The sequence below is a fragment of the Streptomyces sp. NRRL S-37 genome (assembly GCF_000721605.1).
Classification (GTDB): domain Bacteria; phylum Actinomycetota; class Actinomycetes; order Streptomycetales; family Streptomycetaceae; genus Streptomyces.
On sequence record NZ_JOIZ01000031.1, the window covers coordinates 55,770 to 102,820 of the forward strand.

At 71.3% G+C, this 47,051-nt stretch carries 51 protein-coding genes and 6 pseudogenes (1 of these 57 only partly in view); 27 read left to right on the forward strand and 30 right to left on the reverse strand.

Annotated features, from left to right (window positions below; genetic code table 11):
* From IH50_RS0133500 to IH50_RS0133510, 3 genes are all read left to right on the forward strand, one after another.
* On the forward strand, positions 1 to 349 hold the 3' portion of the coding sequence (locus IH50_RS0133500; protein WP_030871075.1) for a hypothetical protein. 773 nt of this gene lie to the left of the window's left edge; 349 of the gene's 1,122 nt are visible here — the last part of the coding sequence; the start codon falls outside the window, past its left edge; the stop codon is at positions 347 to 349.
* Positions 350 to 809: 460 nt separating this feature from the next.
* A complete protein-coding gene (locus IH50_RS0133505) occupies positions 810 to 1,502 on the forward strand; it encodes a response regulator transcription factor (RefSeq protein ID WP_030871077.1) in 693 nt (230 codons plus the stop codon).
* On the forward strand, positions 1,499 to 2,950 hold the full coding sequence (locus IH50_RS0133510; protein WP_030871080.1) for a HAMP domain-containing sensor histidine kinase: 1,452 nt from the start codon (positions 1,499 to 1,501) through the stop codon (positions 2,948 to 2,950). The genes IH50_RS0133505 and IH50_RS0133510 overlap by 4 nt, the downstream gene beginning before the upstream one ends.
* A 189-nt stretch (positions 2,951 to 3,139) precedes the next feature.
* Here IH50_RS0133510 and IH50_RS0133515 read toward each other — a convergent pair whose 3' ends face one another.
* Positions 3,140 to 5,290, reverse strand: a complete 2,151-nt coding sequence (locus IH50_RS0133515; RefSeq protein WP_030871083.1) for an MMPL family transporter — start codon at positions 5,288 to 5,290, stop codon at positions 3,140 to 3,142.
* Between the two features lie 245 nt (positions 5,291 to 5,535).
* Here IH50_RS0133515 and IH50_RS0133520 point away from each other — a divergent pair, with 245 nt between their 5' ends.
* Positions 5,536 to 5,844, forward strand: coding sequence for a hypothetical protein (locus IH50_RS0133520; RefSeq protein ID WP_030871086.1), 309 nt, complete (start codon positions 5,536 to 5,538; stop codon positions 5,842 to 5,844).
* A gap of 244 nt (positions 5,845 to 6,088) precedes the next feature.
* Complete coding sequence (locus IH50_RS0133525; protein WP_051767551.1) at positions 6,089 to 6,979, forward strand: hypothetical protein; 891 nt, start codon at positions 6,089 to 6,091, stop codon at positions 6,977 to 6,979.
* Here IH50_RS0133525 and IH50_RS38180 read toward each other — a convergent pair.
* Both IH50_RS38180 and IH50_RS0133535 read right to left on the reverse strand, forming a co-directional pair.
* Positions 6,948 to 7,859 (reverse strand): annotated as a pseudogene (locus IH50_RS38180) (DUF4185 domain-containing protein). The gene IH50_RS0133525 and the pseudogene IH50_RS38180 overlap by 32 nt on opposite strands.
* 385 nt (positions 7,860 to 8,244) lie before the next feature.
* A complete protein-coding gene (locus IH50_RS0133535; protein WP_051767552.1) occupies positions 8,245 to 8,538 on the reverse strand; it encodes a hypothetical protein in 294 nt (97 codons plus the stop codon).
* Between the two features lie 162 nt (positions 8,539 to 8,700).
* Here IH50_RS0133535 and IH50_RS38185 point away from each other — a divergent pair, with 162 nt between their 5' ends.
* From IH50_RS38185 to IH50_RS0133555, 4 genes and pseudogenes are all read left to right on the forward strand, one after another.
* Complete coding sequence (locus IH50_RS38185) at positions 8,701 to 9,498, forward strand: DUF4158 domain-containing protein (protein ID WP_051767553.1); 798 nt, start codon at positions 8,701 to 8,703, stop codon at positions 9,496 to 9,498.
* Entirely contained in the window at positions 9,426 to 9,848 is a 423-nt protein-coding gene (locus IH50_RS38965; protein ID WP_158801376.1) for a hypothetical protein, read from the forward strand. The genes IH50_RS38185 and IH50_RS38965 overlap by 73 nt, the downstream gene beginning before the upstream one ends.
* Positions 9,849 to 10,017: 169 nt before the next feature.
* Positions 10,018 to 10,698 (forward strand): annotated as a pseudogene (locus IH50_RS0133550) (site-specific integrase); the annotation flags it as partial.
* Positions 10,699 to 10,830: 132 nt separating this feature from the next.
* A complete protein-coding gene (locus IH50_RS0133555) occupies positions 10,831 to 13,965 on the forward strand; it encodes a Tn3 family transposase (protein WP_037873385.1) in 3,135 nt (1,044 codons plus the stop codon).
* A 138-nt stretch (positions 13,966 to 14,103) separates the two neighbouring features.
* Here the strand turns inward: IH50_RS0133555 and IH50_RS0133560 are convergent, their stop codons facing one another.
* The 4 genes from IH50_RS0133560 to IH50_RS0133575 form a co-directional block, all read right to left on the reverse strand.
* A complete protein-coding gene (locus IH50_RS0133560) occupies positions 14,104 to 15,420 on the reverse strand; it encodes a hypothetical protein (RefSeq protein ID WP_063759519.1) in 1,317 nt (438 codons plus the stop codon).
* Positions 15,421 to 15,508: 88 nt separating this feature from the next.
* Positions 15,509 to 16,408 (reverse strand): dihydrodipicolinate synthase family protein, encoded by a 900-nt coding sequence (locus IH50_RS0133565; protein WP_030871108.1) that lies wholly within the window; start codon positions 16,406 to 16,408, stop codon positions 15,509 to 15,511.
* Between the two features lie 46 nt (positions 16,409 to 16,454).
* The gene (locus IH50_RS0133570; RefSeq protein ID WP_030871111.1) at positions 16,455 to 17,162 is read right to left on the reverse strand and encodes a B3/4 domain-containing protein; all 708 of its coding nucleotides are present in this window, start codon (positions 17,160 to 17,162) and stop codon (positions 16,455 to 16,457) included.
* Positions 17,163 to 17,196: 34 nt separating this feature from the next.
* Positions 17,197 to 18,033 (reverse strand): DMT family transporter, encoded by an 837-nt coding sequence (locus tag IH50_RS0133575; RefSeq protein ID WP_030871115.1) that lies wholly within the window; start codon positions 18,031 to 18,033, stop codon positions 17,197 to 17,199.
* A 118-nt stretch (positions 18,034 to 18,151) separates the two neighbouring features.
* On the opposite strand from IH50_RS0133575, the gene IH50_RS0133580 reads away from it, so the two are divergent.
* Entirely contained in the window at positions 18,152 to 18,727 is a 576-nt protein-coding gene (locus tag IH50_RS0133580; protein ID WP_030871117.1) for a helix-turn-helix domain-containing protein, read from the forward strand.
* A gap of 196 nt (positions 18,728 to 18,923) precedes the next feature.
* A complete protein-coding gene (locus tag IH50_RS0133585) occupies positions 18,924 to 19,853 on the forward strand; it encodes a recombinase family protein (RefSeq protein WP_030871119.1) in 930 nt (309 codons plus the stop codon).
* Between the two features lie 292 nt (positions 19,854 to 20,145).
* Here the strand turns inward: IH50_RS0133585 and IH50_RS0133595 are convergent, their stop codons facing one another.
* Positions 20,146 to 20,676 carry a DUF6624 domain-containing protein gene (locus IH50_RS0133595; RefSeq protein WP_420709159.1) on the reverse strand — a complete coding sequence of 177 codons (531 nt, stop codon included), beginning with the start codon at positions 20,674 to 20,676 and terminating at the stop codon, positions 20,146 to 20,148.
* Between the two features lie 96 nt (positions 20,677 to 20,772).
* Positions 20,773 to 21,404, reverse strand: a pseudogene (locus IH50_RS0133600) (IS5 family transposase); the annotation flags it as partial.
* A gap of 227 nt (positions 21,405 to 21,631) precedes the next feature.
* Between IH50_RS0133600 and IH50_RS0133610 the strand changes: the two are divergent.
* Positions 21,632 to 22,210 (forward strand): suppressor of fused domain protein, encoded by a 579-nt coding sequence (locus IH50_RS0133610; protein WP_030871123.1) that lies wholly within the window; start codon positions 21,632 to 21,634, stop codon positions 22,208 to 22,210.
* A gap of 241 nt (positions 22,211 to 22,451) precedes the next feature.
* On the opposite strand, the gene IH50_RS38190 is transcribed toward IH50_RS0133610, so the two are convergent.
* Positions 22,452 to 22,886, reverse strand: coding sequence for a DUF6193 family natural product biosynthesis protein (locus IH50_RS38190; protein ID WP_234328293.1), 435 nt, complete (start codon positions 22,884 to 22,886; stop codon positions 22,452 to 22,454).
* 160 nt (positions 22,887 to 23,046) lie between these two features.
* Entirely contained in the window at positions 23,047 to 23,646 is a 600-nt protein-coding gene (locus IH50_RS0133620) for a recombinase family protein (RefSeq protein WP_234328294.1), read from the reverse strand.
* Between the two features lie 57 nt (positions 23,647 to 23,703).
* On the opposite strand from IH50_RS0133620, the gene IH50_RS0133625 reads away from it, so the two are divergent.
* Genes IH50_RS0133625 through IH50_RS0133635 form a run of 3 tightly spaced genes read left to right on the forward strand, consistent with a single transcriptional unit; the run spans position 23,704 to position 26,008 of the window.
* Positions 23,704 to 24,108, forward strand: a complete 405-nt coding sequence (locus tag IH50_RS0133625; protein WP_030871127.1) for a GntR family transcriptional regulator — start codon at positions 23,704 to 23,706, stop codon at positions 24,106 to 24,108.
* Entirely contained in the window at positions 24,105 to 25,001 is an 897-nt protein-coding gene (locus IH50_RS0133630; protein ID WP_030871131.1) for an ABC transporter ATP-binding protein, read from the forward strand. The genes IH50_RS0133625 and IH50_RS0133630 overlap by 4 nt, the downstream gene beginning before the upstream one ends.
* Complete coding sequence (locus tag IH50_RS0133635; protein WP_030871134.1) at positions 24,998 to 26,008, forward strand: transporter; 1,011 nt, start codon at positions 24,998 to 25,000, stop codon at positions 26,006 to 26,008. The genes IH50_RS0133630 and IH50_RS0133635 overlap by 4 nt, the downstream gene beginning before the upstream one ends.
* Before the next feature lie 164 nt (positions 26,009 to 26,172).
* Here IH50_RS0133635 and IH50_RS0133640 read toward each other — a convergent pair whose 3' ends face one another.
* Positions 26,173 to 26,406 (reverse strand): Tn3 family transposase, encoded by a 234-nt coding sequence (locus tag IH50_RS0133640; protein ID WP_037873359.1) that lies wholly within the window; start codon positions 26,404 to 26,406, stop codon positions 26,173 to 26,175.
* A 104-nt stretch (positions 26,407 to 26,510) separates the two neighbouring features.
* On the opposite strand from IH50_RS0133640, the pseudogene IH50_RS0133645 reads away from it, so the two are divergent.
* Positions 26,511 to 26,840, forward strand: a pseudogene (locus IH50_RS0133645) (MFS transporter); the annotation flags it as partial.
* A gap of 6 nt (positions 26,841 to 26,846) precedes the next feature.
* Positions 26,847 to 26,990, forward strand: coding sequence for a hypothetical protein (locus IH50_RS41820; RefSeq protein WP_158801378.1), 144 nt, complete (start codon positions 26,847 to 26,849; stop codon positions 26,988 to 26,990).
* Positions 26,991 to 27,072: 82 nt separating this feature from the next.
* Here the strand turns inward: IH50_RS41820 and IH50_RS0133655 are convergent, their stop codons facing one another.
* The 5 genes from IH50_RS0133655 to IH50_RS0133670 all read right to left on the reverse strand — a co-directional run bounded on the left by IH50_RS0133655 (position 27,073) and on the right by IH50_RS0133670 (position 29,944).
* Complete coding sequence (locus IH50_RS0133655) at positions 27,073 to 27,570, reverse strand: hypothetical protein (protein WP_030871143.1); 498 nt, start codon at positions 27,568 to 27,570, stop codon at positions 27,073 to 27,075.
* The gene (locus tag IH50_RS43650; RefSeq protein ID WP_420709160.1) at positions 27,567 to 27,701 is read right to left on the reverse strand and encodes a hypothetical protein; all 135 of its coding nucleotides are present in this window, start codon (positions 27,699 to 27,701) and stop codon (positions 27,567 to 27,569) included. The genes IH50_RS0133655 and IH50_RS43650 overlap by 4 nt, the downstream gene beginning before the upstream one ends.
* 177 nt (positions 27,702 to 27,878) lie before the next feature.
* Positions 27,879 to 29,015, reverse strand: coding sequence for a methyltransferase (locus IH50_RS0133660; protein WP_199822180.1), 1,137 nt, complete (start codon positions 29,013 to 29,015; stop codon positions 27,879 to 27,881).
* 274 nt (positions 29,016 to 29,289) lie between these two features.
* Positions 29,290 to 29,424, reverse strand: a complete 135-nt coding sequence (locus IH50_RS43220) for a hypothetical protein (protein ID WP_267883285.1) — start codon at positions 29,422 to 29,424, stop codon at positions 29,290 to 29,292.
* Positions 29,425 to 29,458: 34 nt separating this feature from the next.
* Complete coding sequence (locus tag IH50_RS0133670) at positions 29,459 to 29,944, reverse strand: hypothetical protein (protein WP_030871149.1); 486 nt, start codon at positions 29,942 to 29,944, stop codon at positions 29,459 to 29,461.
* Between the two features lie 525 nt (positions 29,945 to 30,469).
* Between IH50_RS0133670 and IH50_RS0133675 the strand changes: the two genes are divergently transcribed.
* The gene (locus IH50_RS0133675; protein WP_030871151.1) at positions 30,470 to 30,709 is read left to right on the forward strand and encodes a phospholipase D-like domain-containing protein; all 240 of its coding nucleotides are present in this window, start codon (positions 30,470 to 30,472) and stop codon (positions 30,707 to 30,709) included.
* Between the two features lie 203 nt (positions 30,710 to 30,912).
* Here IH50_RS0133675 and IH50_RS0133680 read toward each other — a convergent pair whose 3' ends face one another.
* Positions 30,913 to 31,350 (reverse strand): DUF4259 domain-containing protein, encoded by a 438-nt coding sequence (locus IH50_RS0133680; RefSeq protein WP_037873361.1) that lies wholly within the window; start codon positions 31,348 to 31,350, stop codon positions 30,913 to 30,915.
* Positions 31,351 to 31,404: 54 nt separating this feature from the next.
* A pseudogene (locus IH50_RS42920) lies at positions 31,405 to 31,701 on the reverse strand (transposase); the annotation flags it as partial.
* Between the two features lie 110 nt (positions 31,702 to 31,811).
* Between IH50_RS42920 and IH50_RS0133690 the strand changes: the two are divergent.
* Both IH50_RS0133690 and IH50_RS0133695 read left to right on the forward strand, forming a co-directional pair.
* Complete coding sequence (locus tag IH50_RS0133690) at positions 31,812 to 32,066, forward strand: hypothetical protein (RefSeq protein WP_030871160.1); 255 nt, start codon at positions 31,812 to 31,814, stop codon at positions 32,064 to 32,066.
* Positions 32,063 to 32,437, forward strand: a complete 375-nt coding sequence (locus IH50_RS0133695) for a PIN domain-containing protein (RefSeq protein WP_030871163.1) — start codon at positions 32,063 to 32,065, stop codon at positions 32,435 to 32,437. The genes IH50_RS0133690 and IH50_RS0133695 overlap by 4 nt, the downstream gene beginning before the upstream one ends.
* Before the next feature lie 124 nt (positions 32,438 to 32,561).
* On the opposite strand, the gene IH50_RS0133700 is transcribed toward IH50_RS0133695, so the two are convergent.
* The 4 genes from IH50_RS0133700 to IH50_RS0133715 form a co-directional block, all read right to left on the reverse strand.
* Complete coding sequence (locus tag IH50_RS0133700) at positions 32,562 to 33,428, reverse strand: AraC family transcriptional regulator (RefSeq protein WP_030871165.1); 867 nt, start codon at positions 33,426 to 33,428, stop codon at positions 32,562 to 32,564.
* 63 nt (positions 33,429 to 33,491) lie between these two features.
* Positions 33,492 to 34,304, reverse strand: a complete 813-nt coding sequence (locus IH50_RS0133705) for a phytanoyl-CoA dioxygenase family protein (RefSeq protein ID WP_030871168.1) — start codon at positions 34,302 to 34,304, stop codon at positions 33,492 to 33,494.
* Positions 34,305 to 34,556: 252 nt separating this feature from the next.
* On the reverse strand, positions 34,557 to 35,894 hold the full coding sequence (locus tag IH50_RS0133710; RefSeq protein WP_030871170.1) for an MFS transporter: 1,338 nt from the start codon (positions 35,892 to 35,894) through the stop codon (positions 34,557 to 34,559).
* Positions 35,891 to 36,544: a winged helix-turn-helix domain-containing protein gene (locus IH50_RS0133715; RefSeq protein ID WP_199822183.1), complete on the reverse strand. Its 654-nt coding sequence runs from the start codon at positions 36,542 to 36,544 to the stop codon at positions 35,891 to 35,893. Before IH50_RS0133715 ends, IH50_RS0133710 begins: the two co-directional genes overlap by 4 nt.
* Positions 36,545 to 37,001: 457 nt before the next feature.
* Here IH50_RS0133715 and IH50_RS0133720 point away from each other — a divergent pair, with 457 nt between their 5' ends.
* A complete protein-coding gene (locus IH50_RS0133720) occupies positions 37,002 to 37,646 on the forward strand; it encodes a DNA gyrase (RefSeq protein WP_030871176.1) in 645 nt (214 codons plus the stop codon).
* Between the two features lie 186 nt (positions 37,647 to 37,832).
* Here IH50_RS0133720 and IH50_RS0133725 read toward each other — a convergent pair whose 3' ends face one another.
* Entirely contained in the window at positions 37,833 to 38,306 is a 474-nt protein-coding gene (locus IH50_RS0133725) for an ArsI/CadI family heavy metal resistance metalloenzyme (protein ID WP_030871179.1), read from the reverse strand.
* Positions 38,307 to 38,392: 86 nt separating this feature from the next.
* Here IH50_RS0133725 and IH50_RS0133730 point away from each other — a divergent pair, with 86 nt between their 5' ends.
* Genes IH50_RS0133730 through IH50_RS0133740 form a run of 3 tightly spaced genes read left to right on the forward strand, consistent with a single transcriptional unit; the run spans position 38,393 to position 39,959 of the window.
* Positions 38,393 to 38,773 carry an ArsR/SmtB family transcription factor gene (locus IH50_RS0133730; protein ID WP_051767554.1) on the forward strand — a complete coding sequence of 127 codons (381 nt, stop codon included), beginning with the start codon at positions 38,393 to 38,395 and terminating at the stop codon, positions 38,771 to 38,773.
* A gap of 2 nt (positions 38,774 to 38,775) precedes the next feature.
* The gene (locus IH50_RS0133735; protein ID WP_030871185.1) at positions 38,776 to 39,546 is read left to right on the forward strand and encodes an aquaporin; all 771 of its coding nucleotides are present in this window, start codon (positions 38,776 to 38,778) and stop codon (positions 39,544 to 39,546) included.
* Complete coding sequence (locus IH50_RS0133740; protein WP_030871187.1) at positions 39,543 to 39,959, forward strand: arsenate reductase ArsC; 417 nt, start codon at positions 39,543 to 39,545, stop codon at positions 39,957 to 39,959. Before IH50_RS0133735 ends, IH50_RS0133740 begins: the two co-directional genes overlap by 4 nt.
* An 86-nt stretch (positions 39,960 to 40,045) precedes the next feature.
* Here IH50_RS0133740 and IH50_RS0133745 read toward each other — a convergent pair whose 3' ends face one another.
* Together IH50_RS0133745 and IH50_RS0133750 are read right to left on the reverse strand one after the other, a co-directional pair.
* Positions 40,046 to 41,191, reverse strand: a complete 1,146-nt coding sequence (locus IH50_RS0133745; protein WP_078914187.1) for a sensor histidine kinase — start codon at positions 41,189 to 41,191, stop codon at positions 40,046 to 40,048.
* Complete coding sequence (locus IH50_RS0133750; RefSeq protein WP_030871192.1) at positions 41,184 to 41,879, reverse strand: response regulator transcription factor; 696 nt, start codon at positions 41,877 to 41,879, stop codon at positions 41,184 to 41,186. The genes IH50_RS0133745 and IH50_RS0133750 overlap by 8 nt, the downstream gene beginning before the upstream one ends.
* Before the next feature lie 304 nt (positions 41,880 to 42,183).
* Here IH50_RS0133750 and IH50_RS0133755 point away from each other — a divergent pair, with 304 nt between their 5' ends.
* Positions 42,184 to 43,266: an endonuclease/exonuclease/phosphatase family protein gene (locus tag IH50_RS0133755; protein ID WP_030871195.1), complete on the forward strand. Its 1,083-nt coding sequence runs from the start codon at positions 42,184 to 42,186 to the stop codon at positions 43,264 to 43,266.
* Between the two features lie 264 nt (positions 43,267 to 43,530).
* On the opposite strand, the gene IH50_RS0133760 is transcribed toward IH50_RS0133755, so the two are convergent.
* On the reverse strand, positions 43,531 to 44,178 hold the full coding sequence (locus IH50_RS0133760) for a winged helix-turn-helix transcriptional regulator (protein ID WP_030871198.1): 648 nt from the start codon (positions 44,176 to 44,178) through the stop codon (positions 43,531 to 43,533).
* A 97-nt stretch (positions 44,179 to 44,275) separates the two neighbouring features.
* Between IH50_RS0133760 and IH50_RS0133765 the strand changes: the two genes are divergently transcribed.
* The gene (locus IH50_RS0133765; protein ID WP_030871200.1) at positions 44,276 to 44,563 is read left to right on the forward strand and encodes a DUF4287 domain-containing protein; all 288 of its coding nucleotides are present in this window, start codon (positions 44,276 to 44,278) and stop codon (positions 44,561 to 44,563) included.
* Between the two features lie 135 nt (positions 44,564 to 44,698).
* Here IH50_RS0133765 and IH50_RS0133770 read toward each other — a convergent pair whose 3' ends face one another.
* Both IH50_RS0133770 and IH50_RS0133775 read right to left on the reverse strand, forming a co-directional pair.
* Positions 44,699 to 44,980 (reverse strand): hypothetical protein, encoded by a 282-nt coding sequence (locus IH50_RS0133770; protein ID WP_030871202.1) that lies wholly within the window; start codon positions 44,978 to 44,980, stop codon positions 44,699 to 44,701.
* Between the two features lie 77 nt (positions 44,981 to 45,057).
* Positions 45,058 to 45,456 (reverse strand): annotated as a pseudogene (locus tag IH50_RS0133775) (RidA family protein); the annotation flags it as partial.
* Between the two features lie 101 nt (positions 45,457 to 45,557).
* Here IH50_RS0133775 and IH50_RS0133780 point away from each other — a divergent pair.
* On the forward strand, positions 45,558 to 45,941 hold the full coding sequence (locus IH50_RS0133780) for a winged helix-turn-helix transcriptional regulator (RefSeq protein ID WP_030871204.1): 384 nt from the start codon (positions 45,558 to 45,560) through the stop codon (positions 45,939 to 45,941).
* Positions 45,942 to 46,072: 131 nt separating this feature from the next.
* On the opposite strand, the gene IH50_RS0133785 is transcribed toward IH50_RS0133780, so the two are convergent.
* A complete protein-coding gene (locus tag IH50_RS0133785; protein WP_030871205.1) occupies positions 46,073 to 46,738 on the reverse strand; it encodes an MSMEG_1061 family FMN-dependent PPOX-type flavoprotein in 666 nt (221 codons plus the stop codon).
* Positions 46,739 to 47,051 lie beyond the last annotated feature (313 nt).

Below are 47,051 nucleotides of genomic sequence, written 5' to 3' on the forward strand. Positions count from 1 at the left end.
CCAGCTCAGCAAGGACGGCGACAAGGTCGTCTACCTCTCGGGCTCCGACACCCACGTCCACGACGTGGGCTCGGGCACCGACCAACTGGTGCCGGACGTGCGGGGCGTGGCCATCGATCCCACCGGCCGTTACCTGCTATACGCCCCGCACGACACGGACGGGCCGTCGCTCGTGCTGCGCGACCTGGAGACGGGCACCGACGAGACCGTCTCGGACCGGCCCGCCTCGGCCGGGACCGACGCGGTCAGCGCCGGCGGGCGCGACGTGGTCTTCCAGTCCACGGCCGACGACATCGTGCCCGGTGACACCAACGGCACGTCGGACGTCTTCGTCCGCCGCTTCTACTGACCGCCCCGGCACCCGGACAGCGCGGTGGCCGGCCGAGCGGGCCGGCCCGCCGCACTCCGGCCCTCCCGGAGGAGTGCGGCAGGCCGGGACCGGTCGACCGGCCAGGCGTCGGAAGCGGCATGGGGGCTCCTGCCGGCCCCCTCACCTGACGCCCACCGCCGTTCTCCGCGCCGACGTGAGAAGAGAACACCGCGCGGGACCACACCCGAGGGCGCCGAGCCTCGTACGGTCGTCCTCACCGTGGGCGGGGTGATGTGCACCGTTCCCGCCGTCCACCACCGGGGCGTGCCGGAAGGCCGCCTCCAGATCATCGGCCGTCCGTTCCTGCTCATGGGCCGAGGCAGGTTCCCTTTCTCAGGCATCCGTGAGAGCGCGGTCCCCGGCGACGCTCTAATCCTGGTCTCAGGTCGATCGGGGAAGATGAGCGGAAAAAGCGTCGACTGGAAGGGGACGGGCCGACGTGCGGATCATGATCGCGGATGATGAAGTGGCCATCCGTGAGTCCCTGGAGCGGGTGCTCCAGGTCGAGGGTTACGACACCAGCACCGTCGCCAACGGTCTCGCCGTGCTCGACGGGGTCGGCGGGGTCGGCGGTGACACGCTGGATCTGCTGATCCTCGACGTGATGATGCCCCGCCTCGGCGGGTTGGAGACCTGCCGGCGGTTGCGGGCCGCGGGCCGGGATCTGCCGGTGCTGATGCTGACCGCCCGTGACCAGGTCTCCGACCGGGTCACGGGGCTGGACGCGGGCGCCGACGACTACCTGCCCAAGCCGTTCGCCACCGAGGAGCTGCTGGCCCGGGTGCGGGCCCTGCTGCGCCGGCGCACGCCGGCCGGCGAGGAGTCACAGATCCTGTCGTTCGCCGACGTCCGGCTCGATCCCGACAGGTTCGAGGCGTGGCGGGGCGGACGGCCGCTGCGCCTGACCCGGACCGAGTTCTCCCTCCTGCAGGTCCTCATGCGCAACGCGACCCGGGTCCTGACCCGCGACGCGCTGTTCGAGGCGATCTGGGGCTTCGACATGAGCGCCACCGCCAACAACCTCCAGGTATACGTGAGCTACCTGCGCCGCAAGATGGAGGCCGAGGGCGAGCCGCGATTGATCTACACGCTGCGCGGCCTGGGCTACACGTTGCGGGAGACTCCTCCGTGAGCAGGCCCGCCGGCCGGGAACCGCGCAGGCTGACCCGGTGGTGGCGCCGGCGGTCCCTGCGGACCAGGCTGACGGTGATCGCGGCGACGGCCATCGCGGTCAGCGTGTTCCTGGCCTTCCAGGTGGCCAGCGAACTACTGGGCCGGGAGCTGCGGGACACCGTCGAGGATCAGCTGCGCGCCGACTCCCGCGTCCTGGCGGCGAACGCGGAGCGCGCCGGTCCGGCGCAGGTCCGGCTACCGCCGTATCCCGGATCCGGTCGGCTGGTGCGGGTCATCCTGTCCGACGGCTCGATCCGGACGCCGGCCGGCCAACCCTCACTGCCCCCGGTCAGCGAGCAGGCCGGGCGCGTGGCACAGGGCGTGTCGGCCGACCTGATGGAGTCGAACGACAGCGACGAGGACGGCTACCTCATCCACACGCTGCGGGCGGGCGACGGCGCGGTCCAGGTGGCCCGGGCCGTCGACGACGGCCCGGTCAACCAGTTCGGGTTCGGCATGCTGCTGATCGGGCTGCTCTGCGTGGCCGGCGGCGCCCTTGTCGGGCGGACCGTGGCGCGGACCGGGCTGGCACCGATCGACCGGCTGACCGCCGCCGCGGTACGTGTCGCGCACACCCGGGATCTCGACGCCGGCATCCCGGACGAGGGCGGTGGGGAGATCCGGCGGCTGATCCAGTCGATCAACGACATGCTCGCCGCGCTCCGGGACTCCCGGCGGGCCCAGCGGCTGCTCGCCGAGGACGCCGCCCACGAGCTCAAGACCCCGCTCACCAGCCTGCGCCTCAACGTCGAGCTGTTGATCCGGCTCGATCGGCGCGGCACCCTGGACAGCGCACTGCCGGCGGAGAGCCGGACCCGGCTGCTCAACGATCTCGGCGCCCAGGTGGCCGAGTTGGGCACCCTTGTTGCCGAGCTGACCGACCTGGCGCGCGGTGACGTCAGCGACGAGAGCACCGAGGTGCTCGACCTCGCCGACGTGGTGGTGGCCGCAGTGGCCCGGGCGCGTTCCCGCGTGCCCGACATCGAGGTCGCGCTCGACGTGACCTCCGTGTGGGTGAGCGGGCGCCCCGCTGCGCTCGAGCGGGCGGTGCTCAACCTCATCGACAACGCCGGCAAGTGGTCCCCCGCGGACCAGCCGGTCCAGGTCCGGCTCCGTGCCGAGGGCGCGTCGGCGGTGCTCGAGGTCGACGACGCCGGGCCGGGCATCGACGCCGCCGACGTACCGCGGGTGTTCGACCGGTTCTACCGTGCCGACAGCGCACGGGCGTTGCCGGGATCCGGTCTGGGGTTGTCGATCGTGCAGCGGGTCGTCGACGCCCATGCCGGCCGGGCCGCCGTCGCCCGCTCCGCACGCGGTGGCGCGCTGCTTCGGGTCGGCCTTCCGGCCACGGCCCCGCCCGCCCCGGTCGCGCGGCTCACCGCCGGGGAGGACACCGAGGCGTGCTGACCCGCTCGGCGGCGCGGAACGAGGGACGGCGGCCCTCGGGCATGGCCCCGCGCGGCTCACCGTCGGGGCAGGACACCACGATGCGCCGGCCCCGACGGCGCGGCGCGGGACAAGGGACGGCGGCCGCGGGCCCATGAGAATCCGGGACGGGCCTGGGGCCCGTCCCGGAACTCGTCCGTGCCGCCGCGCTCACCGTTGCAGCGCGGGCTCCTCGTCGCCGGCGAGCGGCTGTTGACCGTCCGGCAGCTTGGCCGCCGGCCGGGACAGCCGGCTCGGCCACCACATCCGCCGGCCGATCAGCAAGGTGAGGGCGGGCACCAGGACCGACCGCACCAGCAGGGCGTCGAGCAGCACGCCGAAGGCCACCAGGAAACCGACCTCGACCAGCATCACCAGCGGAAGTGTGACGAGGACCGCGAACGTGGCCGCCAGCACCAGGCCTGCCGAGGTGATGACGCCGCCGGTGGCCGAGAGGGCCCTGAGCATGCCCTCTTCGGTGCCGAGACGCACGGTCTCCTCCCGGGCCCGGCCGGCCAGGAAGATGTTGTAGTCGACGCCGAGTGCCACCAGGAACAGGAATGCCAGCAGCGGCACCGAGTAGTCGATGCCCTTGAACCCGAGGATCGTGTCGAAGACGAACACGCTGCCGCCGAAGGCCGCGGCGAACGAGACGATCACGGTGGCCATCAGGACCAGCGGGGCCAGGACCGCGCGCAGCAGCAGCCCGAGAATGATCAGGACGACGACGAGCACCAGCGGGATCACCAGTTTCTCGTCGCGCCTGGTGGTCACCTCGGTGTCGAGGTTCTCCGCGCTCGGTCCGCCGACGATCGCCTCCGCCCCGCTCACCGCGTGCACGGCGGTGCGCACCCGTTTGATCGTGTCGTACTCCGCGGCGGTGTCCGGCGCGTCCTCCGGGAACACGGAGATGTTGGCCCAGCCACCGCTGGTCTGCTCCGGGACGGCCAGGGCCACGCCGCGCGTGTCCTTGACGACGTCGAGCACCCGCTCCTGGTGTGCCGGACGCGTGAAGACCGTCATCGGCTGGCCGCCGAGCTCCGGGAAATGCTCGCGGAGAACGGTGAAGCCGGTGACCGACTCCGGCGCGGACAGGAACTGGTCCTGCTCCCGCAGGGCGCCGGTGTTGCCCGCCAGCCCGAGGGCGAGTACGCCGAGGACTCCGAGCGAGCCGAGCGTCGCCACCCACCGGCGGCGGCTGATGGCGGTGCCGAGCCGTCCCCACAGCCCCGGCTTCTCCTCCGCGGCCGTGCTGAACCGCGGGACGGCCGGCCAGAAGATCCGCCTGCCGAGCACCACGAGCACCGCCGGGAACAGCGTCAGCATGGCCACCAGCGCGCACAGGATGCCGGCCGCGCCGATCGGGCCCAACCCGCTGGTGCTGTTCAGGTCCGCTACGAGCAGGCAGAGCAGGCCGGCGACCACGGTGGCCGCGGACGCGACGACGGCCGGCGCCGCGCCGCGCAGCGCGTGGACCATCGCGACCCGGACGTTCTCATGGTGGTGCAGTGCCTCCCGGTATCGGGCGATGAGCAACAGCGCGTAGTCCGTGCCGACGCCGAACACCAGGATCGTCAGCAGCGCCGAGTTCTGGTCGTTGACCACGATGCCGAAGCCCTTGACGAGCAGGTAGACGGTCCCCATCGAGGTCAGTGCGGCCGCGCCGACGGCCACCAGCGGGATGATCCACAACACCGGGCTGCGGTAGGTGAGGATGAGCAGGAGCGTGACGACGGCGATGGTGGTGAGGAGGACCTGCTCGTCGATGCCGTCGAAGACGGCATCCATGTCGCCGTCGATCGCGCCCGGGCCGGTCACGTCGAGTTCCAGGCCGGAGGGGCGGTCCTTCGCGGCGTCACGCAACGGTCCGACGATCTCCTCCGGTGGGCCGTATTCCGTGCTCACCTCGAGGGTGAACGTCATCGCCTTGCGGTCGGTGGAGAGGCTCGTCGGTGAGTCCTCGTCGTCCTCGCCGGCCGCCTCCGTCGCCTTCGGCGGGTACCGCTTGGCAAGGGTGTCGTAGTGGCGCTCGACCGTCGCGCGGTCGGCGTCGGTCATGCCGTCGGCCCGGTGGTACACGAAGACGAACGTGCTGTCCTCACCGCCGGGGAGACTGTCGTCCAGCGCAGCCACCTTGGTGGACTCGGCACCGGCCGGCAGGGTGTCCACGGCGCTGTCGGTGGTGACCGAGCTCAGCTTTCCGCTCAGCGGCACCATGCCCGCCGCCAGTACCAGCCACAGGCCGATCACCAACCACGGCACCCACCGGCCTGCCAACCGACCGGCCGGCGCTTGCCCGGACGGCGCTGCGTCGACTGCCATCACTAGCCTCCTGCATACGGGTCACATCGCTTGTCTGGAGGCCTACTTCGTACTGAGGGAACCTGAGACGACTGTTAATGCGGTGCTCAGGCCGGTCGGCCGAACCATGTGCCCGGCGCACGCACCGGCGTGGTGGCGTCGAGGTCCTGCCCGGTGGGCAAGGCCAGGGCGGCACAGCCGCCGGGCCGGATGATCAACGCGTCGACGTCCGTCCCGACGCGTACGGCCCGGAGCCGGACGTCGACTTGCCGCTGGGCTGGGCCGCCCTGTCCGCGGGCGTGCTGCAGACGGTCCTGGAGGTACGGCTCGACGCACAGGCCCGCGAAGGCACGAGGTCACGCCTCGGTGCTGGCCGGCGGCTGCTGCGCATGCGGGACGACTGGCAGTACTACGACCGGTTTCTGCGGGCCGGCGGCGTGCAGGCCGGGCGCGCGATGAACGAGTCCCGCGCCCGGCGTGCCCAGGACATCCACGACATGTTCATCCAGGTCCGCAGCCGTATGCCGGAGGCGGCCGGTGGTCCCGGGAGTAGTCATATAACAGTAAGAAGCTGAGTCTGACGACGCCCGAGCCGGCCGGAGCGGGAACGTATGTGGCCGGGAGGCCGGAGGGCCGTATTGTACGTACCGGACCGGCACGTACGTCTCGGTTCGACACGAGCCGGAACGACGGGCTCGCCGGAGGGCGAAGCGGAATGATCAGTAGCTACTTGCTGTTATTTAATCGTACTGCCGTCGGATACGGCCCAGGAGGAAAGACGTTGCCGAAGCTGACCCACCTCACCGGACCGGGCGCCTCATGAACGCCCCCGACCGCGCCGTCACCGCCGTCAGCCGGTTCCTCGACACCCTGCGCTCCGAGGCCACCCGCCGCCAGCGCCGCGCCTACCTCGAGGAATACACCTCCTGGCTCGCCGCACAACGCCAGTGCGACACCGGCCGGCTCACCACCGAAGACCTCCTGGACGAGGACAACGCCCTCGCCTGGCTCACCGCCGCCCAGCGCGGCACCACCCGGCGCCGCCCCGGCCTCCACGGCCCCACCGCACCCGCCGCCGCCAACTCCATGGCCGCCCGCACCAGCTCCCTCAACACCTTCTCCCGCCACTACGGCCACCCCCTTGACCTCCAGCCGCCCGCCCCCCACTTCGCCCCACGCCTCACCCCCACCGAAGCCCACCGCACCCTGCGCCTCCTCGCCGGCCACCACCCCGCCGGAACCCTCGAAGCCACCTGGCAGCGCTCGGTCGCCCTCATCGCCCTCGCCGTCTGCACCGGACAGGGCATCAGCACACTCCATCCCATGCGGCTCACCGACCTGGACCTGGACCGCCCCCTGCCCCGCGCCCGCGCCGCCGGCGAGTGGTACCCCCTGGACACCGTCTCCCGCGACGCCCTCACCCGCTGGAGAACCACCCACCACGCCCTGACCGCCGGCCACCTCACCGCCCTCAACGGCGGACGCGTCGAACACCTCTGGATCACCACCTCCCCCGGCCGCCCCCGCGACGGACAACCCGCACTCCCCGCAGGCCTGCCCGCCGCCGTACGCACCCTGGAAGCCGCCCACCGCAAACTGACCGCCACCGCACTGGGCACCCCCCTCCTGCTCGAACAGTTCTGCGGAACCGAAGCCGCCGCCGGACCCGGTTCCGGGATCAGAGCAGACCGCGGACGCGGAACTGCATGACGCGGTAGGGCCATCCCGCCTCGGTGTTCCATTGGCTCACTGACAGGTGGAGATCACCGAGCGTCGACCCGGGAATGACGTAACCGCCGTACAACCGCGCCACGTGGGTGTCGTCCTCGGCGCCCCAGGACGTGCCCCGCAGCAGGGTGCGGCGGTGGGCGGTGCGCAGGTCTGCCGCGGGGTGGTCCGCGACCAGGCCCTCGAACCGGTAGCCGCCCTGGTCGAACCAGGTCAGGATCCACCGGCCGCCGAGCGGCCGCAGGCACAACTCGCCGAATGCCCCGTCCAGGACGGGTACGGGCGGACTGCCCCAGGCCCAGCGGCCGTCGGGACCGCGTCCCCATGGCTCATAGGCGCCGGGATCCGTCAGCCGGTCAGGACGGACCCGGTGCAGGATGACCGGCTTGTCCCGCTGGAACCCGGTGGACAGGACGTAGACGTACCCGTCGTCGCCGAGGGCCCAGGTGAGCAGCTGGAACATGCCTCCGTGCAGGTTCGCGGCGAACACGGCACCGGTGGGTTCCCAGGTCGCGCCCGAGTCGCCCGACCGTCAGATCTCGGTGCGCACCACGTTGCCGAGCCCTTTGTTCACCATGACGTGCAAGTACATGGTGTCACCGAGGGTGATCACATCGGACGGCAGCACGGTGGAGTAATCGGGGTTGTCGTGGTCGTACGGCCACAGCTGCTTCGCATGCCGTCCGCCCACCGCGCCGGTCCAGACGACCGGCCGGCCGGGCCCGTCGAAGCGCCCGTACAGCGCCACGGGCGAGCGCCACCACCCGCCGCCGACCCTGGCTTCCTCGAAGGTGTCGCCGAAGACGAACAGGAGCCGGCCGTCGGGTGTCCGTACGGGCACGCCCAGGTCGGTGGCCTCCATACGGAACCGGGTGGTGACCCCTGGACCGGTGAGGTCGGCGACCTTGGAGACGCGGAGGGGGCCGGGGTGTGGAGCCGGGGACCGCTCGCGAGGACCGCCGTGGCGGCCGCCCGGAGGAAGCCGGCCCGGCTGAGGTGGACCGGGCGGATCGGGGTCCGGGGCAGGCGCGGGGCGTTGCCAGGTGTGCTGTCGTGCATGAACGCTCCTGGGTGGATGTCGGGACAAGGGGCGTCGAGGGCCGTCCGGCGAGCCGGCCGGGCGGGCCGTCGAACGGGGAACGCAGCCGGCGGTTGTACTGTCGCTCGCGCCGGCTGCCCGCTTCCGGAGTGGTGGCGGTGTGTACCCCGCCGGAGAGTGGGGCACACACCGGGCTCGGCATCGGGTGTCAGTTGCCGTACTGGAGGGGGCGGTAGGCCTTGTACTCGCTGCCTGCTGCCAGTCCGTAGGTCAGGGAGCGGTGGCTGGTGCCCTGGGGGCTGCGCTGTTCGTAGGCCGTGCAGGAGCGGTGGGCGGCGTCGTTCCACTTCTCGAAGATGACGACGTGGCGGGTGTTGCTGTTGCCGATGGCGTCGATGACGAGGTCGCCGGGCTGGAGCTCGCTCATGGCGATGGGGCGGGTGAGCCTGCGGTTGGTCAGCCCCACGGTGTTGGTGCCGGGCGCGGGCAGGCCGAGTGCCATGGAGGCGTAGCCGGAGCAGTCCTGGCGGTAGCGGCCCTGTTCTCGTATAGCTACGGCGAACGGACATGTAGCGCTGTGTGACTGCTGTGGTCGTCGTTTCCCCTCGCCTGGCGCCTCGTTGAGCTGAACGAGTGATCTCGGGCGTGGGGCGAGGAGTACGGGGTGCGGCAGGACTGGGAGCCGGAGGACCTGATCGAGGTCTGGACCCTGCTGGAAGACGACATGAAGCGGGTGCGGAACAAGTCCGGGGCGACTCGGCTCGGGTTCGCGCTGCTGCTCAAGTTTTTCGAGGTGGAGGCCCGGTTCCCCGAGTCGGCCCAGGAGGTGCCGACCGCCGCGGTGGAGTACGTAGCCCAGCAGGTCAAGGTTCCCGCAGAGGCGTGGGCGGACTACGACTGGCAGAGCAAGGCGATCCAGCGACACCGGGGCGAGATCCGGGCGGCGTACGGGTTCCGGGCGAACACCGAGGAGGACCAGGACCGGCTGGCCGCGTGGTTGGCTACCGAGCTGTGCCCGGTGGAGCTGTCCCGTGACCGGCTCGCGGCAGCCGTGGTGGCACGGTGCCGCAATGACCATATCGAGCCGCCGGCGCCCGGGCAGGTGCGGCGGTTGGTGGGCAAGGCGATCAAGGACTTCGAGAAGCGGTTCTGTCGCAGCACGCTGGACCGGCTCAGTCACACGACCCGATCGCGGCTGGAAGATCTGATCGCGGGTGACGGCACCGAGCACGGCGCGGACGGCGAGGGCGCGGTGGCTGGGGGCGGGCGGTCGCACTTCACCGAGTTGAAGACGGACCCTGGCGCCCCGGGCCTGGAGAGCCTGCTTGCGGAGGTGAACAAGCTGGAGCGGGTGCGGCGGCTGAACTGCCTGCGGACCTGTTCGCGGACGTGTCGGAGAAGCTGGTGGACGCCTGGCGGGCCCGTGCGTCGAAGGAGTACCCGGCGAACCTGGAGCGGATGAAGCCGCTGCGGCGGCTGACGCTGCTGGCCACGCTGTGCCATGTCCGGCAGACGGAGATCACCGACTCGCTGGTGGATTTGTTCATCCAGCTCGTACTGAAGATCAACACCCGCGCGGAGCGGAAGGCTGAGAAGGAGCTGGGGGCGGAGCTGAAGAAGGTCCGCGGCAAGGAGGCGATGCTGCTGCGGGTCGCGGAGGCGGCCTTGTCGGAGCCGTCCGGCACGGTGCGGCGGGTGATCTTCCCGGTGGTCGGCGGGGAGAAGACGCTCAAGGCGCTGGCGGCAGAGGCCGCGGCGAACGAGGCCCGCTACAACGGGGTCGAGGAACATCCGTGTCAGATCGTGCGCTAAGCGTTCGTCGGCCCTGGTAGGCGGCTGGCGGAACTTCGGCCGCGGGGCCGGTCTGAAGTCGTTCCACGGATAACGCCCTATTATCTGCGGGAGCTTGGTTCGTCACCTGCGGTGACGTTCTCCGGGCCGTACGTGAAGCGGCCCTGTTATCCGTGGCAAGGGGGAAGCCGTGCCCACCGTCGTGCAACTGCCGGCCGGGAAGGCGTTGACCGTCCGCGCGGTGGCGGACGCCTTCCTCGACTCGCTCCGCAACCCGAACACGGTCCGCAGCTACGGGGTCGGGGTCGGCAAGACCGCCGAGCGGATCGGGGAGGCCCGCCCGCTGGGGTCGGTCGCGGACGACGAGATCGGGGAGGCACTGGAACTGCTGTGGGGCACCGCGGCGGTCAACACCTGGAATGCCCGCCGGGCGGCGGTGCTCTCGTGGCTGGGCTGGTGCGCGTCGTACGGCTACGACGGTCCGGCGGTCCCGGCCTGGACGAAGCGGCTGGCGGTGCCGGACTCCGAGACCCCGGCCCGCTCGAAGATGGCCGTGGACCGGCTCATCGCCCGGCGCGAGGTCCACCTGCGGGAGAAGACGCTGTGGCGGATGCTCTACGAGACCGCCGGGCGGTCGGAGGAGATCCTCGGGGTGAACATCGAGGACTTGGATCTCGCCGCCCGGTGTTGCCCGGTCAAGGCCAAGGGCGCCCGGAGCAAGGCCCGCCGCCGCGGGCAGGCGCGCGAGGACTTCGTGCTGGAGACCGTCTACTGGGACGCCGGCACCGCCCGGCTCCTGCCCCGTCTGCTGCGGGGCCGCACCCGCGGCCCGGTGTTCGTCACCCACCGCCGCCCCGGCCCGGGGAAGGTCGGGTGTGAGTAGTTGCCGTACAGGAAATCCCGGTGAGAACGATCTTGGTCGGCTAGCACACCGTTCCGTGGCCTCGCTGAGGTTCACGGAAAGATCGTCGAGTGGGTGTCGGCGCTGGCTACGGTCCACTTCGTGCCGGTGGAGTTTCTGACTGACGAGCAGGCCGAGACGTACGGGACGTTCACCCAGGCGCCCACGCGCCCGGAGCTGGAGCGGTTCTTCTTCCTCGACGATGACGACCGCGATCTGATCGCGCTGCGTCGTACGGACGCGCACCGGCTGGGCATGGCGGTGCAGATCTGCACGGTCCGCTACGTCGGCCGGTTCCTGGGCGAGGACCCGCTCGCCGTGCCGTGGGAGACCGTGGAGTACCTCGCGGGGCAGCTCGGCATCGCGGACGCCTCGTGTGTGAAGCGGTACGCCGAGCGGCGCTCGACGGTGTATGAGCACGCGGACGAGATCCAGAGGCGGTTCAAGTACCGCGCCTTCACCGACAGGAAGTGGGGCCGGGAGTTCCGCGGCTTCCTGTACGGGCGGGCGTGGACGCACGCCGAGGGGCCGGTGGCGCTGTTCAACCACGCGGTGACGTGGCTGCGGAAGAACCGGGTGCTGCTGCCGGGCGTCTCGGTGCTGGCCCGGCAGGTGTCGGAGGCCCGGACGGCGGCCGAGCGCCGCCTGTACGAGGCGGTGGCCCGCGCGACGGTCCGGGTGGATGCGACGCTCGCGCCGGCCTTAGCGGAGCTGTTGGTGGTGCCGGAGGGCAGGCGGGTCTCGGAGCTGGAGCGACTGCGTACGCCGCCGGTGAAGTCGACCGGCACGGCGATGGTGCGGGCCATGGAGCGGGTGGAGGAGATCTCCGCGTTCGCGCTCGGGCGGGTGAACCTGTCGCGGGTGCCGGTGAACCGGCTGTCCGCGCTGGCCCGGTACGGCCAGCTGAGCAAGGCGCAGACGATTCTGCGGGCGCCGGAGCCGAGGCGGACCGCACTGCTGACGGCGGTGGTGCGCCAGCTGGAGGCGCAGGCCGTCGACGACGCCCTGGACCTGTTCGCGGTGCTGATGGCGAACCGGCTGATCAGCCCGGCCCGGCGGGCCTCGGACCGCGAGCGCCTGTCGATGCTGCCGCAGCTGGAGAAGGCGGCCCGGATCCTGGCGAAGGCGTCGAAGATCCTCACCGAAGAGCTGGACCTGGTCGCCGAGCACGAGGCGGACCTGGACGTCGCCGCGCTGTGGGCGGCGGTCGAGGAGGCCGTGCCGCGTACGGCGGTGGCCGGGGCGGTCGCGACCGTCGAAGCCCTGGTGCCCGAGGACGACGGCTCGGCCGAAGCGGCGATGCGCGAGAAGCCGGCCCTGCGCTACAACACCGTGCGCCCGTTCCTGTCCCTGCTGGGCGAGTCGGACGCGCTGGACGCGGCCCCGGCTGGGCGGCGCATCCTCAAGGCCGTGCGGCGACTGCCCGCGCTCTCCCGGCGCCGGGTCAAGGACCGGCCGCTGCTGCCCCGCGAGGTCGACGCCGAGCTGGTGCCGGCGATGTGGAAGCGGGCGGTGTTCTCCAACGCCAAGCTGCCGCAGGGCGCGGCCGACCGGGACGCGTACGTGGTGTGCGTCCTGGAGCAGCTACATCGTGCCTTGAACCGGCGCGATGTGTTCGCCTCCCCGTCGAACCGGTGGGCGGACCCGCGTGCCCGGTTGCTGGACGGGCCGCGGTGGGAGGCGATGCGCGCGGACGTGCTCGCAGGCCTGTCCCTGACCGAGGACGCCGACGAGCACCTGGCCCAGCTCGTGAGGGGGCTGGACGCGGCGTGGCGGCAGATGGCTGACCGTCTGGAGGAAGCCGGCGCCGACGCGAAGGTGGAGATCGTCGTCCCCGAGGGCGGGGGACGCGCCCGCCTGTCGGTGGACAAGCTCGGCGCGGTGGGCGAACCGGAGTCGCTGACCTGGCTCAAGGCCACCACGGAGGCGATGCTCCCGAGGATCGACCTGCCGGACCTGTTGTTCGAGGTCCACTCCTGGACCGGGTTTCTCGACGCCTTCGGCCATGTCTCCGAGCGGCGCACCCGCATGGAGGGCCTGCTCGTCTCGCTCGTCGCGCTGCTGGTGGCGGAGAGCTGCAACATCGGCCTGACCCCGGTCATTGACCCGGAGAACAAGGCGCTGACCCGCTCGCGGCTGTCCCACGTCGACCAGAACTACCTGCGCGCCGACACCATCGCCGCGGCGAACGCCGCGCTCATCACCGCCCAGTCCCGCATCGAGCTGGCCCAGATGTGGGGCGGCGGCCTCCTCGCCTCCGTCGACGGCCTGCGCTTCGTCGTCCCCGTCAAGAGCATCAACACCGGCCCCTCACCGAAGTACTACGGCTACAAACGCGGCGTGACCTGGCTCAACGCCGTCAACGACCAGGTCGCGGGCGTCGGCGCGATGGTCGTACGCGGCACCCCGCGCGACAGCCTCTACACCCTGGACACGCTGCTGAACCTCGACGGCGGGGTGAAGCCGGAGATGGTCGCGACCGACAACGCCTCGTACTCCGACATGGCCTTCGGCCTGTACAAGATGCTCGGCTTCCGCTTCGCCCCACGCTTCCGCGACCTCGCCGACCAGAGGTTCTGGCGGGCCGACCTGGCCGACGACCAGGCGCCGGCCGCCGGGTACGGGCCGCTGGAGGCCGTCGCCTGCAACAAGGTGAACCTCAAGCGGATCTCCACGCACTGGCCGGACATGCTCCGCGTCGCCGGGTCGCTCATCACCAACCAGGTCCGGGCCTACGACCTGCTGCGGATGTTCGGCCGCGAGGGCCACCCGACCCCGCTGGGGGGCGCGTTCGCCGAGTACGGGCGGATCGACAAGACCATGCACTTGCTCGCGCTGGTCGACCCGGTCGACGACACCTACCGCCGGCTGATGAACAGGCAGCTGACCGTGCAGGAGTCCCGCCACCGCCTGGCCCGCGCGATTTGCCACGGCGGCCGCGGCCAGATCCGCCAGGCGTACCGTGAAGGCCAGGAGGACCAGCTCGCCGCCCTCGGCCTGGTCCTCAACGCCGTCGTCCTGTGGAACACCCGCTACCTTGACGCCGCCGTCGCCCAGCTCCGCGCTGAGGGCCACGACATCAAGGACGAGGACGTCGCCCGCCTCTCCCCGCTCAAGGATCGGCACATCAACTTCCTGGGCCGCTACCTGTTCAACATCAAGGCCAGCGGCCCCGGCCAGGGCCTGCGTCCCTTCCGGGACCCTGACGCCGTCGAGGACGGCGAAGACGAGGTGTGAGGACGTGCCGTTTGGCGGCTGTGCGATGCCTTCGGCCTCGTCCCGCAGCTGGGCAGCGAGGGCGCGGGCCTCTTCGGGGCCCGAGTGGGAACGGGTCGGGAAACCGGTGCTGGTGTCTGAAGTCTCGGCAGGACGTTCTCAGTCCGTCAGGTCGACGTGCGGCCGCCGGTCCTGCCGGGGCCCGGAGTCCTGGTCGCGTGTTCGCTCGCGGTCCGGGTCCGCGGGGGCATCGGGCGGTGGGAGGTCAGGGTGCGGGTTGCGTCGGCGGTGGTGGCGTTCGGCGGAGGAGAGAAGGGTGGCGGTGAGGGTGAGGGCGGTGCCCAGGAGGAGGGGGAGGAGGAGGCTGGCGCTGACGAGAGCGCCAGCGGCTGCTGTTCCGGCGGATCCTGCGGTGATCTTCAGGGCGCCGACCCAGACGAAGATCTGTCCGCGTGCGTTGTCGGGGGCGTATTCGCTGCGGGCTGCGAGGGTGGCGGCGAAGAAGTAGGCGTTGGCGATGCCGGCTGCGGCGTAGGCGGCGATGGCGAGCGGGAAGGAGGGAGCAAGAGTGATCAGCAGGAGCGCGGCGGCGATGGTGGCGGCGAGGCGGGTGGTGAGCCGGTCGGCTTCGGTGCGGGGTGGGCGGATCATGACGCCCGCGGATCCGGCGAGGTTGCCCAGGCCGTAGGCGGCGGTCAGGAGTCCGGCCGCGGAGGCGCTGACGCCGAGGGCGGGGGTGCCTGCGACGGCAGTGATGGGGAGGGCGGCGACGCTGAAGGCGACGGTCACGGTCAGGTACAGCGTGCGGCGCAGGGGCCCTGAGGCGAGGATGCCCGTGAGGGTGCGGATGGGGCGGGGGACGTCTGCGGCTTTGCCGGGGGCTGGGGCGTAGGGCAGGAAGCGGATGACGGTGGCGGCGATGAAGCAGCCGGCAGCCAGGGTGAGAGCGGCGGTGGCGGGTGAGGCCCAGGCCGCGAGGGCGGCGACGAGGGTGGGGCCGACGGTGCCGCTGATGCCGTAGGTGGCCACGTCCCAGCCCTGGGCCCGGCGCTGGCGTCGCTGGCCGTGTCCGGCGATGGCGGGCAGGCGGCTGCTGATGCCTCCGGTGAGCAGGGGCCCGAACAGGCCGGAGACAACCAGCAGGGCGGCGGTGACGGCGGGGTGGGTGTGGGGGTAGAGCAGGACGGCGGCGGCCAGGGCGGTGCCGTGGGCGAGAGAGGCTGCGGCGATGACGGTGCGGCCGTCGCGTGCGGTGTCCAGACTGCGGGCGACGAAGGGACCGAGCAGGTGGGGGGCGGTGATGCAGGCGCCCAGGGCGCCGGCCAGCCAGCCCGAGCCACCACCGGCGGTGACCATCAGCACGATGGCCACGACCGCGCCTCCGTCGGAGGTGCGGGCCAGAGTCGCCGCGATGATGTAGCGGGCCAGCGGGCCCCAGCCGGGCTCGTCGACGGAATGGTCGGTGCGTGGGCGCATGGCCGCGCGTTCTCCTGCGGGGGACGAGGGGTGCGGAAGGAAGTGCGACGCGCTGCCGCCCTCCCTCATGGGGGGCGGCAGCGGGATGTCAGGTGTGGAGCTGGAGCTGTTCGATCACTGTGGCGACGTGGGCGCGTTCCTTGGCGTCCAGGCCGCGCAGCGGCAGCGGGAGGTTGCGGTGGGCGGTCAGCCCCAGGTGCGCGGCGGCCGCCGCGACGACGCGCAGAGAGCCTCCGTGCTGGACGAACAGGTCCCACAGGGGCTGGAGACGCTTCGATTCCTGCTCGGCCTGCTCGTGCCGCCCGGCCTGTGCCGCGCGGGTGAGGGCGAGGGCTGGCTGGGGGAAGGTGCCGCCGACCACCGAGTACCAGGCGTCGCATCCCGCGTTCAGCCCCCGGGCCGCGGCCGCGTCCCCGCTGATGCCCACGGTCACCGTGTCGGGCAGGAGCCGGCGCAGGTGCTCGACGCGGGCCCGGGCCTGCTCGGGATCGGCGGGGAGGGCGGGGATCTTGATGGAGGCGACCTGCGGCAGCCAGGCCAGGCGGGTGTACAGCTCGTCGGTGAAGGTGAAGTGTGTGGTGCCGGGGTTGTCGTAGATCACCAGCGGGACCGACAGGTTCGCGGTGACCTCCTCGAACAGGGCGAAGACGTCTTCGTCTGTCAGCGGCTGGTAGGACACCGGTGCCAGCAGGACTCCGGCGGCTCCGGCGTTCTGCGCGTCCTCGGCGGCCTGGAGGACCTGGCGGGTCCGCAAGGCCCCGATGCCGACGATGACCGGTACCCCGTCGGCGTGCTCGACCGCAAGGCGAGCGACGCGGGCGCGTTCCTCGCGGGTCAGGTAGGCGTAGGAGCCGGTGGAGCCCAGCGCGCCGATGGAGTCGACGCCGGCGGCGGCGAGCCGCTGGACCAATGCGGCGTACGCCTTATCGTCGACATTGCCGTTGCCGGGGATGGGAGTGAGCGGGAAGGCGCTCAGACCGGTGAACAAGACGGGCCTCCAAAGGGGTGTGGGACTTTCGACGACGGGCGGGGGGTCAGGCAGTGGCGTCGGGGTGGGCCAGGCTGAGGTAGTGCACGGTGCTGCTGTCGCAGTGCGGCTGCAGGAGGGCTTGTAGGTCGCTGGCCGCGGTCGTGAGCAGCTGCTTGTCGCGGGTGGCGGCGACGGTCTCCAGGACCAAGGCGACGCGGGTGGAGTCCTCGGTGACGCGGGTGCGGTGGGCGTCGCGGTGGTTCCAGTGCCGGGTGAGCACGTCGGTGGTGTCGGTGTAGATGACCTCGCCGGGCTTGGGGTTCTCGACGGTGCCGGGTTCGCCGAGCGGGGTGAAGCTCTCGCTGCCGTCGGCGTAGCGGATCTCGATGTCGCCGGTGACGTGGTCGAGGTCAAAGGCGCCGGCGGGCAGGCCGTGGCGGACAGAGACGGCATTGTAGGAGTCGACGGCCGGGTTGATCCGGGGCAGGGCGCCCTTCTTCGCCAGGCGGCGGCCCAGGGCGTCGACGCTGGGACGGATGCGGCGGGGGTTGGTGCCGAAGGAGCGGTAGACGGCATGCCACGCCTCGATGCGCGGGTCGCTTTCGTCGGCCGGTGCCCAGGCACCGTCCGCGAGCTGGGCTTCCAGTTCCTCCAGCGCGCTCGTAGTGGCCGGCCACGGCTCGTGGCCGCGCAGGCCGGTGGCGATGACGACGGCGATGAGGGTGTCGGGGAAGGTGGCGGCGACGTCGGGGGTGATGCGGAAGCGGGTCATCGGTGGTCCGTTCCAGGGGTGGTGTGCGGGGCGGTCAGGTGAGGGCGAGGAGGCTGACGGCGACGGCCGCGGTGCCCAGCCCGATCAGCTGGCCGCGGTGGATGCGCTCGGCCAGGACGCTGCGGGCGAGCAGGACGGTGCCGGCCGGGTACAGGGCAGTGATCACGGCGACGACGGCGAGGTCGCCGCTGCGGGCGGCGAGCAAGAACAACAGGTTGGCCACCGAGTCCAGCACGCCGGCCGTCGCGGAGATCGCGTACGCGGGCTTCTCCGGGCCCAGCCGCCGGAACATCACGCCAGCGGCGGCCAGGGTGACGGCCGAGGAGACTGCACGGCCGACGATCAGCGGGCCGACGCCGCTGTCGGAGGGCGCCTGGTGCAGGAAGACCAGCTGCAGGGCGATGGCAGCGCCGGCGCCGAAGGCCAGCAGCAGGGCGGTGCGTGAGGGGCGGGCCGACTTCGCACCGTGTCCGGCGCTGACCAGTACCACGGCCGCCAGGGCCAGCGGCAGGCCGATCAGCCCGGCCAGGCCCAGGTGCTCGCCCTGCAGCAGGCCGACGCCTACCGGCAGCATTGCCGAGACCAGAGCCGTGATCGGCGACAGCACGTTCATCGGGCCGATCGCCAGGGTCTTGTAGAGCAGGGCGAACGCGGCAGCCGACGCGACCCCGGAGGCCGCGCCCCAGGCGAGCGTGGCAGGGGCGAAGGAGGCGCCGAGGAAGGGCCACAGCAGCAACTCGACGGTGAGCGAGGCCGGCGCGGCGATCATCACGGTCCGCAGGACATGGGCCTTGCGGGCGCCCAGGCCGCCGAGGAAGTCGGCGCATCCGTAGGCCAGGGAGCTGCCCAGGGCCAGCAGGAGAGCGATCACGGTACGTACATCCCTTACTATCAATAGAACGACTACACCGTACATCGCATCGACCGTGGGTCGTCAACCGAACGACTACGTGGTTCAGCGCACCGACTGCTGCTGGAGGGATCAATCGATGGCCGAGACCGAGGCGGCGCTGCGGACGCTCGCGCACAACGTCCGCGCGGCCCGCACCCGCGCCGGACTGTCCCTGGACGAACTGGGCCGCCGCGCCAAGGTCAGCAAAGGCGCGCTGGTCGGCCTGGAGAAAGCGCAAGGCAATCCGAACTTCGCCACCCTGGTCCGCCTCGCCGACACCCTCGGCATCTCCGTCTCCGCCTTGATGGAAGGCAGCCCCGAGCAGCGCGTGCGGGTGGTGAGCGCCGATACTGTCATGCCCCTGTGGAAGGGCGAGCACGGCAGCGAGGCCCGGCTCATGCTGACCACCGGCGGCCCGGCAGCCACCGAGGTCTGGCGATGGGCACTGGAACCCGGCGAGGAGTATCCGAGCCACCCCCACCAGGCCGGGGTGACCGAAACCGTCAGCGTCACCACGGGTGAGATGGTCCTCGTCGTCGACGGCAACGAATACCCCGTCACCGCCGGCCAGACCGCCACCTTCGACGCCGACACCACCCACACCTACCGCGGCACCGGCACCCAGACCTGCCACCTGATCATGACTGTCCACCTGCCTCCCGGCCCCGCGTAGACCTCAAGGGGCCGGGGGTGGCCAGAGCGCCCGCCTGTCGGTAAAGGATCGTTTGACGACAGGCAGGCGACGCGTCCAATGAACCCGTGCAATCCAGCGGTTCGCGGCGGCCCGGATCCAATCAGATCCGATGGCGATTGCTGACAGGGTTTGACGACAGATAGGGTCCGATCCTCCGTACGGAAGGGGCCTCTCGGTGGCGAACCTGGTCTACAAGCGGGTCTCGACCGACCAGCAGTCCACCGCCCGCCAGGACCTCGTCCTGGCCGAGGCCGGAATCGAGGACCCGGTCGTCTTCGAGGAGGCCCCGGGAACCTCCAGCCGCCTCCACCCGCTCCAGCGCGCGAAGTTCGGCGAACTGCTCACCTACGCGCGGCCGGGCGACACCGTGCACATCTCCGAGATGTTCCGCCTCGTACGCGGCAACCAGCACATCCTCGACGTGCTCGACGTCCTCCACCGCGACCAGGTCGCGCTGCGCATCCACGACGGCGCGTTCTCCGCCATGGACCTCACCGCCCGCCACCCGCGCACCGGCGAGCTGCTGTCCACCGTGAAATTCATGGTCCAGACCCTCGCCGCCGCCGGCGAACTCCAGCGCGACCTCCAGCGCGAGCTCACCTACGACGGGCTGCGCGCCGCCGAGGCCAAGGGCAGCAAGGGCGGTCGCCGCCCCGCCGTGGCGGCCGACAAGACCGCCGACGTGCGCACCGCGTACCTGGAGGGCCGCTCTATCGCCGCCCTCGCCCGCGACCACCGGGTCAGCCGCGGCGCCATCCGCACTGCCGTCGCCGACCTCCTGCCCGACCACACCGCCACCGAGGAGGACGCCCCCGCCCCGAAGTCGCCGGTCACCCTCGACATGCCGGGCAAGGTCGCCGACTACCTCCGCGCCGACGAGCTAGACGACGTCGAGCGGGCCGCGCTCGACCAGGGCGTGACCGTACGGCGTGGCCAGGGCTACACCCTGCGCGTCACCGCCGTCCCGGCCGTGCACCACCGACTCCTCGCCCGCTGCCAGCCGCTCGACGGCGGCCAGGGCCTCCCCGCGATCCCGGCCCAGCGCAAAGCCCGTCGCGAGTACGAGAACCGCGTCAGCGCCCTCAAGCCCGGACCCCAACGCTGAAGACCCATCAATGCCACACCCTGGTCGTTACACAGGGCTACACGCCACCTGACCGTAGCTATACGAGAACAGGGCCTCGATGGGGATTAGGGGCGGCTTCGCGCCGCGTCGGGCGGGCCCGGTCGGCGTGCGCTCGCCGGCGAACATCCACCTCCACGTCGTCAGCGAGATCCGGTAGATCCGCGCGGAGGACTTCGCGATGCCCGCGCCGGTTAGGGCCTGTCCGGCGGATCATTGTCCGCGGCAGGTGAGCCCGGGCAGTGATCCACTGGACGTGACTGGGAAGGAGGCGTCAGGTCATGGAGAATTTGGCGACGTACTCGTCGAAGGGCTCGATGCCGACTTCCGCACGGAGTTCGTCCATGCGGTCGGGCTCTTCACAGGGCCAAGGAACCGGCGCCCCGTCCTTCATACCGGCGATCTGAGTTCCGTAGACCTGCTTGCGGCCCTCATTGACCAGCGTGCGGTCGCGCAGGAAGGCCAGTTCGCGCGGGCTGGCCGAGCCTGCCGACACCGCCTGCCGCATCAGCTGGAGGGCGCGACGCTGAACGTCGAGCTGCCGGTCGGCGTGCTGAGCGATGAGCCATGCCGCGCGTGCGGCCTCCTCGCCGACCAGTTCCGCCGTCGGCCAGCCGTACTCCTCCATGATCTCGTTGAGCCGGTCGCCATGCCGAGCGGTCAGTCGCCGCCACGCCAGCTGCTCGGCGGGGTCATCGCTGTTCGCGCGGACTGCCAACTGGTGATCGGCCGCAGCCATATCCGCCAGTTCCACGGCCAGCGCGGCAACGTCGTGCACCACTCTCAACTCCCAGGTCAGATCCATGCGTTGCGTCCGCCTGCAAGCCTAGAGGCGCAAATCGGGTGTAAAGATCATTCCGGAGAACGGTGACAGACGCATCCCTGCACCGAGATAATGGATCTACCCCCGAAGCCAGAGCCGGATCGCTGCGACGGTCACGGTGCCCTGGAAGACATGGACACGCCTGTCGAACCTCGTCGCCACGGCCCGGAAGTTCTTGAGGGCGTTGATCGTGCGCTCCACTTCGTTTCTGCGTTTGTAGATCGTTTTGTCGAAGCCGGTGGGCCGTCCGCCCTTGTTGCCGCGGCGTTGGCGGTTGGCCCGCTGGTTCTTCGGCTCGGGGATGGTGTGCTTGAACTGCCGTCTGCGCAGGTAGCGGCGGTTACGCCGGGAGGGATAGGCCTTGTCGCCGCTGAGGTGGTCCGGACGGGTGCGCGGGCGCCCGCCGCCGAGCCGGCCGACGCGGATGCGTTCCATGACGGGGATGAGCTGCGGGGCGTCGCCCCACTGGCCCGGAGTGATCAGCAAGGCCAGGGGGCGGCGCCCGCCTTCTCCGGCGAGGTGAATCTTGCAGGTGAGGCCGCCCCGGGAGCGTCCGAGTCCCTCATTCGGGCGGTGCTGCCGGGGCGTGCGTCTTTTCCCGGCACTCGCGGTGGTTTCTTGCGTGCCCCGGCGGCGTGCTGGTGGGCCCGGCAGATGGTGGAGTCCACGCTCACCATGGACCAGTCGATGCGGCCCCGGGCATCCGTGTCAATCCCCTCGCAGCGTGGAGACGATCTATGCGGCCAGTCCCTCGGCGAGGGTGGCTCGGTACTCGCGTTCGTAGTCGATCGGGCTCTTGAAGCGCGCGTCGCCGGACATGACACCCCTCGTTTGCGGCTGGTGACAGTGTTCTTACCGGCACCCCGTCAAGAAGGAAGAACCACGACACCGAGTGAGCCGGCAGGGGCGGTCGATCGCGGTCTGGGATGATCTCGCGGTGAGTGATGCGAGGGTGCCGGCCGCGGAGGCCGTCGAGTCACACGTCCGGGCGTTCTTCCAGGGGCACTCCGTGGAGGTCGTCGACCACGCCCCCGGGCCGCAACGGCGAGCGGTGGTGCCCGGTCTGCGCGTTCTCGTCGCGGGCCCCGGTTCCCGCGGCAACAGCTGGGCCTACGTGACCGCCGGATGCTGGGCCGCGACGGAGAAGGACGGTCACGGCCTCGAGTTCGTCATGACCGCCCCCGTTCGCGACCAGCGGTTCATCGACCTCGTGGCGATGATCGCCTCCTACCACGGCGGAGGACACCGGCTCGACCTGGAGCACAGCATGCCGATCGGTGAACCGTGGGTGCCGGGTTCGACCTGCGACCACCTGCTGATCAGCCTGCCTTACCTCCACGGACCCGGCCTGGAACACTGCCCCGTCCCCGGGGGCCACGCCCGCATCCTGTGGACCCTTCCCGTGACACCAGCCGAGATCGAGTTCCGCAGGCGTCACGGGCACGAGGCGCTGGAGCAGCTCTTCGACGAGGCGGGGATCATCCCCACCGACCCTTTCAGGGCATCGGCCGCCTGAGGCTCCGGCCCCCGGAAGCCACCGCCCGTGCCCGCCGGGGACGTATCGGCTCCGGATTCCGCCGGCCCCGGCCACCAGGCGGGCGAGGAGGCGGACAGCATGATGCCGCGGACGGCCATCAGCTCACGCAGGCGCCACCGGTGGCAGATCCGGCGTGGCATCACGAGGTCCTCCCCGGCCGCGAAGCGGCCTCGACACACCTCAGCGGGCGACGCGAGGCGGGAGGTGTTGGTGGTCGGGATCATTCACCGTCCGGTGTCGTTGCCGGGTGAGGGACGAGTGACACCTCATGGGCCGCAAGCTGTTCGGAGGTTCCCACGAACGCCGGGCCCGCGTTGGCCGGCAGCCTCGCGAGGACCATGGCGACGGCGGTTTCCGCGGTCACGGCCGGACCGACTGTTTCGGTGCGCAGCGGACCGGAGACCCAGTAGCCGCCCCCCTCGGCGGGCAGGATGTAGGGGATGTCCCAGGTCCACTGGCGTTCGGTGCAGCGGCTGAAGTGCAGTTCTCCCATGCCTGTCCAGGGGAAGAGCTGCCGCAGCCGGGGCTCCCGGCAGGCGGCGTCGATGAGCTCTTCGCGGACTCGCCCGTCCCGGCGAACGGCCTGCCAGCCCGCTTCCGTGATCTCGTCGCCTGCGGGTGTCCGTGGGTTCCGGTCCTGGTCATCGAGGGGCATGTGCGTCTTCTCCTCGGAGGTGGCGGGTGGCGCGTTGGATGGTCTCTGCTGCGTATACGTGACGGTGACCGGCACTCGGTGAAGGACAACTGACAAGAGCAGGCGGACACGGCCCCGGGGTCCTAGCCCAGACACCAGGGAACAAGTGACCCGCTGGTAGCTATCTCGGCTTCGTGATCGTCCTCTTCTTTGGTTGGCGTGGGACGGTCTTGGTCTTGTCGAGGTGTCCGTACACCGTAGAGCGGGGCACGCCGAACATGTCGGCGATCTGTTGGTCGGTCTTCTCCCGCTCGTCGTAGAGCCGCTGGGCGAGCGCGGCCTGGTCCTCGGTGAGCCTCGGTCGGCGTCCGCCGACCCGGCCGCGGGCTCGGGCAGAGGCGAGCCCGTCATTGGTGTTCGCCACGATCAGCTCGCGCTGAAGCTCGGCGAGCACCGACAGCATGCCGAACATCGCCCGGCCCTCCATGGTGGCGGTGTCGATGCCCTGCTCGATGACGTGCAGCCCGATGCTGCGCTCGCGCAGGTCCGCGCCGAGGGTCACCAGGTGGAGCACCGAGCGGGAGAGCCGGTCGAGCCTGGTGACCTTCAGCGTGTCGCCCTCGCGCAGCAGCTGCAGGACGAAGTCGAACTTGGGCCGGGACGCCTTCGCACTGCTCGCGGTGTCGACGTGGATGTGGTCGCGGTCGACGCCTGAGCGAGGTCCGGCGAGCGCCGGCCATGCACGGCCGGTTCCCCTCAGCGGCCGGCACCCGCAACGCACGCCAACGCCTTGCCGAATGGCCGACGTAGAGAGCTATAGTGCTAGGCAACTAGATAAATGGAGGAACGGGTGATTGAGTTCCACCTGAACAGCCGATCCGGCCTGTCCCCGTACCAGCAGCTGGTCCAGCAGGTTCGGCATGCGCTGCACCTGGGTCTGCTGAAGGAGGGGGACCGGCTGCCGACGGTCAAGGACGTGGCCAGGCAGATGGCGGTCAACCCGAACACGGTGCTCAAGGCGTACCGGGAGCTGGAGCACGACGGCCTGGTGGCCGCCCGTCCCGGCGTCGGGACGTTCGTGACCCGGACGCTGGCCGACGGCACGCTCGCCGCGCAGGGACCGCTGCGCAAGGAGTTGCAGCGCTGGCTGACCAAGGCCCGGCTGGCCGGGCTCGACGACGAGAGCATCGAGGCACTGTTCGTGAGCACGTTTCGTAACGCCGCCGGAGAGGACGTAGCGTGAGCGCTGTCCTGCGAGCCCAGGGCCTGGGCAAGAGGTACAAGCAGCGCTGGGCGCTGCAGAACTGCGACCTGGACGTCCCGGCCGGCCGGGTGGTGGGCCTGGTCGGCCCCAACGGCGCCGGCAAGTCGACCTTATTGAAACTGGCCTCCGGCATGCTGACCCCGACGGCCGGCACCATCGAGGTGTGCGGCGGTCGTCCTGCTGCGGGTGTGGAACAGCTGGCCAAGGTCGGCTTCGTCGCCCAGGACACCCCGGTCTACGCGGCGTTGAGCGTCGCCGACCACCTCGACCTCGGCCGGCGCCTCAACCCGAACTGGGACGACTCCGTGGCGCGTGACCGGATCCGTCGCCTCGGTCTGGACCCCGAGCAGCGGGCCGGCAAGCTGTCCGGCGGCCAGCGCGCGCAGCTCGCTCTCACCCTGGGCATCGCCAAGCGCCCGGAGCTGCTGATCCTGGACGAGCCGGTCGCGGCCCTGGACCCGCTCGCCCGGCGGGAGTTCATGCAGGACCTGATGGAGGCCGTGGCCGAGCACGAGTTGAGCGTCGTGCTCTCCTCCCACCTGGTCTCCGACGTGGAACGGACCTGCGACTACGTCATCGTCCTGGTCGACTCCCGAGTGCAGGTGGCCGGCGACATCGACGACCTGGTCGCCTGCCACCACCGTCTCACCGGACCGCGCCGGGAAGCGGGCACGCTCCCGGCCGGTCAGCACGTCATCACCACCAGCCACACCGACCGGCAGACCACCCTCCTGGTGCGCACCGACACCGCGGTCCACGATCCGTCCTGGACCGTGAGCCCGCTCGGCCTGGAAGACATCGTCCTGGCTTACATGACCCGGCCCGCCGATGCGGTACGTGACACCCGACCCGCACTGGAGGTACTCCGATGATCTGGCTGACCTGGCGCCAGTTCCGCACCCAGGCCGCCGTGATGTTCGCCGCCGTGGCCGCCCTCGCCGCCACCTTCATGGTCACCGGTCCTCAGCTGGCCGATCTGTACCGGACAGCCGGCAGCGGCCTGGTGGACCAGGTCTCCAGTGCGGACCAGACCCTCTACTACACGGGGCTGCTGGTCGTGCTCGCCGTGCCGGCGGTCATCGGGATGTTCTGGGGCGCGCCGCTGATCTCCCGTGAACTGGAGACCGGTACCCACTACCTCGCATGGAACCAGGGCGTCACCCGCACGCGCTGGCTGGCAACAAAGCTGGGCCTCGGTGCGGCGGCCTCCATGGCCGCCGCCGGACTGACCAGCCTCGCGGTGAGCTGGTGGAGCAGCCCCATCGACCGGGCCGTCAACGGCGGCGGCGCGACGAACACGTACTTCCCGCGGCTCGACCCCGTGGCCTTCGCCGCACGGGGTGTCGTCCCCGTGGCCCACGCCGCCTTCGCCTTCGTCCTGGGCGTCGCCCTCGGCCTGGTCATCCGCCGCACCCTGCCCGCGATGGCCACCACGTTCGCCCTCTACACCGCCGTCCAGATCGCCGTGCCGATGTGGATCCGGTCCCACCTGGCGGCCGCGGACCGGACCGTTCTGCCGATCGAGCCCGGCGGCGCCCCGATCAGCATCCAGGACGACGCCGGGCAGATCATCGCGCACCTCGAAGAAGTGCCCGGGTCCTGGGTCACCTCCCAGCAGACGTTGAACGCCGCCGGTCAGCCGGCCCCGGTGCCGTCGTCCTTCGCCGACTGCCTGCACACCGAGTCGGGCCCGCCCACCCTGCAGCAATTCGAACGCTGCCTCGCCGACCTCGGCGCCCTGGGCTACAAGCAGCAGGTGACGTACCAGCCCGCCGGGAACTTCTGGGCCCTTCAATGGGCCGAGACCGGGCTCTACCTCGGCCTCGCCCTGGCCCTGACCGGGTTCTGCGCCTGGTGGATCCGCCGCCGGGTGACCTGACGGACGCCAGTCCCACTACGGGAGCACCCGCGAGGGGCAGCCGGGACCCGGCTGCCCCTCGCGGCGTCGGCAGGGTCCTCTCACCATTCAGATCAATATCGCCGGTATCGGCTGCCCCGTTGGCCCCCAAGGCCGGTACAGGCACCGGCCCGTCGGCACGGGGTTCACCTCGGCTCCGCCAGGGCCTGACCGGAGGTGTCCGCCGGGGTGCGGGGACGGGGCACCGAAAGAAGCGGCGCGAGGTCGAGCCGCTTGTCCATCTCCAGGCGGAAGGTCCTGTACAGGTTGATGTTGGACCAGAACAGCGCAGTGAGCCCGCGCCGGTCCTCGTCGGTGAGCTTCTTCGCCCAGGCCGGTTCGGCGAGGACCTGCTGAAGCAGCGACGTGTTGACGTGCACGAGCAGTACACGGTGCGGGTGGCCTCGAAGTCGCCGGGCAGATCGTCCTCCGGGTTGCACCACCGCCTCCCGCCCGCGACGTAGATCTCGCGGCGCCGGATTGCGTGTCGGCAGGCGTCGTGGCCGGCAACGTCATCAAGGCGGGCTTCCAGCAACGTTACTGCCCGCCGGAGCTTCTCGGGCGTCTCACGGCGAGCACGGCTTTCCTCAACTACGGAACGATCCCGCTGGGCGCTCTGCTCGGCGGATGGCTGGGAACCGTCTTCGATCTCCGTACGGCCATGTGGATCACGACGGCCGGCGTGCCGCTGGCCGCGCTCGTCCTCCTCTTCTCCCCCATCGGGCGCTCCCGCGACTTGCCGACGGTCCCCCGCCCCAGGAATGCCCCGGGGCAGACACACCCCTGCCCGGAGCCGTCACCGCGGTCGCACTGATCCACGGTGCTCCGCCGCGCGGACCTCCTCGGCGAGGCCCGAGTGCCGGTAGGCGCCGGCGCGGTGGCCGCCGGACTCCGCAGCGGCACCGTTCCCGGCGTACGGGTCGTTCCCGGCTCCGGCCAGCTGCCCGCCCTCAAGATCATCTGATCCGCCGCCGTGGCGGATCGAGTGATCGTCGGACGGCCCGGACAGCTCCGCGACGGCTTCCCGCGGGCTGTCGCGGAGAACGTCAAGCGGCCCGTAGCCACGGACCGAGGATCGTGAAGTCCTGGTCGGTCAGACCGCGGGACGGCGCGACGTGGTGGAGGAGCGCCTGCGCGGGGTGGTGGGCGGGCACCCGGTCCCGGTCGGCGTCGGTGATCTCGTCGTCGACCCAGGCGAACGGGCGTCCGTCCGCCCACGCGACGAGGGCCCGGGTCTTCCAGTGGAGCCCGAGCCACTGGTCTTCGTGTACGTGGGCGGCCGAGGGCTCCGGCCAGGACACGACCGGAAGCCGCGGCAGACCGAGCCGCGGCGCCGGCTCGGTATTGGCTTCCTCTCCCCAGGTGGTGGCCCGGACCAGGTCGCACGGCAGCGCCGCGAGCCGCGGTCCGAGCCTCGGGTCGAGGCGTGTCAGGTGCGCGTCCGGTCCGGGGCCCGTCGGCGCGTACTGCGGGCCGGCACCGAAGGGCAGGAGCGGCCCGTCGACGTCCAGGAAGAACAGGGGGCGGTCACGGTGCACGGTCATGCCGCCACCTTGCCGCAGGTGACGGCGGGAGCAGCGGGTCGTACCCGCACCCCGTACGCACGGAGCATCGCGCCCTGCTGGACGAGCACACCGCCGTCGGCGGCACGTCCGGCACCGGGTGGGGCCTGCATGAGTGGCGCTGTTCGAGCCTGGCCCACCTCGGCGAGGCCGGTGCGAGCCTGCTCATGCTGATAGCGCAGTCTCGGCACAGGAAGCCGGAGAATGTGCGGAAGTACTTCCACCCGTTCCCGGAGGCGATCGCCGAGGTCACCGGTCTGCTCGCCCCCGGTGACAGCCGGCGCTGGTCGTCAGGCGCCGGCGAGGCGCCAAAGGGAAGTGACTTCCGTGGCTCGGGCGGCGTGGAGGGGATCAGCGGTGTCCCTCGCTCGTGGATGCCGCGGCCGGGCGTCCGTCCTGTCCACCACGCGCAGGCCCGCTGCTTCGATGCCGGCCAGAAGTTCGCCGCGCGTCCTGAGTCCGAGGCGCTCGGCCAGGTCCGACAGGATGAGCCATCCTTCACCTCCCGGTTCGAGATGCGCGGTGAGTCCGTCCAGGAAGCTGTGGAGCATGCTGCTGCCCGGGTCGTAGACACCTTGTTCCACGGCGGAGGTGGGCCGGGCCGGAATCCAGGGTGGGTTGCAGACGACGAGGTCCGCACGCCCTTCGGGAAACAGGCCAGGGCCCACGATGTCGATGCGTCCGGTGAAGTGCAGTCGGCGGACGTTCTCGCGTGCGCAGGCCAGGGCACGCGTGCTGATGTCGGTGGCCACGACGTGGTCGATCCCCCGGCGGGCCAGGACGGCGGCGAGCACTCCCGTCCCCGTCCCGAGGTCGAATGCGGTACGGCGACCCGTGCGCTGGGCCGCCGGCGCGGGGAGCGGTGCCCGTGCGATGAGGTCGACGTATTCGCCCCTGACGGGGGAGAACACGCCGTAATGCGGGTGAATACGGGCATCGAGGGCCGGTACCTCCACGCCCTTCGTGCGCCACTGATGCGCTCCGATCACGCCCAGTAGTTCTGTGAGCGAGACGGCCATCGGCTCGGACGGCGGACCGTACGCCTCGGTGCATGCCTGGCGCACATCGGGGGCCCTGCGCAGGTTCAGGCAGTAGCCGTCTTCCAGCAGAACGAGGAGCCTGCCGAGCACGCGGGCACGGTGGCCCCGGGCCCTGCGGTGCAGGTGGAAGGACTCTGCTGGGCTGCCGCCTCGCCGGGAAGGTTTCCGGCCGATACGGCGGTCCATCGCTTGCAGTAGTTGACGTGCGTTATGGAAGTCGCCCTGCCACAGCAAGGCGGTTCCCTCGCAGGCCAGACGGTGAGCAGCGTCGGCTTTCATACGGTCGTCCGCGCCGATGACCCGGCCGGGAGGCGGTGTCGCGCTCTCGGAATGCCAGCGGGCGGAACGGGGGGTGTTCATCTCGGTCCAGTGGATCGTGGACACCATGTACTCCTCGTGATCGAACGTACGGGGCACGAAGAGCACTTCGACGAGGAGCAGGGCGAACGACCCGTGCTGTAGCACGGGCGCGTGTGTCAGGGCAGGTAGGGCTACCGCTCCCGCGTCGAAGCGCGAGAGGAGGAGTCGCCGAGAACCATGCCGAGCGTCACGAGCAGCCCTTTCGGAGAGATGGGGTAAGAGGCTCGCACAGCTCTCTCTCCGCGGGCAAACCAAGCCCATGGGTTGGGCGGGGGCAGCTCTCCCCGCCCAACGCGGCTCATCACTCGTCGGTGACGTCCTTGCCGCGCGGCAGGCGCGGCCCGCCGGACAGGCCGGGCGGCTGGAGGAAGTACCGGCCGTGCATGGTGACCGTGATGCCGCACGAACGGCGAGATGCGGGCCACGTCCTCGTCACGGACGCCGAAGCCGTCCGCGTGCGCTTCGCGGTCTTACCGGGAGAACGCGTAGGTACGGACGGGGTCGAGGTGCAGTTCGAAGGGCCCGAAACAGTCGGCCGCGAGGGTCGCGACCGGAGCGCCGCACGGGCAGGCCCGGTTGAGTCCCTCGTCGCCTGTCGGTCCGCAGCACCCATTGCTGTTCGCCCAGTCGGGCAGTGGCTGAAGGCCGGCGGCGTCATCAGGGTGGACCAGCACGGTGTGTCGGCTCCCCGCCGAGATGACGAAACCTTCTTCACGGCAGACCACAGGTCCGCGCGACTGAGCCGGCTTCGGGTCCTCCTGATCGTCCTGCAGCATGCAGGGAGGTCCCCAGGGCTCGGGATCGATCGCGTAGTGGCCCCGCGGAACGGTGGAAGGCGCCCGGCGTGTCTCCTTGTCCCGGTCGTGCTCGTCGTCGGAGACGTCAGGGACGGCGGCAAGCTCGGCCAGCTCCGGCGTGATCGCGGTGCCGCACGTGGAACAGAGGAAGACGGTCATTCCCTCGTTGTAGTGTTCAGGACTGCCCCTTCGCATCCTCGTTTCGCTGCTCGGAGCCGATGCGCGCGCGGGCCGGACCGGGCAGCGTGCGGCAGGGTCGCGCTCGGCGACGTGCCGGGCGACCGCGTCGACGCCGAGACGGGCGTACCGCTCCAGGGAGCGAACGGAGACATGGCAGGAGCGAGCTGGCAGCATCGGGGGAGGTGCCACCCTCCGCGCCGTGTGTCAGGGCACTGTGGCGGAGCCGGTGCAGTGTGAACCCGTCCAGGTCCTCGATGTCCGGCGTCGGGGACCAATGGAACGGCCCCTGGAAACCGATCCCGCCGCTTCACCACGAACCCACTGATCAACTCCTTGACACTGGGCGCACCGGCCTCCCGGGGCCACGCCCGACAGCCTTCGGTTCCGCGAACTCGTGGAGGCGAGGGGTCAGCGGGTGGGCAAAACGAACTCGGGCTGGTCGAGCAGGCGCAGCCGGCTTCCGTCAGGCTGGCGCCGGCCGAGGCGTTCGGCTCCGTTCCCGGGGTGAGCCTGTGGCACTGGGCCCGCGACCCCGACGGCCGCCCTCCCTCACGCCGGCACGCCAAGCTCGCGGTGGCCGACCGCCGCACCCTGTTCCTGGGCAGCGCCAACCTGACCGAGTCCGCGGCCCACCGCAACATCGGGGCGGGCGTGCTGGTGAACGGCGGCGAAGCGCCGCGACGGGCGGCGGAGCACATCGCGGAGCTGCAACGGCTGGGCGTGCTGAGGCCGCTCCGGCCGTGAGCGGTCCGGGGCACGGGGACGGGGCATGCCCGCCACCGCCGAAGTCGCCGAGGGCGTCGGCCGGGAACGACGGGGAGACACGGTTCGACCGTTCCGGCACGAGGGAGGAGCCGTCGCCCGGCCGGGGCGATCGTCGGATGTGACTTCGTGCACGAGATGGGGTTCTGGCTCAGGTTCTGTGGTCCGTGACTGCGGGTCACCGATTAGATCTCGAACAGGGCTTCCTCTTGTGGCGGGATCGGAGGGTCGAGGACGTCGCGGAGGCGGGTAATGTCCTGGCGCCACTTCGACCAGTTCGCGGCTTCGGCCCACAGCTCGGCGAGTTCAGACCGGTTGGAGACCACTTGGTCCAGGGCGTCGACGGCGAGCATGCGAAGGTCTGCAGGCAACTCCGGTAGCGGCTCTGACGGGCCGTAGTTCGAGCACGCCGGATAGCCGTCAGGATGCTGGGCGACGACCAGGGCCGCCGCGCCCACGGCTCGCTCGCCGTCGTAGATTCCCAGGAACTCCGCGGGCCCGGCGGCACGCTTGAGCACGCCCCGGACCATGGCTTCGCGCTCTTCCAGTGCTGCCTTGTCCAGGTCACCGGCGAAATCGGCGGCGGTGTCGTTGTCGAAGGGGCCGATGTCCCAGGTACCCATGTCTCTCCTCGCGCGGTCGTCTCGGGATCGTCGCACTGGCCACTGACAGTGCGCTCAGGAGGCAAACAGCACCCGCTTGCGCAGGAGGTTGAAGCCAGCGCGTCCATACATCTGCCGCTTGATCATTTTGATGCGGTTGACATGGCCTTCAACTGCGCCCGAGCTCCAGGGCAGGGTGAGACCGGCGATGACGGCAGCGCGGTCTCGGTCGATGCCGGCGGCAAGAGTGTGGAGACTGGGCAGATCGTCCTGCCGGACGGCGACGAGCCAGTCCGGAAGACGCTCGCCCTGGCGCTCGGTCAGCATGACGGCGAAAGCGCGGACGTGTCGGGTGAGCGCGTCGATCTCGGGGCGGTGGGCGTCAGGCTTCCGGAAGGGGCGGGCGAGGTCGGCGGCGGCCGGGATGGGCTGGGGGCCATCCGGGCCGCTCACGGAGTTCTACCGCGGGTAGAATCGGAGGTATGGGCAAGCCGACGAGCATCAAGACCAGCGAGGAAGTGCGCGACCGACTGCGCATCCTCGCCGAAGAGCGCGGCACCACCATCACCGAGCTGCTGGAAGAGCTCGCCGGCCGCGAACTCACGGCGGCCGAGCGGGAGCAGCGTGCTGTCGAGGCGGCCCGTGAGCTCGGTGTCGAGTACGGCGAGCAGGTGCGGCAGGCCGGGCAGGACGCCTGGGCGAGGATCCGCGCCCATCAGGGCGACGCCGCGGCATGAACCTGACGGCCGTCCTGGACCACACCGCTCTGACCGCCCTGTACCGTGCGGACCCTTTCCTCACCGGCCTCTACGTCGAAGCCTCGCGCGGCACCGGCCGCGTCCTGATCCCGTCGCTCTCCCTTGTCGCCGCCGAGCGGCGGGACGCCGGCGCCGGCAAGCACGCGGCATCCCTGCGGTTCGCCGAGAACGTCCCGTTCACCGCCGCGCACGCGGCGGACGCGATGGGCTGGGCGAGCACGGACTGGCCGGTGGCTCACGCGGCGGCGATCGCCTGGCACGCGGCCAGGGCGGGAGAGCCGCTGACGGTCCTGTCCCTGGAACCCGACCTGTACGCGGGCACCGGCATCACTCCGCTGAATCCCACCTGACCCGGCGCCCGCCCCGAACCGCGGAGCAGGGGGCGACGGCGCAGAGCGGGGTCCGACCGGTGCGGTCGGCGCGGAAGGCAACCGCGTCGCCTGCGGACGTCTGCCCGAGGGATTGCCGCTGTGCTCAGCGGTGCTCGGGCTCCACGGCCAGCCACAGCTCGGCGTCGGCCTCGGTCTTCTCCGGCGACAGGCGGGTGCGCAGGATCTCAGGGCCGGTGCGGGTGCGATACGGGTTCGACGGGAACCACTCGGTGAACACGTCCCGCCACAGTTCCTGGATGGCCCGCGGCGCCGGCCCGGAGGTGGTGAAGACCGCCCAGGTGCCGGCCGGGACCGCCAACGTGGTCGTGCCCTCAGGAGCGGCCGCGGAGGTGATCACGCCGTGGTGGTAGTCGAGGAAAGTACCCTCGGCGCGGCTGGGATCCATGTCGTCGCAGACCGCGACGATGCCGTGCGGCTCCTGGTCCGACAGCTTCTCCAGGCGCTCCAGGGTCTGCGGATCGATCCCGCGGACAAAGTCCATGATCGCCTGGTTCGGCCCCGCGTGCACCAGCGGTACCCGGGTCTTGAGCCCGACGACGGTGAAGTCCGCCTTGTCCACGATGCGGTAGCGCATACTGCTGCTCCCCTCGATGGTGAGCCGGAAGGCCATCCGGGACTGGGAGGTGAGTGCGGCGCCGGTACGCCGGGCCTCGCCCGGTCCGATGCCGTGCATGGCACGGAACGCCCGCGCGAACGCCTCACCGGAGCCGTAGCCATAACGCACCGCGATCTTCAGCAGCGTCCCATGTCCCGCGAGTACTTCGGCGCCCGCGAGGGTGAGCCGGCGGCGCCGGACATACTCCGACAGCGGCATTCCCGCGAGCGCGGAGAACATCCGGCGCAGGTGGTGCTCCGAGGTGGCCGCGATGCGTGCCAGTGCCTCCACGTCGAGGTCCTGGTCGAGATGGCCCTCGATGTGCTCCATGGCCTGGTTCAGCCGCTCCAGCATGCCCGGCCTCCCTTCCCTTTCCCTTTCCACGGCCACTCCGCCGGCGATGATCGTGCAGTACGTCTACCCGGCGCCGCGGTCGGTGCCGTCTCCGTCCGGACCGGGGGTGTCCCGTCCCAGACCCCGGCGGATCGCGATCTCCACGGGTGAGTACGCGCCGTCGGCCCGTTCCAGTTCGTACGGTGCGGCCGGCATCAGCGGCGGCTGCGCCATGAAGCGCGGCCGCACCCCATGGTGCGGTTGAGCCGCATGCACCAGGAACGGATGGCACAGGAAGACGTCGCCCGGGGACCCGGTGGCGAGGGCGAGTGGCCGGTGGTCGGACGCCGCCACCAGGTCGGGGGCGAGAGTCAGCCCGCTCGCCCCGTCCTCCCCGTACTTCTCCAGCACCTTCGGCACGTCGAGGTGCGAGCCGACCCGGATCCGGGTCGGGGCGTCCTCCTCACCGACCTCGCTGAACAGGAACAGCATCAGCAGCGCCCGGCCCCGGGAGCGCAGATTCGTGAAGTACCAGCTCTCGCCCTCCGGAAGATAGCTCCCCTCGATGTGCCAGCCCGCGTCGTCCGGCTCCTCCTCGTGCGGGAAGCGCAGCGGGAACGTGCCCAGCGAGTAGCGCGGCTCCCAGCGTCCCGCCCCGACGAGCAGGTCGTACGCGCGGTGCAGGGACGGGGGGTTGGGTGCGGCGGCGAACGGCCCCTGCGCCATGCCGGCCACCCAGTGCACGGGCCGCGTCCACGTCGACGGGTCGTCCGGGGCACAGCCCGTCTCCCGCCACAGCAGCCGCGCGCAGTCCGCGGCCACGCGCGGCGCGACGGCACCCTCCAGCTTCACGAAGCCGTCGCGGAGGAAACGGGATACCAAGGTCGTGTCGTTCATGCCCTCATCGTGCGGCGGCACCGGTCCCGGTCACCCGACATTCTCCGCACCGTCTTTGTCGGGTGAACACCGGAGCGTGGTCGGGCGGCGCGCGCCGCCCGGTCGGCCATGATCGGTCTCGGGTGCTTGTGGACCGCCGAGCTCCGGAAGCGTCGACACTCGGTCCTCGCTGCCGTCGTCGTCCTCGTCCGGCTCCGGCGCGTGGCGGGAGGGAGGAGGGAACCGGATGGTCCGCCTCCCTCCCTGCACATGTCATGTCGCGGCATTCGCACTGCCTTGTGGGGCGTCTTCCCTGGAATGCGTCTTCAGGACGCCCCGCCCCCGCGTACGGTCCATCTCGCGCCATTCCGGCCGCAGGCCGACCAGATTCGTGGTGAGGAAGTACGCGGTGCCGCAGGCGAGCAGCACCGGTACGAGTCCGGCAGCGGTCACCGCCGCCCCGGCGAGCAGCCCGCCGAGAGGGATGCCGGCCCAGGCCAGCGAGTCGCCGAGGGCGTTGACCCGGCCCAGCATCCGGCGCGGCACCCGCTCGACGAGGACGGCCCCCAGCACCGGGTTGACGAAGCCGGCACCGAACCCGCTGAGCGCGAAGACGGCCAGTACCGCCTCCAGCGGAGCATCGAGGGCGAGGATCAGGAACCTCGGTGCCCCGGCCAGCAGGAACCCGGTGAGAACCACCATCCGCCGCCGCAGCCGGTGTGCCACCACCGCGGCGATCAGGCTCCCGCCGACCGCCGCGGCCCCCATCGCGCTGCCCATCAGGCCGATCGCGGTCGGCCCGTTGCCGGACTCCCTGGCCCAGACGGGTACGAGCAGCGAGGTGATCGCCGCGTCCAGCAGGTTGGTGATGCCGCACATGACGATGACGGTGAGCAGCAGCGGCTCGCCGCGCAGGAAGGTGAAGCCCTCGCCGAACCGCCGCCAGTAGCCCGGTTCCGTTCCCCCGGCCGGCGAGGAGGCTTCGTCGGCCGCGTGCCCCGTGCCGTGAGGCAGCGCGAGTTTGATGATCACCGATCCGAGGGCGAAGCAGCCCGCGTTGACGGCGAGTCCGGTCAGGGGACCGAGCAGCGCCACCAGGGATCCTCCGGCCGCCAGGCCGACGGTGGAGGCGAGCCGCTCGATCACACCGGCCAGACCGGTGGCCCGCTCCAGCGGTACCCGGCCGCGCTCGGCCGCCTCCGGGACCATCACCTCCTTGGCCAGGTCGCCGGGGCCCCGGGCCGCGCCGATCAGCGCGACCAGAACCAGCAGAAGCGGAAAGGACAGCAGGTCCAGGGCGTGGAGCAGGGGAACCGCGGCGGCGGCGGTCGCACTGGCCAGATCGGTGGTCCAGGAAACGGCCCGCGGGCCGATCCGGTCCACCACCGGCCCGGTGAACGCCTTGACCACCACGTAGGGCGCCATCTCGCAGAAGGCGACCAGTCCGGTCCGGGTGGCGTTGCCGGTGGTGACGAGGACGAACCAGGGCAGTGCCACAACGGAGATCCGCGTGCCGGTCAGCGACACGACCATGGCCGCCAGCACCCCGCTCAGCGGCCGTAAGGACCGCTTGCCGGGTATGCCGCCGGCCTCCGGGGCGTCGGCGGTCATGACGTCGCGCTTCCTTCCTCTTCCTGTCGGCCGGAAGGGAGCGACGACGCGGCAGGCGTATCCAGTTCGGGCAGGATCTGTGTGATCACGCCGATCCGCTCGGCACCCTCCGGCGCACTTGCCGCCGCCTCGGGCGTGTCTCTGCGGTACCGGGAGATGACGGCCCTCAGCTCCTGCCGCAGGGCGACAGCCTCCTCGGGTGTGAGCCGCAAGGCCCAGTCGCTCATGTCGAAGGTGCCCCGCCACGCACGGGGCATCGTCTGCAGCTCGTTCAGCGTCTGCTGAGTGCGCAGGGTGTAGGTGGTGGCGACGGACTGCAGGAAGGCCAGAACAGCCTCGGGCTCTCGATCGGCCAGCTCCCGGTCGTTGAGCTCCGTCATCTGGTGTACCGAGCGCCACCAGCGCTCTCGTGCGTTGCCGCGCTCGGCGTCCTCCTCGACGAAACCGGCCGCGCCGAGCTGGCGCAGGTGATAGCTGGCTGTCCCGGAGTTCACGCCCAGCCGTTCCGCGAGACGGGTGGCTGTCGACGGGCCGTACTTCCGCAGCAGCCCCACCAACTGCACACGCACCGGATGCGCCATGGCGCGCAGCCCCTTGGCGTCCAGGACGACGGAGTCGACTTCAGGGTTCGGGCCCTCTGGCCTCTTCATGGCGTCGGTCACTCCACACAGACTAGACCGCAAAGAGTTCTTCGCGAAGAGTTCTTCGCGAAGGACTCTTTGTAATCTGCTTCGTGTGCGAGAGCCTTGCGCTCGTCCGCCGGCCGATGGACGAGCACGATCGATGAGCGAGGGATCGCGACCGGGCAGACGCCGGATCATGCTCATGAAGCCGCGCCCCGCGGGAGCCAGGCGCCCGGCGTGGCGTGGCGCCTTCGCGGCAGGTGTCACACCACGCCGGGTGTGTTCTCCCGGGCGGGTTCCCTGGTTGCCGGGTGATCCGGGCCGCCGGCCGGGGCGCGAGGCCGAACGGCACAGCGCCCTCGTCGAACGGGTCCGCGGCCTCCTCGCGGATCTCGGCGAGAGCACCGAGCCCGGCGGCCCCGGCGATCACTGCCGAGCGGTTCGTCGCGGCAGCCTGGACGGGAACCCGGCGGATACTTGCCGGATGGACGGATCAAGGGCTTCTTGGGTCAACACCACGCACGATTGGGCCGGCACCGTGGACGCGGACCATCTCGACCGGATCCGCCAAGGGTCCGCGGAGTTCGCGCCGGGCGGACCCGGACACCTTGTTCTCGAGGTCGTCGCCTACGCCGCCGACGAGGCGGCGAGCCGGGGCGGCGGGCGGTGTGTGGTCACGCTGCACGCCGACGGCTCGGTGTCCGTGAAGGACGACGGCCGGGGCACCGACACCCGGGTCGACGAGCACGGCCACGTGGTGCAGAAGCCGGTCATGGCTACGAAGGATCTTCGGTTCTTCGACCTCCCGGAGGCGGAGCGGCTTCCGGACGGGCATCCGCGTCGCGGCATGTCCGTCGTCGCGGCGCTCAGCGAGTGGCTGATTCATACGAACCGTCGTCTCGACGGGTCCTGGAGCCGGCGTTATGAGCACGGTGTTCCGGTGACCGGTCTGCGGCCCGTCGAAGCCGACGGGACCACGGGGACCTGCGTCCGCTTCCTGCCGGACGAAGCCCTGCGTTCGCGGTGGTCGTTGACCGCGGGCGATCCGGTGCGGTGGTCCGGGCACTGGCCCGGTCTGGTTGTCCGCCTCGACGATCAGCGCGACGGCGAGGACCGGTCGGGTCCGTGACCGCGGGGCGGCACGGCCGGCCCGCACCGGGGAGAGCGGCCCGGCCGGCTCCCGGCCCCGTGGTGGGGAGGTGGCAGGCGTCAAGGCCGGTCCCGGTCCGCCGCGGCGGGGGCCTCCTCGGCCGCACGGCCGGTGACGCCCGCCGCGCGGGAGGACGAGCCGGAAGAGGAGTGGGCGTCGCGCCGTTCAGCCGCCGCAGGCGCAGCCCGCGGCGGCCGGCACCGGCGCGGTGTCCGTCTCCTGCCCGGCGCAGCAGGTGTCACCGCCGGCGGCGGGGCTCTTGCCCAGCCGGTCGGCGTCGGCCTTGACGACGTAGACCTCCCACGGTTCCTTGCCGGGGCCGGTCACCCACACCTTGTCCTGAAGCGCGTAGCAGCAGGAGGTGTCGTTCTCCTCGAAGGTGGCCAGGCCGGCGTCCTTGAGGCGGGTGGTGGCGGCGTCGACCTGCCCGGTGGAGGCGACCTCGACGCCGAGGTGGTCCAGGCGGGTGTCCTCGCCCTCCTCGCCCTCGATGAGGACGAGCTTGAGCGGGGGGTCGGTGACGGCGAAGTTGGCGTAGCCCTCGCGGCGCTTGGCCGGCTCGGTGCCGAACAGCCTGGAGTAGAAGGCGATCGAGGCGTCGAGGTCGGCGACGCGCAGGGCGAGCTGGACACGGGACATGGTGGTCTCCCATCGGACTGCTTGTTTCGATGTCTGTCGATACAGTCGACCTTGCCACCGGGATCGACGGCTGTCAATATTGAAGAATGTCGAAACAAGCCGGTCTGCCGGTGCTCGGACAGGACGATGCCGTGTGCTGCGCGCCCATGGTCCGCGAGCCGCTCGGTGAGGAGGCCGCGGCCGAGCTGTCGCGGATGTTCAAGGCGCTGTCGGACCCGATCCGGCTGCGGCTGCTGTCGCTGATCGCCTCGTACGAGGGCGGCGAGGCGTGCGTGTGCGACCTCGTCGGCCCGTTCGAGGTCTCCCAGCCGACGATCTCCCACCATCTGAAGGTGCTGAGGGAGGCCGGGCTGGTCGGCTCGGAGCGGCGCGGGACCTGGGTGTACTACTGGGTGCTGCCCGACGCCCTGGCGAAGCTGTCCGCCCTGCTCCGGATCCCCGCCGTTCCCGCGAAGGCCCCGGCGTGAGCATGCCCGCGCCGTTGACACGGCGGGCGGCGGCCGAGGGGCTCGGGACGGCCGCGCTGGTCGCGGTGGTGGTCGGCTCCGGCATCCAGGCCACCGAACTGACCCACGACACCGGAACGCAACTGCTGGCCAACTCCCTCGCCACCGTCTTCGGCCTCGGCGTGCTGATCGCCCTGCTCGGCCCGGTGTCGGGGGCGCACTTCAACCCGGCGGTCACCCTCGCCGCCTGGTTCACCGGCCGCCGCACCGGCGAGGGCCCCGCCCCGCGCGAGGTCGCGGTGTACGTGCCCGCCCAGATCGCCGGGGCGATCGTCGGCGCGGTGCTGGCCGATGCCATGTTCGGCAGGCCGCCGGTGCGCCTCTCCACCCACGACCGGTGGGGCGGGCACCTGTGGCTGGCGGAGGCCGTGGCCACCGCGGGGCTGGTCTGGCTCGTCTTCGGCCTGGCCCGCGCCGGCCGCGCGCACCTGGCGCCGCCGCTGGTCGCCTCCTACATCGGGGCGGCGTACTGGTTCACCTCCTCCACGTCCTTCGCCAACCCGGCCGTCACGGTCGGCCGGGCGTTCACCGACACCTTCGCCGGTATCGCCCCCGCCTCCGTGCCGCCCTTCCTCGCCGCCCAGCTGACCGGCGCCGCCGCCGGTCTCGGCCTGGTCGCCGTCTGCTTCGGCCGCCCGGCCGCCGCGGGTGGGGACGAGGCCGTCGTCCCCCATGCCGGGCAGCGGCCCGCCGCCCCCGCCCGTTCCACCGAAGAAAGCGCCCTGTCCCGATGAGCACCTCCGCCGTTCCCTCCGTGCTGTTCGTCTGCGTGCACAACGCCGGACGGTCCCAGATGGCCGCCGCCTTCCTCACCCACCTCGGCGCGGACCGGGTCCAGGTCCGCTCGGCCGGATCCGCCCCCGCCGACACCGTGAACCCGGCCGTGGTGGAGGCCATGAAGGAGGCCGGCATCGACATCTCCGCCGAGACCCCCAAGGTCCTCACCACCGAGGCGGTACGGGACTCGGACGTCGTGATCACGATGGGCTGCGGCGACGCCTGCCCGTACTTCCCCGGCAAGCGCTACCTGGACTGGCAGCTCGAGGACCCGGCCGGGCAGGGCGTCGCGGCCGTCCGGCCGATCCGCGACGAGATCGAGCGGCGCGTCCGCGGCCTCCTCACCGAACTCGGCATCGAGGCGGCGTGAAGGCCACCGGGACCGGGGCCGGCCGGCCCTGAAGCCGGGGCGCGACGCCCCGGCGACGTCGTGCCGGTCACGGGGGACGTCCCGCGTCACTCGTGACCGGTCGCCGGTCGCGGCAGCGCACCGCCGTCGTGGTGCGGGGACGCCGTGGGCAGTTCCACGGTGACGCGGAGCCCGCCGGCGGGGCGCGGGGTGAGGGTGAGTGTCCCGTCGTGTGCGTGGGTGATGGTCTTGATGATCGCCAGGCCGAGGCCGACGCCCGCGTGGTCGGTGTGCAGGCGCTCGGTGCCGCGCCGGAACCGTTCGGTGAGGGTCGGGACCAGGTGGGGGGCGAGCCGCTCGCCGGTGTTCTCGACGGTGAGCACCGCGGTCCCGGCGCGGGCGCCGGTGCGGATCCACACGGTGCCCTGTCCGGGCAGGTTGTGGATGATCGCGTTCTGTACGAGGTTGGCGGTCAGCTGCAGCAGGAGCGCCTGCGATCCGATGGCGGGGGTGATGTCGCCGGACGTCTCGATGGTGACGCCGCGCTTCTCCGCGAGGGGGAGGAGCGTTTCAGCGGTCTCCTCCGCCACGAGGGACAGGTCGACGTGTTCCCGGGTGAAGGACCGCTGCTCGGCGCGGCTGAGCAGGAGCAGCGCCTCGGTGAGGTCGATGGCCCGGGTGTTGACGGCGTGGAGGCGGTCGAGGAGCGGGTCGGCGGCGCGGTCCGGATCGGCGCGGGCCGCGTCGAGAAGCGACTTCGAGACCGCCAGCGGGGTGCGCAGCTCGTGGGAGGCGTTGGCCGCGAACCTCTGTTGTTCGGCGACGCGCGCTTCGAGCCGCGCGAGCATGGTGTCGAAGGCGTCGGCCAGTTCGCGGAACTCGTCCTTGCGGCCCGGCAGCCGGATCCGGTGGGAGAGCGACCCGTGCGTGGTCGCGCGGGTGGCGTGGGTGATGCGGGTCAGGGGGGCCAGCATGTGGCCGGCGAGGATCCATCCTCCCAGGAGGCCGAACACCAGCAGGAACGCCAGTACCGCGGCCGCCCGCGGAGCGAAGACGTCCAGGAGGGCGCTCCGGACGGGAAAGACGCCGCTCGTGAGTTCGTCGTCGGGGTTGATGAGCATCGCACGGTCGGGGACGTACCGCAGGAGGAACACCCACACCGCCGCGAGCATCAGGACGCCGGCGAGCATGAGGAATCCGGCGTAGCTGAGGGTGAGCTTGAGGCGCACGCTCAGCCCGGGTGCCCTATCCACGGTCTCCTCCCTCGCCGCCGGCCTCCGGTCGCGCGTCGATGCGGTAGCCGACGCCCGGCACGGTGGCGATGACCCAGGGTTCGCCGAGCCGCTTGCGCAGTGCCGAGACGGTGATGCGTACGGCGTTGGTGAACGGGTCGGCGTTCTCGTCCCACGCCCGTTCCAGGAGTTCCTCGGCGCCGACGACTCCGCCTTCCGCGGCGACGAGGACGTCGAGCACCGCGAACTGTTTACGGGTGAGCGCCACGTAGCGGCCGTCCCGGTGGACCTCCCTGCGGAACGGGTCCAGGCGCAGGCCCGCGATCTCCCGCACGGGCGGCCTGGTGTGCGCACGCCTGCGGTCGAGCGCTCTGAGCCTGAGCACGAGCTCCCGCAGCTCGAAGGGTTTCGTGAGGTAGTCGTCGGCGCCGAGTCCGAACCCGGAGGCCTTGTCGTCGAGACGGTCGGCCGCGGTGAGCATGAGGATCGGTGTGCCGCTCCCGGAGGCGACGATGCGGGTGGCGACCTCGTCGCCGGACGGTCCGGGGATGTCACGGTCGAGGACGGCGATGTCGTAGGCGCAGACGCTCAGCATGTCCAGAGCGGTGTCGCCGTCACCCGCGATGTCGGCGGCGATCGCCTCCAGGCGCAGGCCGTCGCGGATGGCTTCCGCCATATAAGGCTCGTCCTCGACGATCAGCACGCGCATGCGTTCGATGCTACGAGTCGGTGCATATCGTCCGCGTATCGAGAACCGCATACGGGCCTGCAACATCGTGTCGCCTTGACTGGCGGCATGCCTCACAGCACACCGGCGGCACGAGCCACCACCCGGACGTCCGCGCATGTCCGGGGCGACGCGGCCGGCCCGGGGACTCCGATGCGACGACGTGGCCGTCCGGCCCGGTACGCCGGCCCCGCCCAGGGCCCGGAGACGCGACCGTGCCCCGGCGCACCCGCCGGTCTCTCTCCTCCTGCGGGCGGCACCCGCGAACAGTGGACAAGGACGGACGATGACCCAGGTGAAGACGGCGAAGACGACGGAGGCTGGGCAGGACGGCGCCGGTACCGGCCGGCCCGCCCGGCGTGCGCGCGTCCGCCGGGCGGTGGGCGGTCTCTCCCGGCCGGGGCCCTGGAAGCGCGGCCCGGTGCTCGTGGTGTCGGCGGTGCTCCTCGGCCTGATGCTGCTGCTGCACGCGCGGATCACGGACCACTGGGGCCTCGGCAGTCTGGTGGAGACCTTCCTGCCGTGGTTCGGCCTCTGTATACCGGTGCTGCTGGCCGGGGCGCTGTGGCGTCGCTCCGCCACGGCGGTGGTCGCGCTGCTGCTGCCGGCCGGGGTGTGGCTGCACCTCTTCGGCGGGCTGCTCGGCACCGCCTCCCACCCGGGCGGCGACACCGTCCTCACCGTGGCCGAGCACAATGTCGGCGCCGGCAACCCCGACCCGGCCGGCACCGCCCGCGACCTGGCCGCCTCCGGGGCGGACGTGCTGGCCCTGGTGGAGCTGACCGGGCAGGCCCGGGCCACGTACGAGAAGGAGCTGGCGAAGACGTACCCCCACCACACGGTGCTGGGCACCGTCGGGCTGTGGAGCAAGCTGCCGCTGTCGGACATCCGGCCGGTCGACACCGGGATCGACCGAGGGCCGCTGGCGGCCACCAAGCCGGCCGACGTCAAGATGACCTACAACCGGGCGCTGCGCGCCACGGTGGCCACGGACCACGGGCCGCTGACGGTGTACGTGGCCCACCTGGGATCCGTACGGCTGATGCCCAGGGGCGGCTTCTGGACGGACAGCCGGGACCGCAACGCGCAGGCGCTCGGCGAAGCCCTCGCCGCCGAGCGGAGCGAGCAGGTGGTGCTGCTCGGCGACCTGAACGGCACGGTGGACGACCGCGCGCTCGACGGCATCACCTCGCGGATGCGCTCGGCCCAGACGGAGGCCGGGGACGGCTTCGGCTTCACCTGGCCGGCGAAGTTCCCGGCGGCGCGGATCGACCAGATCCTGGTCCGCGGTGTGGAGCCGACGAGCTCGTGGGTCCTGCCCGCCACCGGCAGCGACCACCTGCCGGTGGCGGCCGGGATCGGCTGGTGAACGTCGCGGAACACCCCGGGATCCGTCACGCCTCCCGCGGGACCGGCCGCCGCGGGGCCCAAAGGACGGCTTCGGGGCCGGGCAGCCGCGGTTCGGGTACGGGATCTTGCCGGCCGGCGGAGCCGGGGACGATCCGCGCGGGGGCATGAACCGGCGAGAGCGCCGCGCCCTCGGAAAGGCGGCCGAGGAGGGAGCCATGGCCATGCCGTCGTCGTCGTTCGCCAGGAGGGCTGTACGGGTCCGTGCCGGGACGCGCCGGTGGTGTCAGAGGCGGAAGAGTTCCGTGAAGCGGGTGAGGAGGGACTCCGGGCCCTCGAGGACGATGCTCCGGGCGGCGAGTGCCTCGGCGGGGGTCAGGGTGGCGCGCATGAGGTCGAGGACGGGGTGGCCGGAGCGGGTCTCGATGACCAGGTCGGGGTCGGGGTGGGGGCCGTGGGCGACGGTGAGGCGGTCGCCGTCGACGGACAGGGCGAAGGTCGCGTCGGCCATGCGCACCTCGTAGCCGAGGGTCTCCCCGGCGGCGGCCTCGGGGCGGAAGGCCGTGTGGAAGGACAGGGCGCGGCTCTCGATGGTGGTGATCTCGCCGGGGCGGGGCCCGGTCATGGTGCGGGCGCCCCAGCGGCCGAGGGCGGTCACGGCCGGCTGGAGCGCGTGGCCGTGTTCGGTGAGTTCGTAGACGACACCGCGGTCGGGGTGGGGCAGGGCGCGGCGGACGGCGACGCCGTGGGCCTCGAGCTGCTTGAGGCGGGTCGCGAGGATGTTGGTGGGGATGTTCGGCAGGCCGTTGCGCAGGTCGGTGTAGCGCTTGGGGCCGAGCAGCAGGTCCCGGACGATCAGCAGGGTCCAGCGCTCGCCGACGACCTCCATCGCGCGGGCGAGGCCGCAGAACTGGCCGTACTCCTTCACCGTCATGGTTCACATTCTAGTTCCCGCGCCATACCGCGAACAGAGCTTGCTTTTTACAAGTAAGCTGCAACTGCATGTCCTACAAAGGAAGTTGGGAGACGACATGTCCTTTCAGGCGTACCTGGACAAGATCGAGGACAAGACGGGCCTGACGCCCCGCCAGTTCATCGCGCTCGCGCAGGAGCGCGGCTACGACAGCGCGGACACCAAGGCCGGCGTCATCCTGGAGTGGCTCAAGCAGGACTACGACCTGGGCCGCGGGCACGGGATGGCGCTCGTGCACGTCATCAAGAACGGCGCGAAGATCTCCGACAAGCACGTCGGCTCGGGCGGGACCCACCAGGACGAGTCGGACACGCTCTGGCTCGACGGCAAGGCGAACCGTCCCTGAGACGGGCGCGGGGTCCTTCCGGCAGGTCCGGCCCGTTGTCCGGCGTTCGACCGGACGACGGGCCGGGTGTGCGGGGTGTGTACCCGGCCCGTCGTCCTCCGGGCCGGCCGGGGCCACGCACGCGGCGGGCCGGGCTCAGGACGCGGCGGCGTCGGCGTCGGAGCCGGCCGTCTCCTCCCGCGCCATGCCGAGGAAACGCCGGATCGCCTCGACCGGCATGTCGAGCCCCTCGGACGCGGACTGCTCGTCGCCGAACACCTGCACGGCCTCGGCGACCGCCCCGGCCAGTTCCACCTCCGCCTTGCGGACCTTCGCCTCGGCCTTGTCCACGGTGTCGACCACCGCCAACTGGCGGCGCTGCTTCTCCTGGAGCCGCTGCTTGCGGGAAAGGGCCTTGTCAGAACTCTGCACAGACATGACCAAGATCATAATCAGTCCACGTGCGCGCCCGGCGCCCCCTCGTCTCCGCTCCCGGTCCGGCCGGCGGCTCCTCGGGCGGGCAGCCTCATGTCGATGACGAAGCCGATCTCGACGAGCTGGCCGGGCAGGGTCAGTTCGGTGACGCCCACGACCGTGCCGGCCGGGCGGTGGCCGCCGAAGTACGCCAGGTTGCCCTCCGCCGTCGCCGCGGCGTTCCGCCGCAGGTCCACCACGTACAGGGTCTGCGAGACGATCTGGTTCCGGGTGGCGCCGTAGTGGTCCAGGACCCTGTCCATGTTGGCGTGGGTCCGCTCGAGCTGGGCGGCGAAGTCGCCCGCGTGGAGGAACTCGCCCGCATCGTCGAACGCGAGCTGTCCGGAGACGTGGACCAGATCGCCGGACCTGATCGCCTGCGCGTAGCCGAAGTCGCTCTCGGCCGGTATGCCGTAGGTGAAGACATCGATGGTGGCCATGGTGCCCGCCCTCCCGATCCGCTCTCTTGTGGTGACTCGGGAACTGTAGGAGAGTGAGGACTGACCTGGAAGAACGCACTTTTCGGTGACTGAGGAACCTCATGGTGACCAAGCAACTGCTCAAGGGCCTGCCCGAGGACGCCGACCTGCGGCGCGCCGACTCCCTGGCGCGGGAGATCTTCTCGGACGTCGCCAACAAGTGGGCGCTGCTGATCATCGAGGCGCTCGGCGAGCGCACCCTGCGCTTCAGTGAGCTGCGGGACGAGGTCGAGGGCGTCAGCCACAAGATGCTCACCCAGAACCTGCGCATGCTGGAGCGCAACGGCCTGGTCGACCGGAAGGTGCACCCCACCGTGCCGCCGCGGGTCGAGTACACCCTCACCGAGCCGGGCCGGGCCCTGCGCGCCGCGGTGGACGTCATCTGCGACTGGACCCACCGGCACCTCGGTCACATCGAGAGCGCGCGCGGCCGTTTCGACGCCTGAAGGGACGTCGCGGGAGGGCCGCGTCGTCGACGGCGAGGTGTCCGGCTCCCGGGTGTCCGGGGTGACCGGACGCGAGTGGCGGCCGTCGGCCATGTCGCGTCCGGCCCGCTGAGCGGTCGTCGAGTCCCCCTTCACTCGTACCGCAGGCGCAGCGACTCCCGTTCGGCCTCCTCGATCCGGTCGACGGTCAGGCCCGGCAGGTTCAGCTGGGCCAGCATCACCTCGGCGCTGGTCGGCTGGGCGTCGGCGGGCAGCCACCGCTCCGGTCGCCAGGCGTCGGCGCGCATCAGCGACTTCGGGCAGTGCGGATAGACCTGCTCGACCCGCACCACGATCGCCGTGACCGGCGGTTTGCCGACGGGAGTGAGCCGGTCGAGCAGCTCCGGGCGCGCGGAGACGCAGGCGCGGCCGTTGACGCGCAGTGTGGTCGGGCGGCCGGGTATGAGGAAGAGCAGTCCGACGTGCCCGGTCTCCAGCACGTTGTGCAGGGTGTCGAGCCGTTTGTTGCCGGTCGCGTCGGGGACGGCCAGGGTCCGCTCGTCCAGCACCGAGACGAACCCGGCCGGGCCGCCGCGCGGCGTCACGTCCGCCCGGCCCCCGGCGTCCGCGCTGCCGATGAACACCAGCGAGGAGCAGCCGATCAGCGCCCGGGCCTCCCCGGTCAGGTGGTCGGTCTCCTTGCGCAGCGAGTTCGGGTTCGGCTGCGGGTAGAGCTCGCGCAGCTGGTCCGGGCCGGTGAGGGCGTCCGCCTGGAGGGATGCGAAGAGCGAGCCGGCGGTCTCCGTGTCGATCGTCATACGAGCGACCCTAGGGGGCGACCGCGGCAGTGCGCGGGGCGGCGTGCGATCCCGCCCGCCGCGACCGACGGCCGCTCATCGGCGCACCCGGAAGCACGTGGTGGTGCGATGCCGGCCCGCACCGGGGCGGGTCCCGGCGAGCGGGCGGCATGCGGGCCGGGGCAGAGGCCGGGGCGGGTGCACCAGGCCATGTCGTCCGGCCCGGCCGTTCCGTCAGGGGTAGTTAACTGTTCGCCTTCAAGGTTGTTTGACTGAGCGTAACTTCGATTGGGTGAGCATCGTTGTGAGGGTGTGAAGCTGACAGAGTGGGCGA

Coding starts and splice junctions, on each gene's coding strand:
- IH50_RS0133560 (WP_063759519.1), bottom strand. CDS start 15,420: ATGCGCCCACGCACCGACCATTCCGTCGACGAGCCCGGCTGGGGCCCG.
- IH50_RS0133735 (WP_030871185.1), top strand. CDS start 38,776: ATGCCCGCGCCGTTGACACGGCGGGCGGCGGCCGAGGGGCTCGGGACG.
- IH50_RS0133715 (WP_199822183.1), bottom strand. CDS start 36,544: ATGAAGAGGCCAGAGGGCCCGAACCCTGAAGTCGACTCCGTCGTCCTG.
- IH50_RS0133780 (WP_030871204.1), top strand. CDS start 45,558: ATGGTGACCAAGCAACTGCTCAAGGGCCTGCCCGAGGACGCCGACCTG.
- IH50_RS0133660 (WP_199822180.1), bottom strand. CDS start 29,015: ATGGTGTCCACGATCCACTGGACCGAGATGAACACCCCCCGTTCCGCC.
- IH50_RS0133750 (WP_030871192.1), bottom strand. CDS start 41,879: ATGCGCGTGCTGATCGTCGAGGACGAGCCTTATATGGCGGAAGCCATC.
- IH50_RS0133740 (WP_030871187.1), top strand. CDS start 39,543: ATGAGCACCTCCGCCGTTCCCTCCGTGCTGTTCGTCTGCGTGCACAAC.
- IH50_RS0133580 (WP_030871117.1), top strand. CDS start 18,152: ATGGCCGAGACCGAGGCGGCGCTGCGGACGCTCGCGCACAACGTCCGC.
- IH50_RS0133730 (WP_051767554.1), top strand. CDS start 38,393: ATGTCGAAACAAGCCGGTCTGCCGGTGCTCGGACAGGACGATGCCGTG.
- IH50_RS0133595 (WP_420709159.1), bottom strand. CDS start 20,676: ATGGATCTGACCTGGGAGTTGAGAGTGGTGCACGACGTTGCCGCGCTG.
- IH50_RS0133625 (WP_030871127.1), top strand. CDS start 23,704: ATGGAGGAACGGGTGATTGAGTTCCACCTGAACAGCCGATCCGGCCTG.
- IH50_RS0133535 (WP_051767552.1), bottom strand. CDS start 8,538: ATGGCACTCGGCCTGCCCGCGCCCGGCACCAACACCGTGGGGCTGACC.
- IH50_RS0133635 (WP_030871134.1), top strand. CDS start 24,998: ATGATCTGGCTGACCTGGCGCCAGTTCCGCACCCAGGCCGCCGTGATG.
- IH50_RS0133725 (WP_030871179.1), bottom strand. CDS start 38,306: ATGTCCCGTGTCCAGCTCGCCCTGCGCGTCGCCGACCTCGACGCCTCG.
- IH50_RS43650 (WP_420709160.1), bottom strand. CDS start 27,701: ATGCAGGCCCCACCCGGTGCCGGACGTGCCGCCGACGGCGGTGTGCTC.
- IH50_RS0133755 (WP_030871195.1), top strand. CDS start 42,184: ATGACCCAGGTGAAGACGGCGAAGACGACGGAGGCTGGGCAGGACGGC.
- IH50_RS38190 (WP_234328293.1), bottom strand. CDS start 22,886: ATGCCCCTCGATGACCAGGACCGGAACCCACGGACACCCGCAGGCGAC.
- IH50_RS0133760 (WP_030871198.1), bottom strand. CDS start 44,178: ATGACGGTGAAGGAGTACGGCCAGTTCTGCGGCCTCGCCCGCGCGATG.
- IH50_RS0133700 (WP_030871165.1), bottom strand. CDS start 33,428: ATGCTGGAGCGGCTGAACCAGGCCATGGAGCACATCGAGGGCCATCTC.
- IH50_RS0133570 (WP_030871111.1), bottom strand. CDS start 17,162: ATGACCCGCTTCCGCATCACCCCCGACGTCGCCGCCACCTTCCCCGAC.
- IH50_RS0133690 (WP_030871160.1), top strand. CDS start 31,812: ATGGGCAAGCCGACGAGCATCAAGACCAGCGAGGAAGTGCGCGACCGA.
- IH50_RS0133680 (WP_037873361.1), bottom strand. CDS start 31,350: ATGGGTACCTGGGACATCGGCCCCTTCGACAACGACACCGCCGCCGAT.
- IH50_RS0133785 (WP_030871205.1), bottom strand. CDS start 46,738: ATGACGATCGACACGGAGACCGCCGGCTCGCTCTTCGCATCCCTCCAG.
- IH50_RS0133720 (WP_030871176.1), top strand. CDS start 37,002: ATGGACGGATCAAGGGCTTCTTGGGTCAACACCACGCACGATTGGGCC.
- IH50_RS0133765 (WP_030871200.1), top strand. CDS start 44,276: ATGTCCTTTCAGGCGTACCTGGACAAGATCGAGGACAAGACGGGCCTG.
- IH50_RS0133695 (WP_030871163.1), top strand. CDS start 32,063: ATGAACCTGACGGCCGTCCTGGACCACACCGCTCTGACCGCCCTGTAC.
- IH50_RS0133670 (WP_030871149.1), bottom strand. CDS start 29,944: ATGACCGTCTTCCTCTGTTCCACGTGCGGCACCGCGATCACGCCGGAG.
- IH50_RS0133705 (WP_030871168.1), bottom strand. CDS start 34,304: ATGAACGACACGACCTTGGTATCCCGTTTCCTCCGCGACGGCTTCGTG.
- IH50_RS0133710 (WP_030871170.1), bottom strand. CDS start 35,894: ATGACCGCCGACGCCCCGGAGGCCGGCGGCATACCCGGCAAGCGGTCC.
- IH50_RS0133655 (WP_030871143.1), bottom strand. CDS start 27,570: ATGACCGTGCACCGTGACCGCCCCCTGTTCTTCCTGGACGTCGACGGG.
- IH50_RS0133525 (WP_051767551.1), top strand. CDS start 6,089: ATGAACGCCCCCGACCGCGCCGTCACCGCCGTCAGCCGGTTCCTCGAC.
- IH50_RS0133770 (WP_030871202.1), bottom strand. CDS start 44,980: ATGTCTGTGCAGAGTTCTGACAAGGCCCTTTCCCGCAAGCAGCGGCTC.
- IH50_RS0133515 (WP_030871083.1), bottom strand. CDS start 5,290: ATGGCAGTCGACGCAGCGCCGTCCGGGCAAGCGCCGGCCGGTCGGTTG.